Consider the following 56,071-nt stretch of genomic DNA (forward strand, 5'->3'; position numbering starts at 1 on the left):
GCCCTGGACCGCGAACATGCCGACGCGCCCCGCCCCGGCGCCCGCCTGCACGGCGCCGCGCGTGGCGTCGGCCGTGCGCAGCGTGTAGGCGTACGGCGGCACCCAGTTCTGCTTGACGGGCACGCCGTCGCAGCCCTGCAGCTCGATGTCGATGACGCCGGCCATCGGCTTGCCGTCGTCACCCTTGTCGGTGATGAAGCGGTGGCCGCTGCTGCGCATCGAGATCGCGTCCTTGCCACCGGCCAGCTTGCCGCAGACCTCCCTGGGCTTGAGGCCGGTGAACTCGTAGAAGTTGTTTTCGTTGATGACGTCGGACTGATAGCGCGCGTCCAGGCCGGAGGCGAACTTCTTGTCCGGGTCGCTGGTGGTCGTGCTGCCGGTGACGAGGTTGTTGTACAGGTGCAGCTGGCCGAAGCGCACCAGCGGCAGGCGGCTGTAGGGGTGGTCCCACCAGTTGCCTGTCATCGTCACGTGCAGGCGGCCAGCGTCGCTCCAGGCGCGGCCGGAGTCGCCATTGCCGACCAGCGTGGTCTTGTGGTGTTTGGTGAAGATGCTGTTGGACACGGTCACGTAGTCGCTGCCGCGGATGATGTCCAGCGAGCCGTCGTGCCGCGTGTCGCTGGCCAGCGAGTCGGGCGTGTCGCCATCGCTGATGGTCACGTGGTCGACCCAGATCTGCTGGCCGCGCGTGATGGCGATGCCGTCCATGTAGGCGTTGCCGCTGTCCTCGGGGTTGACGTCCCAGGGCGTATCGATGGCGAGGTTGCGCAGGATGATGTTGCGCGTCCAGGTGGGGAAGAGCTCAGGGTCCTTGCCGTCGGCGACCCACTTCTTGAAATCGGCCTCGGCGCCGGCGGTGGTCGTGGCGGCCTCGATGCCGATCAGGATCTGCGTGCCGGTGATGCGCGCCGGGCGGCCGTTGCTGTCGTTGATGCCGACCAGCGTCGTGTTGGACGGGATGGAGAAGCTGCCGCCGTTCTTCTGGTCCAGAAAGCCCGTGTACTCCTCGAACACCGTGTTGTTGTCGCGCCAGCGGAAGTCGATGTGGCCGACGATGCGGATGATCTTGGGCTCGTTCTTGGCCTCGCGCAGCGCCGCCAGCAGCTGCTCCTTGTTGAACACCGTGTAGACGCGGTTGGCCGCGGCCGCGGAGCCACCGGTGACTAGCACCCTGCCCTTGCGCGACTGGCCGTGCCAGCCGATGTCGGGCGCGGTCTCGCGCTCGAAAGTGAGCACGCCGTTCGTCGGATCGACCGTGGCGAACTGCCAGCCCGGCAGCCTGGGTGCGGCGCGGTAGTTGTTCGGGTTGTGCAGGCCGTTGATCGTCGTCGGCGCGGCATAGGTGCGGTTGCCGGTGTCGAACAGCAGCGGCGCGCCGGTGTCGGTCAGCGACACGGCATCGATGACGGGCGCTGGCGGCGGCATGACGGGCTTGGCCGGCCGGGCGGCTAGCGCCTTGGATGCGGTGGCTTCGACGTTTGGCGCAGCGGCCAGCCGGCCAGCGGTAGCCTGCTGAGCGCTCATGAAGTTCGCAGGGCTTTCCTGGCCGCCACCGCAGGCCAGCAGGCCGAGCGAGATGGACGAAGCCAGCAGACCCAGTTTGGGCTTGCTCGAGGTCATGGCATGTCTCCGGCGCGCTCGTACAGCGCGCGCTTAGTGTTTGTTGGGCGTTCTGCCCCCGCGGCCACGCGTCGCAGCAGGCAGACACAGGCCTACCCCGGCACCCGACCCGTCAGGGGTCAGGCGCGCAGCGCTTCAGCAATGGCAGGGGACGGGGGATCGGCGGCAGGCCGAGATGGCGCTTCAGCCCTTGCGGCACCGGCTCGCTTGGGCTTCAGATGGGAGCGGGCACAGCAGGCGCCTCGCACTGCGTCGGCTGAAAGAAACCCCGGCCACCCGGCGGTATCCGGTCAACGGTTTCGGCTCAACGCGCAGTTGGAACAGTGTTTCGTTTTTGAGATCGCAGGTCAACGCCGGGCTATCCCTCATGGCACCGACTCAGGGGGCCGGGCGAACCCGGAGGCGTCACCGACGCCACTCCGGGCCTGCCGGGGGCGCTCAGCCGCCGCCTTGTGCCGGCAGCACGCTGACTTGCTGGGCGTCGAAATCCACGACCTGGCCGGCGCGGATCTTGGCGGTCTTGCGCAGCTCGACCTGGCCGTCCACGCGGACCTCGCCGGCGGCGATCAGCGCGCGCGCACGGCCGCCGCTTTCGACGAGGCCGACGGCCTTGAGCAGCTTGTCGAGCTCGATGTAGTCGCCGCGAAGCTGGAGCTCAAGCATGCGGGGCCTTCCGGGCCGCTTCGCGGATGGCGGTCAGCGTGCTGCGCGAGGTGCTCACGTCCGACGACAGGCGCAGATGCAGCAGCGCTGGCTTGCCCGCCGCGATGGCGGCGTCCAGCGCCGGGCCCACCTGCTCGGTCGTCTCCGCCTTGAAGGCCGCAAAGCCGAAGGCCTCGGCGAGCTGCGCGAAGTCGGGGTTGAACAGGTCGCTGCCGGACACACGGCCCGGGTACTCGCGCTCCTGGTGCATGCGGATGGTGCCGTAGGTGCCGTTGTCGACGACGACCACCAGCAGCTTCCTCGCGCCATAGCCGGTGGCCGTGGCCAGTTCCTGGCCGGTCATCAGGAAGTCGCCGTCGCCGGCGATGTTGACGACCCAGCGGTCCTGTAGAAGTGCGGCCGCCACAGCCGCCGGCACGCCATAGCCCATCGCGCCCGAGGTCGGCGCGAGCTGTGTCTTGCCGAAGCGGTGCAGGGCCGTGTAGCGGTGGAAGCGATGCAGCCAGCCGCTGTAGTTGCCGGCGCCGTTGGTGAAGATGGTGCCCTCGGGCAGCTTGGCGTCGATGAGATGGATGACCTCGGCCATGTCCAGCGGCGCCACCGGCGCGGGCACGAGATTGGCCTGGTAGTCGGCATGGGCCGCGGCCGTCCAGTCGCGCCAGGCGACATCGGCCGGCGGCGCCAGCTCGGCCAGCGCCAGCGCGGCCTGGCTCATGCTCGCGTTGATCAGCAGCTCGCCCGTGTAGACGCGGCCCAGCTCCTCGGCGCCGGCGTGGATGTGGATGAGCTGCTGCACCGGGCGCGGTGCCTGCAGCAGCGTGTAGCCGCCGGTCGTCATCTCGCCCAGGCGTGGGCCGATGGCGAGGATGAGGTCGGCCTCCTTCACGCGGACCGCGAGCTTGGGATTGATGCCGATGCCGACGTCGCCGGCGTAGTTCGGGTGGGCGTTGTCGAACAGGTCCTGGAAGCGGAAGGCGCAGCCGACGGGCAGTTGCCAGGCTTCGGCAAAGCGCTGCAGCGCCGTCGTGGCCTCGGGCGTCCAGCCGCCGCCGCCGGCGATGACGAGCGGCTTCTTCGCGGCGGCCAGGCGCTCGCGCAATTCGGCCAGCGCGGCGGGCGTCGGCGCCGCCTCGGCGGGCCGGGCGGGTGCGACGACGGGCGCCGTGATCGGCTGGGTCAGCATGTCCTCGGGCAACACCAGCACGACCGGGCCGGGCCGGCCCTGCATGGCGGTGTGGAAGGCGCGCGCCACGTACTCGGGCAGCCGCTCGGGGTCGTGCACCTCGCCCACCCACTTGGCCATGCCCAGCGTGCCGGGGCCGAACATCTGGCGGTAGTCGACCTCCTGGAAGGCCTCGCGGTCGCGCTGGTCGCTGGCGACCTGGCCGATGAAGAGGATCATCGGCGTGCTGTCCTGGAAGGCCGTATGCAGGCCGATGCTGGCATTCGTAGCACCCGGCCCGCGCGTGACGAAGCAGATGCCGGGGCGGCCGGTCAGCTTGCCTTGCGCCACGGCCATGAAGGCCGCGCCGCCCTCCTGGCGGCAGGCAATGAAGCGGATCCGGTCGGCGTACTCGTGGAAGCCGTCGAGCACGGCGAGGAAGGATTCGCCGGGCACGCCGAAGGCTGTGTCCACGCCTTGCGCGATCAACGCCTCGACCAGCTTGTGGCCGGCGAGGCTGGGGGTGGTAGCTTGTCTAGTCATGTTGAGACTTTATCCGGCGGCCCGCGCCGCGAGGCGGCCGCGCATGTGGGGAAACCTTGCGGAACCCCCTCGCCCGGACACTCGCCTGTCTGTGGCGCTGCTCGTCGACCGCGGCTGCAGACGCTAAGGCGCCTTCAGCCATTGCCAGAGCGTGTAGATCGACGCCGCCAGCCCGGTCAGCGCGCCCAGCACCTGCAGCGCAGGCGGTACGGCGACGAGCGATTTCTCCCACCGCTGCTGCCAGCTGGGGTGCCGCCGCGACAGCCAGTCGAGCGCGTCCTGGGTTGGCACCAGCCTGTCTGCCTTGACGGCCAGGTAGTCCTTCGCCATCAGCTGCGCCACCCAGACCTGCACCTGCGCCTGCCGCTCGGCCGCGGCTCCCGGTGGGTGACGCTCAGCCTCGAAGAAGGCCAGCACCTCGAACGGCAGGCCGTCGCGACGGACCTTCTGCACGTCCGGCCGCCAGAAATGGCCCAGCAGCCGCACATGGTCGGGCGAAAGCTTGAGCCGCTCCTCCTCGTCGCTGCCATGCTTGTGCTCGTTGGCACGCGCCTCCAGTTCGGCCAGCAACTGGTACCAGTCATCGGGTTTGCCCATGAGCCGCTCCTGTCTTGGGGACGGCGCAGTATGCGCACCCGCAGCGCGGTGCGCCAGCGCCGTTGCGCCGGCGCTAGGGCGCCGGGGGCTCAGCCTTGCCGGCGTCGGGCGCTACCTGCTCGGCCAGCGCCTCTTCACGTGCGGTGGCGAACAAATCCCACACGGCCATGAACATCGCCGCGATCACCGGACCGATGACGAAGCCGTTGATGCCGAAGATGGCCATGCCGCCGATGGTCGAAATCAGCACCAGGTAGTCGGGCATCTTGGTGTCCTTGCCGACCAGGATGGGGCGCAACACGTTGTCCACCAGGCCGATGACGAGCACGCCATAGGCGATCAGCGCCACGCCCTGCCAGGTGGCCCCCGTGACCAAAAAATAGATGGCCACCGGCAGCCAGATCAGCGCCGCGCCAATGGCCGGCAACAGCGACAGGAAGCCCATGATCACCGCCCACAGCAGCGCACCCTGGATGCCCAGGTACCAGAACGCCATGCCGCCCAGGGCGCCCTGCGTGGCAGCAACCAGCACATTGCCTTTGACGGTGGCCCGGATGACGGTGATGAACTTGGCCGACAGGTGGTGGCGATGTTCAGGATCGAGCGGTACGGCAACACGCAGGCGCCGGCTCAGGCCCATGCCGTCGCGCAGCAGGAAGAAGGCCAGGTAGAGCATCACGAAGAAGCTGACGACGAGGTCCAACGCGTTCTGCCCGACGCTGTAGACCTGGCTCGCAATCGCCTGGCTGCCACGTCCGATGGCCTCGGTGATGCGGGCTTGAAGTTCCTTGAAATCCGTCAGCCCGAAGTGCTCCAGCAGGTCGTGCAGCCCGGTCGGCAGCACCGCGACGACCTGCTGGAAATAGCGTGCAAAGTCGGTCTCGCCCGACTGCAGGCGCTGGTAGAGCGCCGCGCCTTCCTTGACCAGCATGCCGGTCAACAGGCTCAGCGGCAGCACGACGATCAACACGATGAGCAACAGCGTGACCAGGGCCGCCAGCGTGCGCCGCTGCTTCCACCTGCGCAGCAGCCAGGCATGGACCGGCATGAAGATGATGGCGATCACCGCACCCCAGAACACGGCGCCGAAGAAGGGCTGCAGGATCCAGGCGAAGGCCAGGCTGACCGTGATCATCAGCGCCAGGAAGGCGTTGTTCTCGAGACGCGGCGAGGTGACGAAGTTCTTGAATTTCATGACGCGACGGTTCAACCCGGGGCGGGCGATGTCACGCATGGTACGGGCGGCCCAAGCCGCCGCCGGCGCGGCCGACCCTCAACGAGCCGGCCGCGCCCGCCCTCAGGCCGGCACGGCGGCCGCCGCCCGGCGGCTGAGGCCCAGCCCCACCAATCCGGCCGACGCAATACCCAGCATCAGCGCCGCGGCCGAGCCGGCGAACACGCCGCGCGGCATGCCGTGGTCGAGGATGGCGCCAAACACCGGGGCGGCAATCGCAAAGCCGATGTCCAGGCCGGAGTAGACCGTGCCATAGACCCGCCCGGTCGCCCCCGGTGGCGAGGCACGCTTGATCAGCATGTCGCGCGACGGCCCGGCCAGACCGGTGCCGAAGCCGGCCAGCGCGGCGACGACGGCCGCCAGCCCGCCGGGCAGCCATCCGCTGGCCACCAGCAGCAGCAGTGCCGCTGCAAAGGCCATGGCATAGGCAATCGTCCGCTCCAGCCGCTCGGCCCTGGCGACCAGGAAGCCGCCGCAGACCATGCCGGCCGCGCCCGCCAGCATGTAGCCGGTGACGACATAGGCCGTCAGCGCCAGCGGCAGGGCATAGATCGCGTGAAGCGCTGGGCTGGCAAAGCTCTGGATGGCTGACAGCGCCGCCGTTGTCCAAAAGAAGAAGGAGAAGCACAGCCACACCGACGGCAGCTTCAGGAAGGCCATTGGATGCTCGGGCTTGACGCCTGCGGCGGCCTTGTCATGGCCCCAGGAGCCCGCGCGGTCGTCGATGGCCGAGCGCTGCCAGAACAGCAGGGCCATGACGGCCAGCGCGACCAGTGCGGTGCCGACATAGGCCAAGCGCCAGTTGCCCGTGGCTTGCGCAATGCCGATGGAGAACACCGGCGCCAGCGCCCAGCCCAGGTTGCCGCTGATGCCGTGCACCGAGAACGCATGGCCCAGGCGGGGCTGCGACACGCGCTTGTTCAGGATGGTGAAGTCGGCCGGGTGGAAAGGCGCGTTGCCGACGCCGGCAAGCGCCGCCGCGAGCATCAGGCCGCCAAAGCCCTGCGCCAGACCGGCCGCGACGGAGGCGAGGAAGAAGCAGACCATCGCCACGAACAGCACGGGCCGCGCACCGATGCGATCGACGAGGAAGCCCGCCAGCGCCTGGCCGGCACCCGAGATGACGAAGAAGGTCGTGACCAGCAGGCCGAGCTCGGAATAGCTCAGCCCGAACGCCTGGATGAAGGCCGGGAACAGCGGCGGCAGCAGCATGTGGAAGAAGTGCGACGTGCCGTGCGCGACGCCAATGGTCGAGATCGTCGTGATGTCGCTGCGGCGCTGGCGGCCGGCGTCGAACGGGAGTGCGGTGTCCATGGACGGCACTCTAGGGACGGCCCCCTCGGCTCGGTTGCGATGGTTCGTCAAGTTCTGTTGAAATCCAGCAATGGCCAGCCGCACCAGCATCCCCGCCCTGTCACCCGCGCGTTATGCGCCAACGCCGGAGCGCCCGCTGCGGGCCAAGGCGCGCCGGCTGGAGCATCTGACCGACATCCAGCCACACCGCCACGACTGGGCGCAGCTGGTCTTCTCGATGACCGGCGCCGTGCGCGTGAGCACGGAAGGCATTCAGACGGCCACCTACATCGTGCCGCCGTCACGCGCGGTATGGATCCCGCCCGGCATCGTCCATGCCGTGACGGCCATCGAGCGCTGCGACCTGCGCACCGTCTACCTTGGCGCGGAACTGCTGCCGGGCGCTGCGTGGCAGGCCGGGCGCGTGCTGGAGGTATCTCCCTTGCTGCGCGAGCTGGTGGCGGCGCTGCCCGGTGAGCCGGACCCGCAGCCTGCGGAGACGCCGGACGAATCTGAGCGCCGGCAGGGCATCGAGCGCCTCGTGCTGGCCGAGCTCAGGCGCGCCCGCCCCCTGGCGCTGGGCGTGGCCCTGCCGCAGGACACGCGCCTGCGCCGCCTGTGCGAGGCCATGCTGCGCGAGCCCGGCCGCCATGCCGGCCTGGAGGAATGGGCGCTGGAGGCCGGCGCCAGCCCGCGCACGCTGAGCCGGCTGTTCCGCGAGCAACTGGGTACCAGCTTTGCGCAATGGCGTTCGCAGGTGCTGCTGGCCCATGCCTTGACGCTTGCGGCGCGCGGCCGGCCCATGAGCCATATCGCGGCCGAGCTGGGCTATGCCAGCGCCAGCGCCTTCACCGCCATGGTCACGCGCACCGTGGGCATGCCGCCGAGCCGCTTCTTTGCAGCGGCTTGAGGGGCGCCGGCGCTGCGCCCGGCGCTCCGCACTTACGCTCCCTTACGTCCACGCGCCGGGGCGGTCCTCGGCCGGAAGTCGCAGCGCGTTGAACCGGTGGCCGCGCCTGCCGCGAGGGCAGCGCGGCTCAACCGCCAACCAATAAGGAGATCGCCATGCAAAGACGTCAACTGGCCCTGGGCGCAGGCAGTGCCCTGCTGGTCGCACTGCTGGCTCGGCCGGCCTGGGCGCAGCACGACGACAGCGGCGAACTCACCATCCTGCAAGCCCACTACGGCACCGAGAACAACCATGTCGACGTGACGCGGCGGCTGCGCGATCTGGCGCGCCAGGATCGACGCTTCCAGCTGACCAACGATCTCTTCGGCGTCGACCCCGAGCCCGGCCGGCAGAAGACGCTGCGCCTGTATGTGCGCGACCGCCAAGGCCAGGAGCGCCACCTCGACTTCCGCGAGCGCGACTGGATCGAGGGCGCGCAATTCGTCGGCTGGGGCGGCGGCAACTGGGGCGACCCGGACGGCCGCCGCGGCTGGCAGGGTCACGACCGCGATGGGCGGGATGGGCGCCGCGGTCAAGACCGGGACAGCGGCGAGTTCACGATCCTGCACGCCACCTACGGCACGGGACGGCGCGAGGTGGACGTGACGGACCGGCTGCGCGGTCTGGCGCGGCGCGATGTGCGCTTCCGCCTGACCAACGACATCTTCCGTGGCATCGACCCCGACCCGGGCCGCACCAAGCGGCTGCGCATCGTCACCCGCGACCGCGCCGGCAGGCAACGCAACTTCGACTACCGCGAGGGCCAGACGGTGGACGGCAGCCAGTTCGTCGGCTGGGGTCGCGGCGACTGGGGCCGGCGCGGTGATCAGGGCCCGACGCGGCCCGACGGCGCGGGCCGCCTTGTCATCGACCAGGCGCGCTACGGCGGCGAGGGCCGCTGGGTGGACGTGACCCAGGAGGTGCGTGCCCGGGTGCGCGGCGAGCACCTGGAGGTCGAGGTGCGCAACGAGCTCTTCGGCTCGGACCCCCTGCCTGGCAAGCGCAAGGCGCTGATCGTGACCTACCGGCGAGGCAACGAACCGAGCCGCACGATGCAGGTCAGCGAACGCGACGTGATGCGCCTGCCCTGAACAGGGGGACCAGCTCTGCGCGACACTTGAGGCCGCCAACCGCGGCCAATCGCGGCTTGTCTGCCCGTTGCCACCATGTCCCAAATCGTTTTTGACTACACCAAGCAGGACGCCGCCGGCGCCTGCTCCACCGCTTTCGCCTGGGCCAAGACGCCCGCGGTGCTGACGCCGACCGAGCGCAACAGGCTGGCGGAGCGCGCCGCGGCCCTGCTGCAAAAGCACAACGCCGTGCTCGTCGCCCACTACTACGTGGACGGCGCCCTGCAAGACCTGGCCCTGGCCACCGGCGGCGTCGTTGCCGACTCGCTGGAAATGGCGCGCTTCGGCCGTGACCATGGCGCGCAAACACTGGTGGTGGCCGGGGTGCGCTTCATGGGCGAGACGGCCAAGATCTTGAGCCCCGAAAAGCGCGTGCTGATGCCCGATCTGGAGGCCACCTGCTCGCTGGACCTCGGCTGCCCGGCGGACGACTTCGCGGCCTTCTGCGACGCCCACCCGGACCGCCAGGTGGTGGTCTACGCCAACACCAGCGCTGCCGTGAAGGCACGCGCCGACTGGATGGTGACCAGCTCCTGTGCGCTGGAGATCGTGTCCGACCTGCATGCCCGGGGCCAGAAGATCCTCTGGGCGCCCGACCGGCATCTGGGGCGCTACATCCAGGAGCAGACCGGTGCGGACATGCTGATGTGGAACGGCGCGTGCATCGTGCACGACGAGTTCAAGGGGCTGGAGCTGGACCTGCTGCGCAAGGAGCACCCCGGCGCCATGATCCTGGTACACCCCGAGTCGCCCAAGAGCGTCGTCGAGCTGGCCGATGTCGTCGGCTCGACCTCGGCGCTGATCAAGGCCGTCGTCGAGGGCGCGGCCCAGGAATACATCGTCGCCACCGACAACGGCATCCTGCACCGCATGCGCCAGCTCGCGCCGGGCAAGACGCTGATCGAGGCGCCCACCGCCGGCAGCAGCGCGACGTGCAAGAGCTGCGCCCATTGCCCGTGGATGGCGATGAATGGCCTGGCCAACCTGGTCGACTGCCTGGAAAGCGGCACACCCGAGATCCATGTCGACGAGGCCATTCGCGTCAAGGCGCAGGGCTGCATCACGCGCATGCTGGATTTCGTCGCGGCGAGAAAGACTGCCGCCGGCGGGATGACCCCCGGCATCGGTGCCGCCTGATGGCGCTATAACTCCGGCAGCGCAACCGCCCTTCGACGAGGCCCGCCATGAACGCCGACTTCAGCTCCCTCTACAACCACCACGAGCGCGAGGTCTTCGGCGCGGTCATGGACGCGTCCAAGGACTACCCGGAGATCGCTGCCAGCAACGACCTGCTCTGCGACGTCTGCTGCGTGGCCCTGAACCGCCTGCCGCCGCGCTACATCCGCCACGAGGTGGACTTCAGCTTCTACCTCACCGAGCACGAACGCCTGGAGATCGACAACGCCATCGTCGAGGCCGTGGGCTATGCCTTCAATTTCGTGCAGGCACGCACGGCACTGCGGTCGCGCAAGTAGGGCCTGCGCCGGGGCTCAGCGTCGACGCTTCTTGCTGATCAATACCGTCGGGAAACTCACCGGCAGCGTCTGCGGGTAGTCGCGGCTGAAGTGCAGGCCGCGGCTCTCGTGGCGCATCAGGGCAGACCTCACGATCAGCTCCGCGCATTCGACGAGGTTGCGCAACTCCAGCAGGTCGCGCGTGACGCGGAAGCTGCCGTAGTAGTCGTCGATCTCGCCGCGCAGCAGCTTGATGCGGTGCAGGGCCCGCTCCAGGCGCTTGGTGGTGCGCACGATACCGACATAGTTCCACATCAGCAGGCGCAGCTCGTCCCAGTTGTGGGCGATGACGACCTGCTCGTCGGCGTTCTCGACCTGGCTCTCGTCCCAGGCCGGGATGGGCGCGCCGTCGGGAAGCGGATGGGCCAGGATGTCGGCGGCGCAGGTCTGGCCGAGCACCACGCACTCCAGCAGCGAATTGCTGGCCAGGCGGTTGGCCCCGTGCAGGCCGGTGTAGCCGGTCTCGCCCACGGCATACAGGCCCGGCAGGTCGCAGCGCCCCATCAGGTCGGTCACGGCGCCACCGCAGGTGAAGTGCACGGCGGGCACGACGGGAATGGGCTGCTTCGCGATGTCGATGCCAAGCTTGAGGCAGCGCGCGTGGATGGTCGGGAAATGCTCCTTCAGGAAGGCCTCGCCCAGATGAGTCGCGTCCAGCCACACATGGTCCAGGCCGTGCTTCTTCATCTCGAAGTCGATGGCACGGGCGACGATGTCGCGCGGCGCCAGTTCCAGCCGCTCGTCGTGCGCGGCCATGAAGCGCGTGCCGCCGAGATGTTCAGGCAGCTTGAGGTAGGCGCCCTCGCCACGCAGCGCCTCGGTGATGAGGAAGCTGCGTTCCTGCGGGTGGTAGAGGCAGGTCGGGTGGAACTGGATGAACTCCATGTTGGCCACGCGGCAGCCCGCGCGCCAGGCCATCGCGATGCCGTCACCGGTCGATGTGTCGGGGTTGGTCGTGTAGCGGTAGACCTTGCCGGCGCCGCCCGTGGCCAGCACAACGGCGCGGGCCGGCAGGGTCTCGACACGCTGGGAGTCGATGTCGAGCGCGTACACGCCGTAGACGCGCGGCACCCCCTTGTCCACGTCTTCGCGCTGCACATGGCGCGAGGTGATCAGGTCCAGCGCCATCCAGCGCTGGCACAACTTGATGTTGGGGTGCCTGCGCGCGACGGCCAGCAACTGATCGTGGATGGCCTTGCCCGTGGCATCGGCCGCGTGGGCAATGCGGCGTACCGCATGGCCGCCTTCGCGCGTCAGGTGCAGGCCCATGGGGCCGCTGTCGTCAGGCGTGAAGGGCACGCCCTGCTCCACCAGCCAGCCCACGGCCGCTGCGCTCCGCTCGGCGATGAAGCGGGCGGCCGCCTCGTCGACGAGCCCGGCACCGGCGTCCTGGGTGTCGCGCACATGGCTGTCGATGGAGTCGTCGCTGCCGAGCACGCCGACGATGCCGCCCTGAGCCCAGGCGGTGGCCGCTTCGTTCAGCTCGCGCTTGGCGAGCACGACGACCGGCACGGTGTCGGCCAGGTGCAGGGCGACGGTCAGGCCGGCAAGGCCCGCGCCGATGATGACGACGGGAGCGTCGTCTGTGGAAGCAGAAGTCATGGCGGGACATTGTCCAGCAGGGGCGGTGCCCCGCCGCGACGGTGAAGATTGCCAAGCTCTGCAACCTGCCCACGCCGCTGCGGCCCTATGCTGCGCGGCGCAATCGATGCAGCAGCACTGGGAGAGATCTTGCAGACAGTGAACCGCTGGGCCGGCGCCGTGGCCGGCCTTTTGCTTTGCGTGGGCCTGGCCCAGGCCGCACCGCCGCCGGCCGAGGTCTTCTTCAAGGACCCGGACATCGTGGAAGCGACGCTGTCGCCCTCGGGCCGCAAGCTGGCGTTGCGCGGCTTCTTCGGCAGCAAGCGCATCGGCCTGGCCGTCATGGACCTGGCCCCCGGCGGCAAGGGGGCGCGCACCGCCCAGTTCACGGACGTCGACGTCTGGCGGACTGATTGGGTCAACGACGAACGCCTGGTCTTCAGCGCCGTCGACCTCTCGGAAGGCAGCGGCCGCCCCGATGGCGCACCGGGCCTTTTCGGTGTCAACGCCGATGGCAGCCAGCTGCGTCAGCTGGTGCGCCGCCGGGGCCAGCCCTTCATCACCGACGGCAACATGCGCAACGAGCAGGCGCTGGATTGGAACCACCTGCTGCTGACGGTGCCCCGCCCTCAACCGGGAACCACCAACGAGGAAGTGCTGGTGGTGGAGGTCACGCCCGACGAGCGCCGGCTGCAGACGCCGCTGTGGCTGAACACCCGCAACGGCCGCACGCGCGCCGTGGGCACGTCCCTGCCGGCCGATGCCGTGGGCTGGGTGACCGATCGCCGCGGCGAACTGCGCGTCGCTCTGACGCGCCGCGCCGGGCGCCAGGGCGCGCTATGGCGGGGCCCCGGCCGGCAGGACTGGCAGCCTCTTTACGAGAGCGACCTGCTGAACCCGCCCTTCAACGTCAACGCGGTGGACGATGCCGGGCAGTTGTATGTGACGCGCGCGTCCGGGCCGGCCGGCGAGTCCGTGCTGAGCCTTTACGACTTCGAGCGCCGTGCACCCACGGAGAAGCCCCTGGTCATTGCGCCGGGCTTCGATTTCGCCGGCCGTGTGCTGAACGACGCCGCCGGCAGTGCATTGGGCGTGCGAGTCATCACCGACGCCGAATCCACCGTCTGGCAGAACGCCGCCATGCGGGCCCTGCAGCAGGAAGCTGATGAGCGCATGCCCGGCCGCATCAACAGCATCAGCTGCCGCCGCTGCGGCCAGCCGGACGTCGTCGCGCTGGTGCGCAGCTACAGCGACCGCGAGCCCGGCCAGTTCTGGCTCTACCAGGCCCAGCCGCCGCAAGGCGAGCCGAAGTGGCGCCCCGTGGGCCGCGTGCGCAACGAGATCAAGCCGGCCGAGATGGCGCCGATGGACCTTCAGCGCATCAAGGCCCGCGACGGCCGCGACCTGCCTGTATGGATCACGAGGAAGGCGGATGCGGCCGGCCCGCTGCCGGCCGTCGTGCTCGTTCACGGCGGGCCCTGGGTGCGCGGCAACGTCTGGGGCTGGCATGCGCAGGCGCAGTTCCTTGCCTCGCGCGGCTATGTGGTCATCGAGCCCGAGTTCCGCGGCAGCGCGGGCTATGGCTGGGCGCATTTCAAGGCCGGCTTCAAGCAATGGGGCCAGGCCATGCAGGACGATGTGGCCGACGCGCTGCGCTGGGCGCAGAAGGAAGGCATCGCCAGCGACAAGGCTTGCATCGCCGGCGCCAGCTACGGTGGCTACAGCACCTTGATGGGCTTGATCAAGGACCCCGATCTCTATCGCTGCGGCGTGGCCTGGATGGCGGTGACGGACATCGACCTCTACCTGTCCGGTTCGTGGTGGGTGCGCGATGACATCCCCGAATGGGGTCGCCAGTTCCAGCTGCGCGACCTGGTCGGCGACCCCGAGAAGGACGCCGCCATGCTGGCCGCCCATTCCCCCGTCCAGCAGGCCGCCCGCATCAAGGCGCCGGTGCTGCTGGCCTTCGGCGAAGAAGACCGGCGTGTGCCGCTGGCCCACGGCAAGCGCATGCGCGAGGCGCTGCGCGCGGCCGGCAACGACCCGGCCTGGGTGACCTATACCGGCGAAGGCCACGGCTTTGGCGTCGTCAAGAACCGGGTGGATTTTGCAGAGCGCATGGCCGCCTTTCTGGCCAGGCACCTGCAGCCCTGACCAGATCGATGCCACGCGGCCCGGCGCGTAACCGGGCGGTCCCGCGCGGCTCACGTTCGCACCGCCGGCGGACTCGACCTGGCTGCGGTGGTACGCGGTAGCGGGAAGTTCGCACATCAGCCTGCGCGATGTGCGCTACCTCGACCCGCCCGTCCGGCGCGACGGCCTGCTGCGCAGCCCGCAAGGCCGGGTGCAGCCGCTGACCGACTTCGTCGCCGCCCAGCGCTGCGAAAAGCAAACCACCTTCAGCCGAATCCCCACCGACCAGGTACTGGCCGCCGCCTTAGAGCATCTGCGCAGCTGGGTGGGCGCTGGCAAGGCCGCGCCGACCGCGCCGCGGCTGCAACGCAGCGCCGACGGGCAACTGGTACGCCACCACGCCGGTCGCGTGAACGGGGGCGTGCGGCTGCTGGACTATGACGGGCCGGTGTCCGCCAACGCCAGCGACAACCAACCCGCCGGCGTCTGCGGCTTTGCCGGCTACCACCGCGACTTCAGCGCGGCCGAGCTGTGCGAGCGCTACGGCAGCGCCGACGGCTATCGGCGCGCGCAGGCCGAGGTGGCGCAACGAGCCCAACTTCAGGCTTCCAGCTGAAGGCCGACAAGGCGCCGGATGCCGAGGCGCTACAGCGACTGCAGCGCACCAACTGCCCCGCACGAGCAGGCTAGGAAGGGCGCTGGTTCCAGTGCCGCCGCCACTCCGGCGGCTTCCACAGGTGGGCCAGCCGCATGCCCCAGGTGGTTTCATGGCGCATGTCGTGGAACATCGCCCGCCATTCATGCGCGTTCAACCAGAACAGGTTGTGCGTGGGGAACGGATGCTCCAGGCCGTAGTCGACCGGCTCGCGTTCGGGCTCAAACGTGCCGAACAGCCGGTCGAAGACGATGAGCATGCCGCCGAAGTTCTTGTCGATGTACTGCGGGTTGCGGCCGTGGTGGGCGCGGTGGTGCGACGGCGTGTTGAAGATGAACTCGAACCACGCCGGCATCTTGTCGACCCACGTCGTGTGCACGAAGAACTGGTAGCCCAGGTTCAGCGACAGCGCAAACAGCACCCAGCGCGGCTCGAAGCCCAGCCACACGGCCGGCAGGTAGAACAGCCAGTTGCCGGCAACTGCGTAGAACCAGCTCTGGCGCAGCGCCGTGCCGAAGTTCATCTTCTCGGAGCCGTGGTGCACGACATGGGCGCACCAGAACCAGCGGATGCGGTGGCTGCCGCGGTGAAACCAGTAGTAGAGGAACTCGACGAGCAGGAACAGGCCGACGAAGCGCCAGACGGTGACGTCGATGGTGAACAGGCGGTGGTCGTAGACCCAGCCCATGGCCGGCAACACCAGTACGACGAGCAGCAGCAGGTCGGCCACCAGGTAGCTGCCGCCGCTGTTCAGGCTGTCGAAGCTGTCGCGGAAGTCGAAGACGCCGGTCTTGCGAAAACGCCAGGCCTCCATCGCGATGAAGACGCCGAAGAGCGGCGACAGCAGCACCAGCGTCAGGTCGCGCCAGTCGCCGTGCTGGTGGTAGAGGTCGAGCAGCCAGTCCATGGCCGTGATGTTGCTGCGAAAACGGCGCGGCATCTTGACGGCAAAACCCGAGTTTTTGACGGATCGCGACAAGCTCCGGGTCATCACCCAGCAGTGCGGCCGGGCGGCGGCGGCATCATCGGCGCCCCATGGATGACACCCGCGTCGCCGCCAGCTATGTCCAGTTGCTCTTCGAGCACATGGCCGCGCTGGGCTGCGCGCAGGCACTGGGCGAGCCGCCTGCGCCGACCGCGGCCTTTGTCGCGCTGCGGCGCTGGCAGGCGCTGCTGGAACATGCACGCGACCTGGACCCCGGCCCCAAATCCACCTTTGCGCTGCGCCTGGCGCGCGGCATCGCGCCGCGCCACTTCGGCGTGGTCGGCTTTGCGGCCCTGGCCTGCGGCACGCTGGGCGAGGCGCTGCAGCGGCTGGAGCGCTACCACCGCTCGGTCTATGACGTGAACATCGCCCAGGTGCGCCCCTGCGCCGAGGGCCTCTGCATCGAGTGGGGCGTGGAACGCGGCCGGCCCGGCGCGCTGGTGGACGAGACGGCCATCGCGGCGCTGGTGCAGCTGACGCGCGCGCTCACGGGCAAGCCGCTGCGTGCCCTGGCCGTCGATTTCGTCAACCCGCGCCCGGCCGACGTGCGGCCCTATGCAGACTTCTTCGGCGGCACGGTGCGCTTCGGCCAGCCCAGCACGCGCGTGATGCTGCGCGCGCAAGACCTGGACCTGCCCTTGCAAGGTGCCGATGCTGCGCTGCTGGCCCTGCTCGACGCGCAGGCTGAAGCGCTGCTGCAGGAGGTGGCCGCCGTCAGCGAGCCGGTCGGCATCTGGCGCCAGGCCCTGGTCGGCCTGATCCGCGCGGGTCGCACCCAACTGCCCGACCTGGCCCGCAGCCTGCAGATGAGCCCGCGCAGCCTGCAGCGGCGCCTGGCCGATCAGGGGCAAAGCTTCCAGGCCCTGCTGTCGCAGACCCGCCAGCAGTTGGCCGAGGCCTATCTGCGCGACGCAAACGTCGAACTCGCCGAGGTGGCGCTGCTGCTGGGCTATTCCGAACAAAGCGCTTTCACGCGCGCCTTCCGGCAATGGACCGGCCAGGCGCCGCTGCAGTGGCGCAGGCAGCATTCGCGATGAACCCGGCACCTGCATCCGTCCTCGTCAACGGCGCACCGGCCCACGGTCGCTACGCTGGCCGCATCGCCCGCATCGAGTGGTCAGGCCTGCAGCCGCGCCCGTCGTGGCTGTGGCGCCGGTTGCACCACAAGCGCTGGCACTACGTGGGGCTGGGCGACGCGCAGCTCTTCATCGGCGTGGCCATCGTCGATGTCGGCTGGGCCTGCAGCGCCTTCGCCTACCTGTTCGACCGCCGCCGCCGCAGGCTGCTGGCGGACTGGAGCCAGGACGGCCTGCCGGGCCTGCAGGCCGGCGTGGCAGAGGCGCCGCTGGCCGGTGCCAACAGCTGGTTCCTCGGGCCGGGCGCGCGGCTGTCGCTGCGCCATGAAGCGCCGGATCTGCTGCGCCTGCATGTCGCCACGCGGGCGCTGCGCCTGAACGCAGAACTCGGCCTGCAAGACATGGCGCCGCCGCTGCTCGCCATCGGCCCGATTGACGGCGGCATCGCGCACGCGACGCAGAAGACCAGCGCCCTGCCCGTGCGCGGCTGGGCCGAGGCCGATGGCCAGCGCTTTGTGCTCGACGGCGCCTGGGGCGCGGTCGACGCCTCCAGCGGCCTGCTGGCGCGCACCACCGCCTGGCGCTGGGCGAGCGCCCACGGGCCCGACGTGGGCTTCAACCTGCAGCAAGGCTATTTCGGCAACCAGGAGAATTTGCTGTGGCTGGACGGCCAGGCCATCGCCGTCGGTGCCGCGCGCTTCGACTTCGATGCTGACCGGCCGCTGTCGCCCTGGCATATCGCGACCGACGACGGCCGGGTCGACCTTGTCTTCACGCCAGAGGGCCTGCGGGCAGCCAACCGCAACCTCGGCTTTGCCGCCAGCCGCTACGTGCAGCCGGTCGGCAGCTTCACCGGCACCGTCAAGTCGGGGCCGCAGGCCCGTGTGCGGCCTGTACGCAGCCTGCTGGGCGTGACAGAGGACCACCACTCGCTGTGGTGAGGTCCTGGAGTCCTTGGATGTGCCCCCTGCCGTGATGAATGCCACACGCACCGTCTCGCGCCAGGCATAGAGTGCCCTTTGCAAAGAAAGATGCCTGCCTGTGCGCTACGAACTCAGCAACCCCAACCTCCTCATCGCCGGCATCGTGCTCACGCTGGCAGCTGTGGCCAGCGTCGAGTTCCTGCCCGCTCGAACCTTGGAGCTGACTGCTCCGGGCGTCGCCAGCGGTCCCTACCTGAACACCTCCGACGGCAACCAAGCCAACGCGGCCGTGAAATGGGTGAACGTCAAGGACACGCATTTGCGCTGCCACTACGGCACGGTCGCCGGCAACTATCTCGGTTGCGGCCTCACCTACGTGCTGACCGGCGCCGACGCCACCCGTGGCCGTGACCTGAGCCGTTTCGACAGCATCGAGCTGGACCTGACGTACAAGGGGCCCTCGGCAGCCGTGCGGGTCGCCCTGCGCAATTTCGATCCGCGCTTCTCCAAGGTGGAGGACAACAACAGCTCGCGCTTTCACTCCATCAACCTGAGGCCGCGCGACATCGAGCGCCCCGTGCAACTCGAGATGAGTGAGCTGACGGTGCCCGAGTGGTGGGTGGGCCAATACAACCTGGCGCGCGAATACAACCGGCCTGGCTTCGAAAACGCGACCGCGGTGTCCATTGACCTGCCCGTGGTCCAGGCCGGGGAGGAGCACGAGATCCAGCTGCGGCGTGTCACCCTCAAGGGCCACTGGGTCAGCCGGGACCAGGTCTACCTCGGTGTCCTTTGCGGCTGGATGTTTGGAGCCGTGCTGATGGTGCTCAACGGCTGGACCCAGCTGCGGCGCAGCCACCTGCGTCAGCAGCGCGAAATCGATGCGCTGACGGCCCGCACCCGGCAGCTGCGCGTGGAGCAGGAGAAGCTGCGCCGGCTTGCGACCATCGACGATCTGACCGGTGTGCTCAACCGACGCGGCCTGGAGCAGGCGCTGGAAGATTTCGAGGATTCAGCGCGGGGCATGACCCTGGTCATGCTGGACATCGACCATTTCAAGCACATCAACGACCGCTACGGGCATGACTGCGGCGACGAAGTGCTGCGGCGCGTTGCTGCGGTCGTCGCCGCGAACCTGCGGGCCTCCGATGTATTCGGCCGATGGGGCGGTGAGGAATTCCTGGTCGCCGGCCAGGGCACTCGCATCCGCGAGGCCACGCGCCTGGCGGAGAAGCTGTGCGACCGCGTCGCGCAGAGCGAGATCAGCGTGGCGGGCCATCGCATCAGCGTGACGGCCAGCTTCGGTGTGGCGCTGGCCCCGCCGGCGGGCTCGACGGCCGATGCCCTCAAGCGCGCCGACGAGGCCCTCTATCGCGCCAAGGAAGCGGGCCGCAATCGTGTCGAGATGGACAAGACGCTGGAAGGCACGCCGACCACCCTGTAGGCGGCCGCCGTGCTCAATGCACCACCCGCCCGAAATCGAACTCACCCCCGGCGACATTGACCGGGATCACATCCTTGGGCCCGAACTTGCCCTCCAGGATGAGCCGTGACAGCGGGTTCTCCACCCGCTGCTGGATGGCCCGCTTCAGCGGCCGCGCACCGAACACCGGGTCAAAGCCGACCTTGGCCAACTCGTCCAGCGCCGCCTCGCTGATATCCAGCTTCATCTCCATCTTCTCCAGCCGCGCTTCCAGCAGGCGCAGCTGGATGCGCGCGATGGACTTGATGTGGCCGGCGCCCAGCGCGTGGAAGATGACGGTCTCGTCAATGCGGTTCAGGAACTCGGGCCGGAAGTGCGCCTTGACCTCGCCCCACACGGCCTCGCGGATGACTTCGTCCTTCTCGCCCGAAAGCGCCATGATGTGCTGGGAGCCGAGGTTGGACGTCATCACGATGACCGTGTTCTTGAAGTCCACCGTGCGGCCCTGACCGTCGGTCAGGCGGCCATCGTCCAGCACCTGGAGTAGCACGTTGAACACGTCGGGGTGGGCCTTCTCGACCTCGTCGAGCAGCAGCACGGAGTAGGGCTTGCGGCGCACGGCTTCCGTCAGCGTGCCGCCTTCCTCGTAGCCGACATAGCCCGGCGGCGCGCCGATCAGGCGCGACACCGAGTGCTTCTCCATGAACTCGCTCATGTCGATGCGCACCATGTGGTCGTCGCTGTCGAACAGGAAGCCGGCCAGCGCCTTGCACAGCTCGGTCTTGCCGACGCCGGTGGGGCCAAGGAAGAGGAATGAGCCCAGCGGCCGGTTCGGGTCGCTCAAGCCCGCGCGTGAGCGGCGAATGGCGTCGGACACGGCCTGGATGGCCTCCTCCTGCCCGATGACGCGCTCGTGCAGCCGGCTTTCCATCTGCAGCAGCTTCTCGCGCTCGCCCTGCATCAGCTTGGAGACCGGGATGCCCGTAGCGCGCGCGACGACCTCGGCGATCTCCTCGGCACCGACCAGCGTGCGCAGCAGGCGCGGCTTGTTGGCCGCAAGGGCGCCGGCTTCCTTGTCCTGCGCCTCGCCCAGTTGCTTCTCGAGCTTGGGCAGGCGGTCGTACTGCAGCTCGGCCAGCTTGTTGAAGTCACCCTTGCGCTTGAGTTCCTCGATCTGCTGCTTGATGCGGTCGATCTCTTCCTTCACATGCGCCGAGCCCTGCGCCTGCGCCTTCTCGGCGGTCCAGATCACTTCCAGGTCGTTGTACTCGCGCTGCAGCTTCAGCAGCTCTTCCTCGATCAGCGCGAAACGCTTCTGCGAGCCCTCGTCCTTCTCGCGGCGCACAGCCTCGCGCTCGATCTTGAGCTGGATCATGCGGCGGTCCAGCCGGTCCATGACCTCGGGCTTGGAGTCGATCTCGATCTTGATCTTGGCCGCCGCCTCGTCGATCAGGTCGATGGCCTTGTCGGGCAGGAAGCGGTCGGTGATGTAGCGGTGGCTCAGCTCGGCCGCGGCAATGATGGCCGGGTCGGTGATCTCCACGCCGTGGTGCACCTCGTACTTTTCCTGCAGGCCGCGCAGGATGGCGATGGTGGCCTCCACCGTGGGCTCGTCGACCAGCACCTTCTGGAAGCGGCGCTCCAGCGCGGCGTCCTTCTCGACGTACTTGCGGTACTCGTCGAGCGTCGTCGCGCCGATGCAGTGCAGCTCGCCGCGTGCCAGCGCGGGCTTGAGCATATTGCCGGCGTCGATGGAGCCCTCCGTCTTGCCGGCGCCCACCATGGTGTGGATCTCGTCGATGAAGAGGATGGTCTGGCCGGCGTCCTGGCTGACTTCCTTGAGCACGCCCTTGAGCCTCTCCTCGAAGTCGCCGCGGTATTTGGCGCCGGCCAGCAGCAGGGCCATGTCCAGCACCAGCACGCGCTTGTTCTTGAGGGAATCAGGCACCTCGCCGTTGATGATGCGCTGGGCCAGGCCTTCGACGATGGCGGTCTTGCCGACCCCTGGCTCACCGATCAGCACGGGGTTGTTCTTGCTGCGGCGCTGCAGCACCTGGATGGCACGACGGATCTCCTCGTCGCGGCCGATGACCGGGTCCAGCTTGCCCAGGCGGGCGCGCTCGGTCAGGTCCAGGGTGTACTTCTTCAGCGCCTCGCGCTGGCCTTCGGCATCGGCGGAGTCGACGTTCTGGCCACCGCGCACGGCCTCGATGGCACCCTCCAGCGACTTGCGCGTCAGGCCATGGCCGCGCACGACGCCGGCCAGGTCGGTCTTGGCGTCGCTGAGCGCCAGCAGGAACATCTCGCTGGCGATGAACTGGTCGCCGCGCTTGCCGGCCTCCTTCTCGGCCGCCTGCAGCAGGCTGACGAGGTCGCGCCCGGCCTGCACCGTCTGGCCCGAGCCGCTGACCTGGGGCAGGCCGGCGATGAGGCCGTCCAGCGCGGTCTTGAGCCCCTGGACATTGACGCCGGCGCGCTGCAGCAGCGCGCGCGGGCCGTCGTCCTGGGCCAGCATGGCGGCCAGCACATGGGCGGGCTCGATGTAGGGGTTGTCGCGGGCCAGGGCCAGGCTCTGGGCCTCGCCCAGGGCTTCCTGGAATCGGGTGGTCAGCTTGTCGGCACGCATGGTGGGAATCCTCCGGTTACGGGCCAAGTGGGCGCCCGCGGGCGCTTTTCAAGTTGCGTCAGATCAAGCTTTGGACAAGCCTCATCCCCAACCACGCGGCAAAAATCGATCCCAGCACATGGGCGGCCGTGTGCGCTACGGCCATCCCGAAGTCACCCTGGCGCAGCAGGGCCAGCGACTCGCCCGAGAAAGCTGAAAACGTCGTCAGCCCGCCGAGGAAGCCGGTCACCAGCAGCAGCTTGAAGATCTCGTTGGGCTGCCGACCCAACCACTCCAGCGCCATGCCGATCAACAGGCCGCCCACCACGTTGACAAGCAGCGTGCCGAACGGAAAGCTCATCCAGCGGCCGTTGAACAGCACACCGGCCTGCCAGCGCGTGAGCGCACCCAATGCGGCACCCACGGCAACGGCGGCCGCATTCAAGAGGCGTTCCCCGTCGCGATGCCCCAGCGCGCCAGCGCCTCGTCATCCGCCACCCGCGCGTCCACCCAGTGCGCGCCGTTGGGCGTGTGCTCCTTCTTCCAGAACGGCGCCTGCGTCTTCAGGTAATCCATCAGGAACTCGCAGGCCTGGAAAGCCTGGCCGCGGTGGGCGCTGGTCACCAGCACCAACACGATCTGGTCGCGCGCCTGCAGGGGTCCCACGCGATGGATGACCTTGGCCGCGCGGATGTCGAAGCGGGCCAGCGCCTGGTCGACCATGGCCTCGATGGCCGCCTCGGTCATGCCGGGGTAGTGCTCCAGCTCCATGGCTGAGACGGCCGCGCTGCTGCTGTGCTCGCGGACCGTACCGACAAACGCGACAACCGCGCCGACCCCGCCATCCGCAATTCGCAGGGCGGCCGCTTCAAGGCCGAGATCAAAGTCTTCCGACTGGATGCAAACTCTGGGCATGGCCGGCATTCTCACCCTGGTGCGCGGTGAGATTCACATGTTTGAGCGTGGAACGCACGGCGCGTCGCCGGATACTCGCCCCTCACTCATCTCACGTAGCCAGGAACCAATATGGCCCTGATGGATTTCATCAAGAAGCAGTTCATAGACGTCATCCAGTGGACGGAGGATGGCGACGGCACGCTGGCCTGGCGCTTCCCGATGTCGGGCATGGAAATCCAGAACGGCGCGCAACTGGTGGTGCGCGAATCGCAGGTCGCGGTCTTCGTCAACGAAGGCCAGGTCGCCGACGTCTTCGGGCCCGGCACGCACAAGCTGACGACACAGACGCTGCCGGTGCTGACCTATCTGAAGAACTGGGACAAGCTGTTCGAGTCGCCCTTCAAGAGCGATGTCTACTACTTCAGCACCCGCCAGCAGATCGACCAGCGCTGGGGCACGAGTCAACCCATTTCCATCCGCGACAAGGACTTCGGCGCCGTGCGCCTGCGGGCTTTTGGCAACTACGCCTACCGCATCCAGGACCCGAAGAGCTTCCACAGCCAGATCTCCGGCACCCGCGAGCGCTACACGACGCAGGAGCTGGAAGGCCAGCTGCGCGGCCTGATGCTGCAGCACATCAGCGATGCGGTGGCCGGCAGCGGCACACCCTTCCTCGACCTGGCGGCCAACCAGATCGAGTTCGCCGCCGCGTTGAAGGAGGCCACCGCACCGTCCTTCGCGGCGCTCGGCCTGGAACTGCTGTCGGTGACGATGCAGAACGTGTCCCTGCCCGAGGAGCTGCAGAAGATCCTCGACCAGCGCATCGGCATGGGCATCATTGGCCAGAACATGGGCCAGTTCATGCAGTACCAGGCCGCGCAGGCGTTGCCAGAGATGGCCAAGGGCGGCGGCGGTGGCGGCAGCGGCATCGCTGGCGAGGCCATCGGCCTGGGCGCGGGTGTCGCTTTGGGCCAGACGCTGGCCCAGACCTTGAGCCAGGGCCTGGCCGGCGTCGGTACAGCCGCACCCGCGCCGGCGGCCAGCAAGCCCGAGGACATCGTCTCGCTGCTTGAAAAGCTCGGCGACCTCAAGGCCAAGGGCATCCTGACCGACGAGGAATTCGCCGCCAAAAAAGCGGACCTCCTGAAGAAACTTGGCTGACCAGGCGCCGGCCGCGCAACGCCGCTGGCGTGCGGCCTGCCCCAACTGCGGCGCACCCGTCGAGTTCGCCAGCGCGGCCTCTGCCAGCGCGGTCTGCAGCTTTTGCCGCAGCACCCTGCTGCGCGATGGCGACACGCTGAGCCGCATCGGCCAGAGCGCCGAAATCTTCGAGGACTATTCACCGCTGCAGCTCGGCGCGACGGGCCGCTGGATGGGCAGCGGCTTCGCAGTGGTCGGCCGCGTGCAGCGCGCCGCCGAGCTGGGCACCTGGAACGAATGGCATCTGCTGTTCGACGCCGGGCCTGACACACCGCGCGTGGCCTGGCTCAGCGAGGACAACGGCCGCTTCGTCCTCAGCCTGGAAGCCCCGCTCGACGAAGCGCCCCCGCCCCAACCCGATGTCGGCCAACCGCTGACGCTGGCGGGGCAGCGCTGGCAGGTGGCCGCCGTCATCGAGGCGACCGTGCGCGCCGCCGAGGGCGAACTGCCCCGCGTGCCGCAGGACGGCGGCATCGTCGAATTGCGCAATGAGCGTGACGAAGTCGGTTCGCTGGAATACCGCCAGGACCTGTCCTTCGTCTGGTCCCTGGGCCGCGCCGTGCAGCTGGCCGACCTTGCGCTGCAAGGACTGCGCGCCACCGCAGAAGGCGAGTCCATCGCCGAGGCCAAGTTCAAGGGCCGGGCCATCGGCTGCCCCAACTGCGGCTCGCCGCTGGAACCCAGGCTCTCGCAAACCAGGAGCATGGTCTGCGGCCAGTGCGAGGCACTGGTCGACCTACCGGAAGGCGATGCCAAGGCGCTGGGTTTCACGGTGCAAAGCCCTGACACGCCGCCGGTGATCCCGTTGGGCCGCACCGGCACACTGGCGCTGGCGGGAGAAGAGCCGCAGAGCTGGACTGTCGTCGGCTACCTGGAGCGCTGTGACCTTCCTGAAGACGCCGAGGAAGACCAGAGCTTCTGGCGCGAATACCTGCTGTTCAACCGCCTGGCCGGATTCGCCTTCCTCGTCGACACCAACGAAGGCTGGAGTCTGGTCAGCACACTCACCGGGGCGCCCACGCCCTCGCGCGACGGCGCGACCTGGCAGGGCCGGGCCTATGCCAAGCGCTGGACCTACGAGGCCAAGACCACCCATGTGCTGGGCGAGTTCTATTGGCCGGTGCGCCTGGACGACCGCGTCGAAGTGACCGACTACGCCAGCCCGGACGGCCAGTACCTGCTCAGCCGCGAGAAGCAGGGGCCCGAAGTCGCCTGGAGCGGCGGCCAGACCCTGGCCGCGGCCACCGTGCAAAGTGCCTTCGGCCTGTCCGCGTCGGCGGCTCAGTTCACGCGTGACGCCTCGGCCTTCAAGAGTAGCGGCGGCAACCTGCTGCGCAATATCGTCGTTGGCCTATTCCTCATCGTGCTGCTGTTCTCCATGCTGCGGGCCTGCTCCAGCGACGACTGCCAGCAGTACAAGAACAGCTTTGGCGAGAACAGTAACGAATACCGCCAGTGCCGCGCCAACGCGCGCGGCGCTGGCGCCTACATCCCCAGTGGTGGCAGCTACGGTGGCTACAGCAGCAGTGGCGGCAGCCACAAATAGGAGAACGACATGACCTTAGATTGGCTCAAGCCCGAAATCATCCTCGGCACGACGATGTATGCCGTCATCGGCGTGGCCATCTTCTGGGCCTGCTTCGTCATCGTCGACAAGCTCACGCCCTTCAAGCTGTGGGAGGAGATCGTCGAGCACAAGAACGTCGCCCTCGCCATCGTGGTGGGGGCGATGTGCATCTCCATCGGCAACATCGTTGCAGCCGCCATCCATGGCTGAAATCGCCGGCTGAAGCGGCCGGATCTGCAGCTCGTCGCCATCCAGGTGACCGCAGCCGCCGGCTGAGCACAATCGCGCGCTTCTCAGACCCACCGCGCACAACATGAAACTTCTGCTGGCCCGCGCCGCGGCGATTGCCGCGATTGCCGCCCTCGCTTTGCCCCTTGCCTTGCCGGCCCAGGCGCAACCCGCCCAACCCGCCCCACCCGCATCGGCACCCACCAACCAGTCCGCCAAGGCCGACGCGATTGCGAAAGCCTCGGGCTTCACGATCCGCCCGGTCGACGATGCCTGGCGCGCCGCCCTGCCCCGTGACGCCAAGCTGGCCACTCAGGCCTATCTCGACCGCTTGCCTGCCGAGGTGCAGGCCAAGTCCGACGCCTACTACACCGGCGGCTACTGGCTGATTCTTTGGGAGCTGCTGTTCGGCCTCGCCGTCGCGGCCATCCTCATGCGCGGCCGGCGGGCGGCACGCCTGCGTGACTGGGCCCAGCGCGTCGGCCGGGGGCCCATGCGGCGCGACATGATGTTCGGCGCCGCCTACGTGCTGGCCTCGGCCGTGCTGACCCTGCCGCTGGCCATCTACAGCGGCTGGTGGCGTGAGCAGGCCTATGGCATGTCGACGCAGACCTTCCTCGCCTGGCTGGGCGACGCGGCGCTCTCCCATGCCATCGACATGCTGATGATGGGCATCGTCGTCGCCGGGCTCTATGCCGTGATCCGCCGCGCCGGCGAACGCTGGTGGATCTGGGGCACAGGCGGCAGCATCGCCGCGCTCATCGTGCTGGTCGCCCTCTCGCCCGTCCTCATCCAGCCCCTGTTCAACACCTACAAGCCGGTCGAGGACGGCCCGGTCAAGACGGCCGTGCTGCAGATGGCCCATGCCAACGGCGTGCCCGTGGACAACGTCTATACCTTTGATGCTTCACGGCAGACGACGCGCATCAGCGCCAATGTGTCGGGCCTGTTCGGCACGGCGGCCGTGCGACTCAACGACAACCTGCTGCGCCGCACCTCCGAGCCGGAGATCCGCGCCGTCATGAGCCATGAGCTCGGGCACTATGTGATGAACCACATGGCCAAGAACATCGCGCTGCTGACGCCACTGATCTTTGTCGGCTTCGCCGTCGTGGCCTGGGCCATGAAGCGCCTGCTCGCACGCTTTGCCGGTGCCACCGGCGTGAGCCGCATCGACGACGTGGCCGGCCTGCCGATGCTGGTCGCCGTGCTGTCGGTTTTCTTCACGCTCGCCACCCCGATCAACCACAGCATCACCCGGCTGCAGGAGATCGAGGCCGACCGCTTCGGCCTGAACCTGTCGCGCGAACCGCATGGCTTTGCCGAGGCGCAGCTGCGGCTGGTGGAATACCGCAAGGCCGACCCGGGCCCGGTGGAAGAATTCATCTTTTTCCACCACCCCAGCACCCGCCACCGCATTCACGATGCGATGCGCTGGCGCGAGGCGATGGGCACGCCCTGAGATGAAACTGCCCCTCGCCCAACCTCGCGTCGCTGAACGCGAGCGAGTCTGGTCGGTCTTGCAGACCGCGCTGCGGCAGTGCCGCAGCTCTTCGGCAGGCGCATCGCGCCCACTGGGCGCAATGTGTCCGGCCTCAGCCCCCGAGGGGACGGCGATGCTCGCGGGGCGTGCCCCGCTCGCACATCGCCAGACGGGCCGGCTTGGGAGCGGCCCGGCGCTCGGCCCGAATACGGTTTCATGCGTCGCGGGTGCCGCGAATGCGGAATGGATAACTGACATGAACGACTTCGCCGCGCTGACCACCAATGCCCACGAGGACTGGACGCTGTTCGCCATCCGCTTCCACGACAAGCCCGGCGCCGGTGAGCTGCGCCGCGAGCTGCTGCAGGCCCATCTCGAATGGGTGGCCGCCCAGGGCGATGCGATCAGGGTCGCGGGTTCGCTGCGCGAGTTACCCGAGGCGACGCCGGTGGGCGCGCTGTGGGTCGTGCGCGCGCCAACCAAGGCCGCCGTCGAGGCGCTGATCGCCACCGACCCCTTCACGACCGGCGGCCTGCGTGCCGGCTGGGACATCTTCTATTGGAGCAAGGCGCTGCCTCAGCCGGTGAGCTTCTAGACTCGCGGTCCGCTGAAAGACTGCACAGGCCAGCCATGACCCTCTCCGTCCGCCGCCTCGCTGCGGCCCTGCTCCTCGCCATCGCCGGCACCGCCTCTGCCGCCGACGCGCCACCCGATGTCGCCGTCTTCGTCGCCCGGCTCGACGTGTCCGCCGGCAAGGTCAGCGACGCCCGCAACATCACGCCGGGCAAGGGCAACAACTTCCAGCCGGCCTTCACGCATGACGGCTCGGCCGTGGTTTACACCTCGGGCCGCACCGGTTCCAACAACATCTACCGCCACGACCTCGCCAAGGGCACGACGACGGCCGTCACGGCGACGACCGAGAACCTCTATTCGCCCACGCCGCTGGCCGACGGCAGCGGCTTCTCGGCCATCCGCGTTCTCACCGCAGACCCCGCCTATGGCATCGAGATGAACGAGCCCTCGCTGTGGCTGTTCGGCTGGGACGGCAAGCCGGTTGCACCGGTCGTGCCGACCAAGCGCATCGGCTATCACGCCTGGGTCGGCCCCGACCTCATCGCCGCCTTCCTCGTCGACGACGTGCCGCAGCGCAACGACCACCGGGCCGTGCTCATCTCGCGCACCACCGGCCAGCAGACGCTGCTGACCGCCAAGCCCGGCCGCGCGCTGGGCCGCATGCCCGATGGCAAGCGTGCCATCTTCGTCGACCAGACCGACCCCAAGCGCTGGGTCATCGCCACGCAGGGCATCGACGACGCCAATCCGCAGTTGCTGGTCGAGACACCGCCGCTGCCCGAGGGTGAGCCGGCCGCCAACCGCAGCCAGTACTTCGTCCGGCTCCCCGACGGCTCCATGCTGATGGCCCGCGGCCATCAGCTGCTGCGCTGGGATGGCAAGCCGGCCGGCGGCTTCCAGCCTTTCGCCGACCTGCCGGAGCTGGGCGGCGCCATTCGCAACATCGCTGCCAGCGCCGATGGCAGGCGCCTGGCCTTCTCGGTGCTGCGCGCCCCGTCCAAGCCTTGACGCCGCCAGCCGTTCACGCCGACCCGCCCAGCCGCGCCTCGCTGGCCGAGCTGCTGCTGCTCGCCAGCGTCTTCGTCATCGCCGCCTGCGGCCTGGTCTACGAGCTGGCGGCCGGGGCGTTGGCGAGCTATCTGCTCGGCGATTCGGTGCTGCAGTTCTCCACCATCATTGGCGTCTACCTGTTCGCGATGGGGCTGGGCTCCTGGCTGTCCCGCTTCGTCGAGCGCCAGCTCATCGGCGTCTTCCTGCAGGTGGAGCTGCTCGTGGGCGTCGTCGGTGGACTGATGCCAGCCGGACTGTTCATCGTGCACAGCCTGCTGCCGCCCGGCACAGGCACGTCCTTTCGGGTGCTGCTCTACGCGCTGGTGCTGCTGGTGGGCACGCTGGTGGGCCTGGAGATCCCGCTGGTCATGCGCATCCTGAAGCGCCACTTCAGCGCGCGCTATGGCCTGAAGGACCTGGTCTCGCAGGTGCTGACCTTCGACTACCTCGGCGCCCTGCTCGTGGCCCTGGCCTTCCCGCTCGTGCTGGTGCCGCACCTGGGCCTGGTGCGCACCGGCATCGCCTTCGGCCTGTTGAACGTGGTGGTCGCGGTGTGGGCGCTGTGGCTGTTTCGCGCCGAGCTGCGCGCCCTGCGCGCCCACGTGGCGGCGGCGGTCTTGTCGGGCGTGCTGCTGCTGGCGGCCCTGCTGGGCGCCGAGCAGCTGACCACCTGGGCCGAGGACCGCTTCTATGGCGAGGACATCGTCTTCAAGCAAAGCAGCGACTACCAGCGCATCGTCGTCACCGAAAGCCGCGCCGGCACGCGCCTGTTCCTGAACGGCAACCTGCAGTTCCACTCCAGGGACGAGTACCGTTATCACGAGGCCCTCGTGCAGCCCGCGATGGCGGCGCACGGGGCGCCCAGGCGCGTGCTGGTGCTGGGCGGCGGTGACGGCATGGCCGTGCGCGAGGTGCTGCGCCATGCCAGCGTCGAGCAGGTGACGCTGGTGGAGCTGGACCCGCTGATGACCACGCTGTTCCGCGACAACGCCAAGCTTGCCGCCCTCAACGACCGCGCCCTCGCCAGCCCGAAGCTGCGCATCGTCAACACCGACGCCTTTGGCTGGCTGGAGCAGCAGACCGAGACCTTCGACGTCATCGTCATCGACTTCCCCGACCCGTCCAACTTCTCGCTCGGCAAGCTCTACACGGCCAGCTTCTATGAGCTGATCGACCAGCACCTGAGCGCGGGCGGTTACGCGGTCGTGCAGACCACCTCGCCGCTGATCGCCAGGCGCAGCTTCTGGACCGTCGTGACCACCATCGAGTCCACCGGCCTGCGGACCACGCCCTACCACGCCCATGTGCCGAGCTTTGGCGAATGGGGCTTTGTCATCGCCTCGCGCCGGCCGTTCCGGCTGCCGACCGCCTTCCCGCCGGGGATGCGCTTCATCACGCCGACGAGCCTGCCGCCGCTGCTGGACTTTCCGCCCGACATGGCGCGCGTGCCGGCCGAGGTCAATCGGCTCAGCAATCAGATCCTGGTGCAGACCTTCGAAGAGGAATGGGGTCAGGCGCATTGAGCGCGGGAATGCCGCTTGCTGGCGGCTGGCATCGCCGGCCGATGGTGCCGGTGCTGGAGCCGCCCATGCAGACCAAGACTTCCTCCGACCTGGACCAGGCCGAGGTGCCGACGACACCCGCCGAAACCGATGCTTCCGACATCGACAGCGTCTACCAGAACCTGGTCAGCGGCGTCGGCCACGAGCATGTGACCGACGACAACGTCGAAGAGCTGATCCGCCGCGCCGACGCCGACAGGCACCCGGTGCTGGCCGCCGAACTGCGCGAATGGCGCTCGGCCACCGGTCCAGACGCCAACATCGACCTCGACCCGGCCCACCGCGCCTAGAAGGGTGGGCGGCAAGGCCTGCTGCTAACCTGCGCGCCTTGCGCCAACCGACCGCCTTGAGCCCAACTTCCCCCGCCCGACGCGCGCTGCTGATCAGCCTGCTGGCCAGCGCTTGCTCCAAGGAGGCGCCGGCCCTGCAGGGCGGCTGGGTGGGCACCCACCCCGAGCGCGGCCACCGGCTGCGCAGCCCGTTGCCGGTGGCGGGCGGCCCGCTACGCAAAGCCAACGTCGTCATCGTCGGCGCCGGCATCGCAGGCCTGGCCTGTGCGCGCGAGCTGACCCGGCGCGGCGTCTACGATATCGCGCTGCTCGAACTCGAAGACCAGCCCGGCGGCAACAGCCGCAGCCATGTGCTCGCCGGCTCCCCCTGCCCGCTCGGCGCCCACTACCTGCCCCTGCCCGGGCCACAGGCGGGCGAGGTCTACCAACTGCTCGAGGAGCTCGGCCTCGTGCGTCAGCAACTGGGCCGCGCCGTGTGGGACGAGCGGCACCTGTGCCACAGCCCGCAGGAACGGCTGTTCATCGACGGCGAGTGGCGCGACAGCCTGCTGCCGCCGAGCGACTCCGCCAGCACCCTGGCCCAGTACCGGCGCTTTGCCGAGCTGGTGGCTGAGGCGCAGCGGGATCTCGGCTTTGCGATGCCCAGCCACCGCGCCCGCTGGGGCGTGGGCCACGCCGCGCTCGACGCGCAGACCTTCGCCACCTGGCTGGATGCTCGGCAGCTCACCGCACCGCGCTTGCGCTGGTACCTCGACTATTGCTGCCGGGATGACTACGGCGCGCCTGCCGCCGAGGTCTCGGCCTGGGCCGGCCTGCACTATTTCGCGAGCCGGCATGGCTTTCATGCGCCGGGCGACGAGACGGCCGAGCGTGAGCCGGTGCTGACCTGGCCCGAAGGCAACGGCTGGCTCAGTGACAGGCTCGCCGCGCCGCTGCGCGACCGCATCGCCAGCGGCCGTGTCGTGCTGCGCGCCACCGAGTCGCGTCGGGGCATCGAGCTGCTGGTCTGGGACGAAGCCCGCGGCACCCCCGAGCGCTGGCAGGCCCGCCGGGTCGTCTTCGCCCTGCCCCTGTTCATCGCCGCACGGCTGATCGAACACCCGGCCCTGCGTGCCGCTGCCGCGGCGATGCAGTACGCCCCCTGGCTGACCGCCAACATGGCGCTGCGTGCGCCGCTGCTGGACCGCCCGGGCGCGCCGCTGGCCTGGGACAACGTCAGCTACGGGCAGGATGGCCTGGGCTATATCAACGACCGCCACCAGACGCTCGACCCAACACCCCAGTCGCCGCGGCTCACGGCCTACCTCGCGCTGCCGCGATCACGGCGGGGCGAGCTGCTCGCTCAGCACTGGCAGCACTGGGCACAGGTCGTCGTGCGCGAGCTTTCGACCACCCACCCCGATCTGGCCGGCAAGCTCGAGCGCATGGAGCTGTGTCGGTTCGGGCATGCGATGAGCATTCCGGTGCCTGGGGTGCGCGGCCAGACGGCGTTGACGGCATTGCGGCATGGCGCGGGCCGCATTGCGTTTGCGCATGCGGACCTCGCGGGTTATTCGGTGTTTGAGGAGGCCTACACCGCGGGGGTCGATGCAGCGCTGGCGATCATGCGGCCCTGAGAGGGACAGGCCTGGGCGCTCAGCCGCTGCGCCGCACCTGCGCGGCGCGCGCGGCGGCGAGAAAGCCGTCGAGCAGCGGTTCACCGCTGAGCAGCCCCGGGTTGACCGAGTGGAACTCCGGATGCCACTGCACACCGGCCACGAAACCGGAGCCGCTGGCGCGGATGGCCTCGACGATGCCGTCCTCGGCGGAGCGCGCCTCGACCCGCAGATCGGCGCCGAGCCGGTCGACGGCCTGGTGGTGGATGCTGGTCACGCAGCCGCCCTCGCGCTCCGCGTACAGCTCGGCCAGCTTGGAGCCCGGCTCGAACACGACCATGTGGCTGTGCTGGTCGTAGAGCTCCGCGTCGACATGGTTGTTGGCGCCCTCCCGCTGGGTGGCGATGTCCTGGTAGAGCGTGCCGCCAAAGGCCACGTTGAGCAACTGGCAACCCCGGCAGATGCCGAGCACCGGCTTGCCCTGCGCCAGAAAGCCTTCGAGCAGCTCCATCTCGTAGCGGTCGCGCACGATGTCGCCGCCCCACTCGGGCTGCAGCGGCTGCTGGCCGTAACTGGTCGGGCTGACATCGGCACCGCCCTGCATGACCAGGCCGTCGAGTACGTCGACGTAATGCCGCACCGAGACGCGGCGCCGCTCGACCTCGGCATCAAAGCCCAGCGTCGGCAACATCAACACCATCGCGCCGTGGCCCATGATCCAGTGCGCCGCCGCCTGCTCAAGGTATTGCAGCGTCTTGTTGCGAAACCCGAGCTCCAGCGGCGGCTTGTGCATCAGCCGCGCCGACATGCCGATCTTCAGCGGCGCAAGCCCCGCTTCACTCATGGGCTGTCGCCCGCCCAGCGCCGGCACTGCCGGCGCACGACTTCGGGCAGCAGTTGCTCGCGCCCGTGCACGCCACGCAGCCAGCTCGCGTCGTTGCCAACGCCGGCAAGTTCCTTGCGCAAATAGCTCAGCGCATCCTCGGCACCGAGTTCCATCGCGTGGATCTCCAGCGTCTGGAAGCTGGCCTCGATGTCGTCGCGCAGGCAACGGTGCTCGCCGGTCGACGGGTCAACGAACGTGCCATCAAGCCCGAAGCGGCAGGCCTGGAACCGGTTGAAGGTGTAGGGCAGGTAGTCATCCTCGTGCGGCTCGAACGGCTTCTCGATGCGCAGCCAGCGTGCCAGGCACTGGATGTAGCCGGCCAGCGCCGCGGCCTTCTCGATCGTCAATGGGGTATCGAGCACCCGCACTTCGATCGTGCCGTACTCGGGCTTGGGCCGGATGTCCCAGTAGAAGTCCTTCATGCTCTTGACCACCCCGGTACGCGTCATCTTGTCGAAGTAGATGAGGAAATCATCCCAACGGTTGACGAAGGGCGCGCGGCCCGAAAGCGGGAAGGCGAATACCGCATTGACCCGCGCTGAATGAAAGCCGGTGTCCGTGCCCTGCACGAAGGGCGAGGACGCCGACAGAGCGATCAGGTGCGGAATGAAGCGCGACAACCCGTGCAGCAGTACCAGCGCCTGGTCCGGCCCGGTGCAGCCGATGTGCACATGCTGGCCGAAGATGGTGAACTGCTTGGACAGGTAGCCGTACAGCGTCGCCACCTCGTGGAAACGCGGCGTGTCGAAAATGCGCCGCTGGCTCCAGTCCTGGAAGGCATGCGTGCCGCCGCCGCACAGGCCGACGTTCAGCTGCGCCGCGCAGGCCACCAGCGCATCGCGCGTCTCGGTCAGCTGGGACAGCACCTGCTTGTGGTTGTCGCAGACACCGGTGCACAGCTCGATCATGCTTTCGGTGATCTCCGGCGTGACGTTGCCGGGCAACTTGTACTTGCCCATCAGGCGCAGCAGGTCCTTGGAGGCCGGCGTGAGGTCGTAATCGTGACGGTTGACGATCTGCAGCTCCAGCTCGACGCCCAGCGTCAGCGAGCGCGAATCGGCGAACCGTTCCAGCGAGGGTCCACGGCTGATCGTCATACGGTGTGCTCCGAAGCCCGCTTGGGTTGAGAGGCTGGCCCGTTCACGGGGTGGTACTCACCGGCCAGCCGCAGGCCGCCCTGCACCAGCACCGGTCCCAGCAATGCCATCACGGCCAGCATCGCCAGCATCACCGGCACCAGCGGCGCGGCGATCGCCGGGTGGGTGGCCTGCAAATCGGCCAGCAGAACCAGCGAGGTGGCAGAGACCGGCGCCAGGCTCATGGCCAGCGCCAGGCCCTGGCGTGTCTCGATGCCACTGACCCGCGCCAGGCCCACCAGCACCAGGCTTTTCGTCAGCACGCGCACGCCCAGCAGCAGCAGAGCGCCGACGATGCCCACCGTCAACGCCTCGACGGACCAGGCGGCACCGACGATCACGAACAACACCAGCACCAGCACGCCACCGGCCGTGCCGAAGTGGCGTGGCCAGATGCAGGGTCGATCACTCGCGTTGCGCAGCATCACGCCAGCCAACAGCGGCACCAGCAGGGTGGACAGGGCGAGCAGCCGCGCGGCCGTCAGCGCCAGCAACACCAGGCCCAGCAACAGCAGCACGGCGTTCTCCTCCTTGAGATTGAAACGCCTCAGCACCCAGCCGACCGCAGACGCCAGCAGCCCCGCGACCAGCACCGAGCCGAAGAAGGTGTAGCCCGGCTGGGCCACACCCGCGACCCAGTCACTGCGCTGGTCCACATGCAGCCAGCCGATCACCAGCTTGAGCAGCAGCACGGCGTAGAGCGTGTTCAACGCACTCAGCACGATGGCCCGCTCGGTCACCTGGCCGGCGGTCTTGAGCTCGGTCGTCACCCGGGCGATGACCGCGCCGGCCGACGCACCGAACAAGACCGCACCGGCCATCGCCAGTTGGGCCTCCAGGCCATACCAACGCAGTGCCGCAAAGGCCGCGCCGAAGGTCAGCAGAGACTCGGCCGCACTGGTCAAAAGCAATGCCGGGTTGACGCGCAACCAGCGCAGGCTGACGCGGCTGCCCAGCTCGAACAGCAGCAAGGCCATGGCGAGGTCGACGATCAGCCGGTCGGTGCCGCGCAACTGGCCGTCGCCGAGGCCACGACCCAGTGCGGCCACCACCATGCCGGCGGCGCTGTAGCCGACGATGCGCGGCAGGCCCAGCACGCGGAACACCGCGCCACCCAGCAGGGCCCCGGCCACCATCGTCAGGGCGAGCCAGAACAGCAGGTCCGGCTGCGGCGGCCAACGTTCGAGACCCAGATAGTCGGCTATGCCGTGCATGTTTGTGCTCCTTGGTCGTTCTTGTTCATCAGCGGCAAAGTCTAGGCCGAAGCTGCGGCGCGGCTCAGGCGCTGACGGCTCACCGAGGCCGGCGCAAAGTCAGCGATCAACGCGGCCATCAACGCCTCGGCCTTGGCGCTGTTGTCCGCGCCGTAGTTGCAGACGTAGACATCCAGCGTCACGCCGCCCAGTTCGGGCCAGGTGTGGATGGCCAGGTGCGATTCGGCCAGCAGCACGACGCCGGTGATGCCGTTTTGCTCGTCCGCGGCGCCGAAGCGGTGAAAGAGTTCGGCGACGCCCGTCAGGCCGGCATCGGCGACCGCAGCTCGGCAACGCCCGGCGAGCGCTTCGGCTTGGGTCATCCAGGGCGCAGAGGGTTCGCAGCCGTTCAGGTCAGCGGTCAGGTGCAGGCCCTGCATCACGCGACCTGCTGCGCCCGCCAAGCACTGGGCGCCTGGCCATGCGCCTGCCGGAACAGGCGCGAGAAGTGGGAGCTGTCCTTGAACCCGCAGCGATGCGCGATGGTGGTGATCGAGTCCCGGGCGTCCAGGCGCAGCAGGCTCGCAGCCCGTTCCATGCGGCAGGCCCAGATCAGCCGGCTGGCGGTCAGGCCCTGGCCGCCGAGCAGTTGGTCCAGGCGCCGGCGGCTCAGTCGGAGTTGCCGTGCGAGCGTGTCGGGCGTGATGGTCACCAGCTCCAGCCCGACGAGGGCGCGCGCCCGGCGCCCGATCCAGTCGCCGGGCGCGACCGGTGGAGCCGCCATGCGGTCGTGCAACAACTGCGCCAGCGCAGCGCCGGCGGCATGTTGCGAAGCCGACGACATGCCCGCCGACGCCAGCCGCCAGCCCCGCAGCAAGCCGAGCAGGGGCTCGTCCGGCCCGCCGGCCTGCCACGCCTGTCCCAGTGGCACGGCAGGCGCTGTGGCCGCAAAGCGCGGCACCACGGCGACCAGATGCTCGAACTCGCCATCGCTGCGCAACGCAGCGGGACATGCGGGGTCGAGCAGCGCGAGGTCGCCTGCCGCCAGGCGCTGCACACCGCGCGGCGTGCTCAGCTCGGTGCTGCCGCGCTCCACGCTCAACAACTTGAGGGCGGCCCCGGCGCGCCCTGCGAAGCGCGCATTCAGCCGTGGCCCCGCCACGCTGGCCACCCCCACGCCACGCTGCATGAGCATGCGCAGCGGCATGGGCGCCAGGCCACTTCCATCCCAGACCATCGACGCTTCCATCCCATCCCTGCCGTTCGTTCGCATGCGACCTATGGTGACGCTCGTTGAAAAGGAGAGCGCATGACGCAGTCTACTGAGGCCCACCTGTTCTGGCTGACCCTCACGACCGTGCTGACGGGTCTGGCCTGGGTGCCGTATGTGATCAACCGCTTCAGGGAGCTGGGCATGCCCGGCTGGGCCTGGTTTCCGGCGGCCGACCCGCCGCATCGCGCCGACTGGGCGAACCGCTCGGCGCGGGCGCATGCCAATGCCGTGGAGAACCTCATCGTGTTTGCGCCACTGGCGCTGGCCGTTGCCCTGAGCGGCCAGGGTGATGCGTTCACCATCGGCGTCTGCCAGACCTACTTCTGGGCCCGCGTCGGGCACATCGGCGCCAGCACGGCGGGCCTGCCCATCGTGCCACGCACCGTGTGCTTTCTGATCGGCGTGGCCTGCCAGTTGCTGCTGGCGATGCGGCTGCTGGGCTGGCTGTGAGGATCAGCCGCCGGTGACGGGCGGGAAGAAGGCCAGCTCATCGCCATCGGCCAGCAAGGCGGACTCGGCGCACATCTTCTGGTTCAGTGCGGCACGCACCGCACGGCTGCGGGCCAGTGCCTCGCCATGACTGCCGCCGCGCGCCAACAGCGCTTCGCGTGCCGATGCCACCGTGCTGCCATCGGGCAGCGCGAGCGGCTCGCCTTCGCCCAGTTTCTCGCGCAGCGAAGCGAAGAAGCGCAGCTTCACGGTGATGGTCATTGGTGCACCCTTCGACCTGCGGCCTTGCCTGGCCGACGGATCGGCCAGGCGTTCGCCAGGCATGGGACGCCCTCAGGGCATCCCAAGTCCGGGCTCACTCCCGCCAAGCGGGAGCGAGCTTGCTTGGGGCGGCCCGGCGCGGCGCTCACGACAGCAGCTCCGCGAAGGGGATGAAGCGCACCGCGTCGCCGGCCTTGAAGGCCTGCCCGGGCGGGTTGTCCAGCAGGCCATCGGCCCAGAAAGCCGAGGTCAGCACGCCGCTGCTCTGGTTGGTGAACATGGCCAGGCCGCTGTCCTCGTCCAGGCGCACGCGCAGGAACTCGCGGCGCTTGTCGGGCCTGGGCCAGTCGAAGCCGGCGGCCAGGCGGTAGCCGCGCGGCGCGACGCGGGCGGCGCCCTGCAGCTTCAGCAGGAAGGGTCGCACGAGGACGAGGAAAGTCACCAGGCTGGATACCGGGTTGCCGGGCAGGCCGATGAAATGGGCCTGGTTGACGCAGCCATAGGCGAACGGCTTGCCCGGCTTGATGGCAATGGCCCAGAGGTCGAGCTGGCCTTCGGCCTGGACGGCGGGGCGCAGATGGTCTTCCTCGCCGACGGACACGCCGCCCGAGGTCAGGATGATGTCGGCCCCCGAAGCCGCCTCGCGCAGCGCCGCGCGGGTGGCGTCGAGCCGGTCGGGCACGATGCCGAGGTCGATGACCTCGCAGCCCAGGCCTTCCAGCAGGGCGCGCAGCGTAAAGCGGTTGGAGTTGTAGATGGCGCCGGGCGGCAGCGGTTCGCCAGGCATGACGAGTTCGTCGCCGGTGGAGAACAGCGCCACGCGCGGGCGGCGGCTGACGATCAGTTCGGCCGCACCCGCCGTGGCGGCCAGGCCGACGCTGACGGCATCCAGCCGCGTGCCGGCCGGCAGCACGACGGCACCGGCCCTCACGTCCTCGCCGCGCAGGCGCACGTTCGCGCCGGCGGTGATGGGCTGCGTCACGCTGACCTTGTCGCCCACGAGTTCGGTGAACTCCTGCATGACGACGGTGTCGGCGCCAGCCGGCACCTGCGCGCCGGTGAAGATGCGCGCTGCCTCGCCGGGCCGCAGCGGGACAGGCACGCTGCCGGCCGGAATACGCTGCGTGACGGGCAAGGGGCGGCCGGCATCGGCGATGCGCAGCGCATAGCCATCCATCGCCGAGTTGTCGGCCGGTGGCACGTCCACCGGCGAAATCAGGTCGGCGGCGAGCACGCGGCCCAGCGCAGCGCTGGTCGCCAGCGTCTCGCGCCCGGCCAGCGGCCGGACCTGCGCGAGCAGCCGGGCTAGCGCTTCATCCAGGGGGATCAGCGGCGGCCTGTTGGTTTCAGACATGGGCGTGAATGTAGGCCTTGACTGGGTCGACCTCGGCCGGCATCAGCGTCACGCGCTTGGGCAGTTGCTCGATGCCTTCGAGACCCGCAGGCCGCGGTGGCTCGATGCCCAGCGCCTCGTGAATGGTGGCGGCGAACTTGGCGGGCAGCGCCGTCTCCAGCACCAGCATGGTCACGCCGGGTTCGCGTTTTTCGAGCGCCACCTTGAGGCCATCGGCCGTGTGCGGGTCAATGACGACGCCGTGCTCGGCATGGCAGCGGCGGATCGTGGCGATGCGGTCGGCATGCGTGCTGCGACCGGAGACAAAACCGAAGGCGCCAATGTCGGCATGCTCGCTGGCGTCGAGCTGGAAGTGCTTGCCGCCGAAGTGCTGCGTCACGCGCGCACCGTCGCGGCCGAGCAGGTCGAAGACGAAGCGCTCAAAGTTGCTGGCCTTGGAAATGTCCATCGACGGGCTGGACGTCTCGTGCGTATCGGCCGTGCCGCGCGGCCGGTAGGCGCCGGTACGGAAGAACTCGTCGAGCACGTCGTTCTCGTTGGTCGCGACAACCAGCTTGGCGATGGGCAGGCCCATCTGGCGCGCGACATGGCCGGCGCAGACATTGCCGAAGTTGCCCGACGGCACGGTGAAACTGACCTTGTCGGCGCTCGTCTTCGTCGCCTGGAAGTAGCCCGCGAAGTAGTAGACGACCTGGGCGAGCAGCCGCGCCCAGTTGATCGAGTTGACGGTGCCGATGCGGTGCTCTCGCTTGAAGGCGAGGTCGTTGGAGACGGCCTTGACGATGTCCTGGCAGTCGTCGAACACGCCGTCGACGGCGATGTTGTGAATGTTGTCGTCCTGCAGGCTGAACATCTGCGCCTGCTGAAAGGGGCTCATGCGGCCTTGCGGGCTGAGCATGAAGACGCGCACGCCTTGCCGGCCCCGCATCGCGTACTCCGCCGCGCTGCCGGTGTCGCCCGAGGTGGCGCCCAGGATGTTGAGCGTCTCGCCGCGGCGGCCGAGTTCGTACTCGAACAGTGCGCCAAGCAACTGCATCGCCATGTCCTTGAAGGCCAGCGTCGGGCCGTTGGACAGGCCTTGCAGCGCGATGCCCTCGCCGAGCCAGGTCAGCGGCGTGATCGCGCTCAAAGGCGCCGGGCCGTCCCAAGCCTTTGAGAGCCCCCCGGGGGGGCAGGACGCCCCGTCACGGCGGACCTGGGGGTCGATCAATCCCTTGCCGAAGATTTCCGCCGTGTAGACCCTGCGCGTGATCGCGTGCAGGTCGTCGGCGGGGATGTCATCGATGTAGAGGGACAGGATCTCGAACGCGAGATCGGCATAGGCCAGGCCGCGCCAGCGCGCCAGCGTCGCCGCGTCGACTTGCGGGTAGGTCTTGGGCAGGTAGAGGCCGCCATCGGGGGCCAGGCCTTCGAGCAGGATGTCGGAGAAACCGCGCTCAGTCTGGTCGCCGCGGGTGCTGATGTACTTCATGTCAGGCCAGTTCTTCCTTGCGGAGCTTGACGATCGGGGCGAGCACGGTCGGCAGGCCCTGCATTTTGGCCAGCGCCTCGTTCATGCGGCCCTCCACGGTGTCGTGCGTCAGGATGATGAGGTCGGTCTGGCGCTCGCCTTCCCCCGACTCGCGCTGCAGCACGGCGTCTATGGAGATGTCGTGCTCGGCCAGGATGGTCGTGATGCGCGACAGCACGCCGGCCTGGTCGGCGACAACCAGGCGCAGGTAGAAGGCGGTCTGCACGTCGGCCATCGGCAGGATGGGCGTGTCGCTCATCGCGTCGGGCTGGAAGGCCAGGTGGGGCACACGGTGGTCGGGGTCGGCGGTGGCCAGGCGCGTGACATCCACCAGATCGGCGACCACGGCCGAGGCGGTCGGCTCGGCGCCGGCACCCTTGCCGTAATACAGCGTCGTGCCGACGGCATCGGCCTGCACGACGACGGCGTTCATCGCGCCCTCGACATTGGCGATCAGCCGGGTCGACGGGATCAGCGTCGGGTGCACGCGCAGCTCGATGCCGTTGTCACGCCGCCGAGTGATGCCCAGCAGCTTGATGCGGTAGCCCAACTGCTCGGCGTACTTGATGTCGGTGGCCTGCAGGGCGCTGATGCCCTCGACATGGGCCTTGTCGAACTGCACCGGCACGCCGAAGGCGATGGCGCTCATGATGGTCAACTTGTGGGCGGCGTCCACGCCTTCGATGTCGAAGGTCGGGTCGCTCTCGGCATAGCCCAGGCGCTGGGCTTCCTTCAGCACGGTGGCGAAGTCCAGGCCCTTGCCGCGCATCTCCGACAGGATGAAATTGGTCGTGCCGTTGATGATGCCGGCGATCCATTCGATGCGGTTGGCCGTGAGGCCCTCGCGCAGCGCCTTGATGATGGGAATGCCGCCGGCCACCGCGCCCTCGAAGGCGACGACGACGCCCTTCTCCCGCGCCGCCTCGAAGATCTCCGTGCCGTGCAGGGCCAGCAGCGCCTTGTTGGCGGTGACGACATGCTTGCCGTTGGCAATCGCCTGCAGCACCAGTGCGCGCGCGGGCTCGATGCCGCCGATCAGCTCGACGACGATGTCAATGTCGGGGTTGTTGACGAGCTGTTGCGGGTCACCGATGCAGGGCACGCCGTCGCCGACTTGCGTCTGGTAGGCCTTGGCCCGCTCGGCATTGCGGGCGGCGACCATCGCGATCTCGATGCCGCGGCCGGCGCGGCCACGGATCTCGGCCTGATTGCGCTGCAAGACGTGGAAGGTGCCGGCACCGACGGTGCCGAGGCCGATCAGGCCGACTTGGATGGCTTTCATTGCAGGGCTCTCGGGGACTTCAGGAAGAGTGACGGCGGCGGTAGCCCGCCAGGAAACGGTCGATGCGGCCGACGGCCTCGCGCAGGTCGTCGACATTGGGTAGGAAGACGAGGCGGAAGTGATCGTGCTCGGGCCAGTTGAAGCCGGTACCTTGCACGATCAGCACCTTCTCCTCGGCCAGCAGTTCGTAGGCGAATTGCTGGTCGTCGGCAATCGGATAGATCTTCGGGTCCAGGCGCGGGAACATGTAGAGCGCCGCCTTGGGCTTGACGACGCTGACGCCAGGAATCTGCGTCAGCAACTCGTAGGCCAGGTCGCGCTGGCGCGCCAGCCGGCCGGCGGGCGCCACCAGGTCATTGATGCTCTGGTAGCCGCCCAGGGCGGTCTGGATCGCCAATTGACCCGGCGTGTTGGAGCACAGGCGCAGCGAGGCCAGCATGTTCAGGCCCTCGATGTAGTCGCGGGCGTGGCGCTTCTCGCCGCTGACGACCATCCAGCCGGCGCGGTAGCCGCAGGCGCGGTAATTCTTGGACAGGCCGTTGAAGGTCACGAACAGCACGTCGTCGGCCAGGCTGGCCATGCTGGTATGGGTCGCGCCGTCGTAGAGCGTCTTGTCTTAGAACTCGTCGGCCAGCACCCCCAGTTGGTGCTGGCGCGCCACCTCGATGATCTCCAGCAGCACGTCCTTCGGGTACAGCGTACCGGTGGGGTTGTTCGGGTTGATCACCACAATGGCCCGCGTGTTCGACGTAACCTTGGCGCGGATGTCGGCAATGTCGGGCGCCCAGCCGGCCTGCTCGTCGCACATGTAGTGCACCGGCGTACCGCCCGACAGGCCGGTGACGGCTGTCCAGAGCGGGTAGTCGGGCGCGGGGATCAGCACCTCGTCGCCGTTGTTGAGTAGCGCGTTCAGGCTCATGGCGATGAGCTCGGACGCACCGTTGCCAAGATACACGTCGTCGATACCGACGCCAGCGATCTTCTTCTCCTGCGTGTAGTGCACCACCGCCTTGCGCGGCGCGAACAGTCCCTTGCTGTCGGTGTAGCCGGCAGCCACCTGGCTCGGCAGGTTGCGGATCATGTCCTGCACGATCTCGTCGGGCGGCTCTAGGCCGAACGCGGCGATGTTGCCGATATTGAGCTTGATGATCTTGTGCCCCTCCTCCTCCATCTGGCGCGCCTTGTCCAGCACGGGGCCGCGGATGTCATAGCTGACGCTGGCGAGCTTGCTGGACTTGACGATGGGCTTCAAAAGGGGCTCCGGCGCAGCAAGCTGCAGTGCAAAAGGGCAAAAGGGCAAAACGGGGAGCCTTGGAGTTTAAGCAAGGGCCGGACACGCGCCCTGTCGATCTGCGCGACACTCGCGCCCGTCTTCCTGCCACCTCCCCGATGAAGTTCCAGCTCGACGAGCCGCAAGGCGGCAATAGCATTTCCCGCCATGACGCCCATGGCGTCTGGGTCAATGGCCAGCCCCACACCGCCAGTGTCCTGGTGCCTTGGCAGGGCGATGTCGTGGCCTGGCCGCCTTCGCGCTTCGAGGAACTGACTCCCGCGCATTTCGAAGCAATCAAGACGCTCAACCCGGAGCTGGTGGTCTTCGGCAGCGGCGCCCGGCTGCGCTTTCCGAGCCCGACGCTGTGGCGCGGCTTGGTCGAGACGCGCATCGGCTTCGAGGTCATGGACCTGGCTGCCGCCTGCCGCACCTACAACGTGCTGGCCAGCGAAGGCCGCAACGTGTTGGCGGCCTTGCTCATCGAGGGATAAGCTCTCCGGCCCGGAAACCGGGGCGAGGCTTTATAATCACCGGCTATTGCCTGCGGGCGCCCGCGTGAATTGCTGCACCAACAGCGCACACGACCCGGGGACCCCGTGAGCCCAACTTGCCGCACCCTCCAATGACGCCTGCGCTCAACAAACCTCTGCCGGAAATTGAGGCTCAAGCCACCGGTGGCGTGAAGTTCACTGGCACCGCCTTCCTTGGCAAGTCGGTGATCTTGTACTTCTATCCGAAGGACAACACGCCCGGTTGTACCACCGAGGCGATGCAGTTCCGCGACCGCCACAAGGACTTCGTAAAAGCCGGTGCCGTCGTGTTCGGTGTCTCGCGCGACAACATGGTCTCCCATGACAAGTTCAAGCAGGCGCTGGAGCTGCCCTTCGAGCTGATCGCCGATACGGAAGAAAAGCTCTGTCACATGTTCGGCGTGGTCAAAAACAAGATCATGTACGGCAAGAAGGTCAAGGGCATCGAGCGCTCGACCTTCCTGATTGCGCCGAACGGCATCCTGGTGGGCGAATGGCGCGGCATCAAGGTCGCGGGCCATGTCGACGAGGTGTTGAAGGCGGTCAAGGGCCTCAAGAAGGAAGCAGCTTAAACAGCGTTGTTGTCCGACATCGCGGCATACCGCGGCATGTGCATAATCAGTTCATGCCCCGGGTCGAATCCATGCCTCAGACTTCAAAAGCCGCGCTCATCTTGCGCGGCTTTTTGCTTTCTGACGCCCGGATGTCGTGGGGCCCACCCCCTGCCGCCTAGCCGTCAATGCCACTGCCCAAGCCCCCTGCACAACGCGCCAGCCGCCTCGAAGCCTCCGACTACTCGGTCACCCTGACCCCCAGCAAAACCACCGCCCGGCCGGCGACGCCTGCGAGCGTCGCTCCCGTCGCCGCGCCGGTGGCCGCACCGACAGCCGAAGTGCTGCGCCTGCCCACCCCATCGTCACCACCGGCTGCAGGCAAGCCAGGCGCTGCTGGCAGGCCGGCCGCCAAGGCGCCTGCAGCGGCACCCAAGCGCAGCCGCAGCAAGGCGGCCGGCACACCCAAGCTTTTCGTCCTCGACACGAATGTGTTGATGCACGACCCGATGTCGCTGTTCCGTTTCGAAGAGCACGACATCTTCCTGCCCATGATCACGCTCGAGGAGCTGGACGGGCACAAGAAGGGCATGACCGAGGTCGCCCGCAATGTGCGCCAGGTCAGCCGTGAACTCGACCAACTCGCCGCGGATCTGAAGAGCAGCAGCGTCGAGGAGATGGCCAAGGGCTTGCCATTGGCCGGCACGGGTCACCGCGAAGCGGAGGGCAAGCTGTTCTTCCAGACCGAGCTGATCGACGCGCCGCTGCCACAGGGCCTGCCCCAGGGCAAGGCCGACAACCAGATCCTCGGTGTCGTCCAGGCACTCAAGGAGCGCCACACGGGCCGCGAAGTCGTGCTGGTGTCCAAGGACATCAACATGCGCATCAAGGCCCGCGCCCTGGGCCTGCCGGCGGAGGACTATCGCAACGACAAGACGCTGGAAGACTCCGACCTGCTCTACACCGGCGTGCAGGCCCTGCCGAGCGACTTCTGGGAGCGCCATGGCAAGACCATGGAAAGCTGGCAGCAGGGCAACACGACCTTCTACCGCATCAGCGGGCCCCTGGTGCCCACGCTGCTGATCAACGAGCTGGTCTACCTCGAAGCGCCCGGTGCCACGCCGCTCTATGCCAAGGTGACCGAGATCACCGGCAAGACCGCCGTGCTGCGCACGCTCAAGGACTACGCGCACCAGAAGCACGCCGTCTGGGGCGTGACGGCGCGCAACCGCGAGCAGAACTTCGCGCTGAACCTGCTGATGGACCCCGAGTGCGACTTCATCACGCTGACCGGAACGGCCGGTACCGGCAAGACGCTGATGACGCTGGCCGCCGCGCTGGCCCAGGTCTTCGATGACCGCCGCTACAGCGAGATCATCGTCACCCGCGTGACCGTGCCCGTCGGCGAGGACATCGGCTTCCTGCCGGGCACCGAGGAAGAAAAGATGGGCCCCTGGATGGGTGCCCTCGATGACAACCTGGAAGTGCTCGCCAAGGGCGGGTCATCCGCCGGGGAATGGGGCCGCGCCGCCACACAGGACCTGGTACGCAGCAAGATCAAGATCAAGAGCCTGAACTTCATGCGCGGGCGCACCTTCCTGAACAAGTTCGTCATCATCGACGAGGCACAGAACCTGACGCCCAAGCAGATGAAGACGCTGATCACCCGCGCCGGCCCCGGCACCAAGATCGTCTGCCTGGGCAACCTGGCGCAGATCGACACGCCCTACCTGACCGAGGGCAGCTCGGGCCTGACCTTTGCGGTCGACCGCTTCAAGGGCTGGGCCCATAGCGGCCATGTGACGCTGGCGCGCGGCGAGCGGTCGAGGCTGGCGGACTTCGCCTCCGAAGTCCTTTGACGCCGACGGCCCTTTCGGGGGCCGCCTTTTTGCACCGGACTGGTTGCGCTACCATCCGCCCACACTTTCTGACGCAACCATGATCTACCGCACCCTCGGCCGTACCGGCTGGAACATCTCTGCCATCGGCTTCGGCGCCTGGGCCATCGGCGGCACCTGGGGCGACACCGATGACAGTGCCGCCATGGCTGCGCTGCATCGCGCGCTGGACCGCGGCGTGAACTTCTTCGACACCGCCGACGTCTATGGTGACGGCCACAGCGAGCGCCTGCTGGCCCGCCTGCGCCGCGAGCGGCCCGACGACGCCTTCTATGTCGCAACCAAGGCCGGCCGGCGCCTCAACCCGCATACCGCCGAGGGCTACCGCGACCTCCGGCCCTTCATCGAGCGCAGCCTGCAAAACCTCGAGACCGAGGCCATCGACCTGCTGCAACTGCACTGCCCGCCCAGCGCCGTGTATGCCATGCCGGAAGTGTTCGGCGCGCTGGACGACCTCGTGCGCGAAGGCAAGCTGCGCCACTACGGCGTCAGCGTCGAGCGCATCGATGAAGCCCTGGCCGCGCTTGAATACCCCGGCGTTCAATCGGTGCAGATCATCTACAACCTCTTCCGCCAACGTCCGGCCGAAGTCTTCCTTCCGGCCGCGCGGGCCGCGCAGGTCGGCGTGCTGGCGCGGTTGCCGCTGTCCAGCGGCATGCTCAGTGGCAAGTTCACGCGCGACAGTCGCTTCGGCGCCGACGACCACCGCGGCTTCAACCGCCAGGGCGAGGCCTTCGACAAGGGCGAGACCTTCTCGGGCGTCGACTTCGAGCAGGGCCTGGCCGCCGTCGAGGAACTGCGCGCCTTGCTGCCACCCGGTGCGAGCATGGCCAGACTGGCCCTGCGCTGGATCCTGATGAACGAGGGCATCACCAGCGCCATCCCCGGTGGCCGCACCCCCGAGCAGGTGGACGAGAACGTCAGCGCCGCCGACCTGGCCGCCCTGCCTGCGCCGCTGATGCAGGCCCTGACCGGCGTCTACCAGCGCCGCATCGCGCCGCAGGTGCACAGCCTCTGGTAGGTAGCTCAAGGCCCGAGCCTGCGTTGCGCGGCGCAACGCCATGTTCATTGCCTTGCTCCTGATGCAATAGCGGGGCATCGAGGGCGCTGCTGTCCGCCCCTGTCAGCAAGCCACCGGAGAATTCCGGCCATGCAGCCCGACCGTTGGATCGCCCACTTGGACATGGACGCCTTTTATGCGTCCGTGGAACTGCTGCGTTATCCGCAGCTCCAGGGCGAAGCCGTCGTCATCGGCGGGCGGCGAGCGGATGCGCCCAGGCAACTGGAAGATGGCAGCTGGAAGTACGCCAGGCTGCGCGACTACACCGGCCGTGGCGTCGTCACCACCAGCACCTACGCCGCCCGCGACCTTGGTGTGTTTTCGGCCATGGGACTGATGAAGGCCGCATTGCGCGCGCCCGACGCCATCCTGCTGCCGGCCGACTTCGACAGCTACCGCAAGTACTCGCGACTGTTCAAGGCCGCTGTGTCCGAGGTGGCGCCCGTCATCGAGGACCGCGGCATCGACGAGATCTACATCGACCTGAGTGACGTACCGGGTGTTCGCGATGCGGTGGGCCATGACCCGCTCGGCGGCGTCAAGGCCGTCGCGCGCGAGATCAAGAACTCCGTCGGCCGCGCCACCGGCCTGACCTGCTCCATCGGCGTCACGCCCAACAAGCTGCTCAGCAAGATCGCCAGCGAGCTCGACAAGCCCGACGGCATCAGCGTGCTGACGCTGGACGACATCCCGACCCGCATCTGGCCGCTCGGCGTGCGCAAGATCAATGGCATCGGGCCGAAGGCAGGCGACAGGCTCGTCAAGCTTGGCCTGGAGACCGTGGGCGACATTGCCGCGGCGGACCCGGCCTGGCTGGTCGGGCAGTTCGGTGAGAGCTACGGCCACTGGCTGCATGCCGCCTCGCACGGCCGCGACAGCCGCCCCGTCGTCACCCACAGCGAACCCGTGTCCATCAGCCGCGAGACCACCTTCGAGCGCGACCTGCACGCCGTGCATGACCGCGCCGCGCTCGGCGGCATCATGGACGAGCTGTGCGAGAGCCTGTCGCGCGACCTCGCGCGCAAGCGCTATGCCGGCAAGACGGTGGGCATCAAGCTGCGCTTCGAGGGCTTCGTGACCGTCACGCGCGACCAGACGCTCAAGGGCGCCATCACCAGCGCCGCCGACATCCGCCACGCCGTGGGCCTGTGCCTCAAGCGCGTCAAGTTCGACAAGCGCCTGCGGTTGATGGGCGTGCGCATCGGCAACCTCGTGCACGCCAGCGCGGCGCTCGCGGCACCGGCAGCCGCCAGGGCGGAGGCCATGCCCGCACCCGACAACCTGAATCTGTTTTGAGCGACTGGCACTACAGCGTCTCGGTACGCAGCCTGTGCGAGTTCACCGCCAAGCGCGGCGACCTCGACCGCCGCTTCACGCCATCGGCCACAGCGCTGGAGGGCCAGGCCGGCCAGATGGCCGTGCTGGCGCGACGCTCGCCAGGCTACGAGACCGAGCTGCCGCTCGAAGCCGTCCACGGCAACCTGCGCGTGCGTGGCCGGGCCGATGGCTACGAAGCCGACGTGAACCGGCTTGAAGAGATCAAGACCATCCGTGGCCCGGTCGACCTCATCCCCGAGAACCGCCGCGCGCTGCACTGGGCGCAGCTGCAGACCTATGGCGCTCTGATCGCCGCCGACCGGGGTCTGGCAGAACTGGAGCTGGCACTCGTGTATGTGGACGCCGACACGCAGAACGAGACCGTGCTGCGCGAAACGGTGCCGGCCACTGCGCTGCGGGCGGCGTTCGAGGCGCGCTGCCGCCAGTTCGAGGCCTGGGCACAGCAGGAAGCGGAGCACCGCGCCGCGCGTGACGCCGACCTCGGTGCCCTGCGCTTCCCCCTGGGTGAAATGCGCCCCGGCCAGCGCCTGTTGGCAGAGGCCGTCTACCGCGTCGCCGCCAACGGCCGCTGCCTGCTCGCCCAGGCGCCCACCGGCATCGGCAAGACGCTGGGCACGCTCTACCCGCTGTTGCGGGCCCTGCCGCTGCGCCAGCTCGACAAGATCGGCTACCTGACCTGCAAGGGCACCGGCCGCATCGCGGCGCTGGAGGCCCTGCACGCACTGCGCGAGGCGGCGCCCAAGAAGGCACTGCGCGTCCTGACGCTGGTGGCCAAGGAGCAGGCCTGCGAGCACCCGACCAAGGCCTGCCACGGCGATGCCTGCCCGCTGGCCAGCGGCTTCTACGACAAGCTGCCCGCCGCCCGCGCGGAGGCCGTGCAGGCCGGCTGGCTGGAGCCCGCCGTGCAGCGCCGCATTGCGCTCAAGCACGACGTTTGCCCCTACTACCTGGGCCAGGAGCTGCTGCGCTGGGCCGACGTCGTCGTCGGCGACGTGCATCACGCCTTCGACCCCCATGGCCAGCTCTACGGCCTGGCGCAGGCCCAGGGCTGGAAGCTGGCGCTGCTGGTGGATGAAGCCCACAACCTCATCGACCGCGCGCGCGCCATGTACAGCGTCAGCCTGAGCCTGGCCCGCGTGCGCGAGGCCCTGGCCGAAGCACCGGCCAGCCTGCGTGCGCCGCTGCGCGGGCTGGCCAAGGAACTGGCCACGCTCGGCCGCGCCCAGGCTGCCGACTACGAGCCGCTGCCCGCCGTGCCGGAAGCGCTGGGCGAAGCGCTGCAGCGCGTCAACGTGGCCTTGGGCGAGCACGTGCAGAACCATCCGCTCGAGGTCGGCACGATGCTGGATTTCTATTTCGAGGTGCTGGGCCTGCAGCGCCTGCTGGACCGCCTGGACTCGCACTCGCTGTGCGACCTGCAGCGCGCCAACGCCACGCAGCCGGTCGTGCAAGCGCCGGCCAACCTCTCGCTGCTGGAGAACGAGGAAGACGACGGCCGCGACGTGCTGCTGTCCGTGCGGAACATCGTGCCCGGCCATTTCCTGAAAGAGCGCTTTGAAGGCTGTCACAGCGTCACGCTGTTCTCGGCCACGTTGGGCCCGCCTGACTACCAGCGTCACCTGCTCGGCCTGCCGGACGACACCGCCTGGATCGACGTGCCCGCGCCCTTCCCCGCCGAGCACCTCACCGTGCAGGTGGCCCACCGGCTGTCGACCCGCTACGAGCACCGCCAGGCCTCGCTGGACGCGCTGGTCGATCTGCTCGCCGGACAGTTCGCCGAGCACCCCGGCAACTACCTGGCCTTCTTCAGCAGCTTCGACTATCTCGACAGGGCTGCGGCCCGGCTGGCCCTGCGCCACCCGCAGGTCATGCAGTGGAGCCAGTCACGCGCCATGGGCGACGCGGCGCGCCGCGCCTTCCTCGAACGCTTCGTGGAAGGCGGCCGCGGCATCGGCTTCGCCGTGCTGGGCGGCGCCTTCGCCGAGGGCGTGGACCTGCCGGGCACGCGCCTGATCGGCGCCTTCATCGCCACCCTGGGCCTGCCGCCGGTGTCGCCGCTGCAGGAGCAGGTGCGCGAGCGCCTGGACGCCATGTTCGGCGCCGACCACGGCTATGCCGACCTCGTGCCCGGCATGCAGAAGGTGGTGCAGGCCGCCGGCCGCGTGCTGCGTGCCGTTGACGACCGCGGCTGGGTCTGGCTGCTGGACCAGCGCTATGCCCGGCCCGAAGTGCGGGCGCTGCTGCCGAGCTGGTGGCTGCTTTGAAGACGCGGCCCTTCTGCGGCAGATGTCACGGGCGCCAGCGCTTCGCAACGCCAGATGTTCGGGAATGTTGCGCCCGCCTCCCTGAACGCTGCACCCCGTAACGGGCGACCGGGCTGGTCGTGCCACGCTGACGGCATGAGCTCCTTCAGTGCCGCAACTTCAACCGCCCCTGCGCCGGCGCCCCGCCAGGCTGCTGCCGCCATGCTGGCTGCCCTGCTCTCGCTGGCAGGCTGCGGTGGCGGTGGCGGCACCGAGCCCGGTGCGGCACCTGGCACGCCGGCACCGGCACCGGCACCTGCGCCCGCACCGCCACCGGCGACCGCCGGCACCCGCATCACCTGCAACCTGCCCAACTTCGAGGCCGACATGCTGGCCGCCGTCAACGCCCATCGCCGCAGCGGTGCCAACTGCGGCGCGCGCGGCGCCTTCCCGGCCGCGCCCGAGCTGACCTGGAACGCCGCACTCACCCAGGCCGCGGTGGCACACAGCGACGACATGGTCGTGAACAACTTCTTCAGCCACACCGGCAGCAACGGCAGCAGCGCGGGCGACCGGGCCACCGCGGCTGGTTACACCTGGCGCAGCGTGGGCGAGAACATCGCCGCCGGCCAGCCCAGCATCGCCGTCGTGGTGGACGGCTGGATGAAAAGCGATGGCCACTGCGCCAACCTGATGAACGCCACCTTCCGCGACATCGGCGTGGCCTGCGTGGCGGGCAATGCCAACACCACCTACCGGACCTACTGGTCGCAGGAGCTGGGCACACCGCGCTGAAATGGAGTCCCTCGGCCCAGGGGTATCTTGGACGGTCCCGCAAGGGGACGACGATGCTCGCGGCATTTGAGCCGCAACCACACCGCCAGACGGGCCGCCTTGGGAGCGGCCCGGCGCCCGACCCAAAGCCGCGAACACGACAGGGGAACTCGGCGTTTTTTTTCGCTGACTGAATCCAAACCGCGCGGCCGGGCGCTCCAAGGAAGCACCATCCACTGCTTTACCTGGAGCCCCGCATGCTTTTCGACCTTCGGAACTCGCTGCCGCTGTTCATTCCCATCCTGGCGATGTTCATTCCCATCGTCGCCATCGTGGCCCACTACCTGGGCAAGGCCCACAGCGAGCGCCAGCGGCACGAAACCATCCGCGAGCTGGCACGCGCCGGCCAGCCCATCCCGCCCGAACTGCTGGGCGAGGCCCAGGACAGCGACTGGCACCGCGCGCGGCGCGACCAGGCCAACCCCAACCGCATCCTCGTGCCCGCCATCATCAACATCGCCGTCGGCCTGGGCCTGATGGGCATGTTCTCGATGATGATGCCCGGCGCCTGGCTCTGGAGCATCGGCCTGCTGCCGATGTTCATCGGCATCGGTCTGGCCCTGTACTGGGCCCTCGAGCGCAAGCAGCAAGCACCTCAGCAGCAGCCGTGACACCTGGTGCACCGGCTGCATCGGTCCAGGCCGAGGCCATGCTGGTGGCCCGCGCGGCCGCTGGCGACCGCAGCGCCTTTGCTGTCCTGGTGCAGGCCCACCAGGGCTATCTGCGCAAGCTGCTCGGTCGCGTCTGCCGGGGCGACCAGGGCCGCGCCGACGACCTCGCACAAGAGGCCTTCGTGCGCGCCTGGCGCGCCTTGCCCAGGTTCCGCAGCGAGGCGCGCTTTCGCACCTGGCTGACGCGGCTGGCCTATTCCGCGCTGTCGGCCGAACGACCGGCCCTGCCTTGGGCGGACGACGCGCCGCCCGACCTCGGCGCACAGAGCGACTTCGCGCCGGGCGCCGACTGGCGCATCGACCTCGACCGCGCGATGGCCGGGCTGAGCGAAGCCCAGCGCCATGCGCTGTTGCTTTGCTACGGCGCCGACCTGAGTCACGCCGAAGCGGCGCTGGTGCTCGGCTGGCCGCTCGGCACCGTCAAGACGCAAGTGCTGCGCGCCAAGGCCAGGCTGCGCGCGCAACTGCAAGCATGGGAGAACACGCCATGACGAATCACGGCAACAACGAAGATGTCCTTGACGATGCGCTGCGGGCGCAGTTGCGCAATGGCGGCGAGCCCGATGACGACGGCTTCAGCCTGCGAGTGATGGCGGCGCTGCCGGCCGGCGTGGCCCCGCAGCGCCGGCGCTGGGCGCGTTGGCTGAGGTGGGCGCAGTGGGCCGCCATCAGCTTGGCCGCTTGCGGGGCGGCGGCGTTGCTGGCGGGCGGCAACGGGCCGCTGGATGCGCCGCATGTCGTGGCTGCGGTTGCGCTGGTCGGGCTGCTGATGTTTTGGTCGATTCCGAGTCGGTGGAGCCGGGTATGAAGGGGCCGGCGCATGCCATCCGCGTTCCGTGCCAGATCCGAATCCCTGCGAGGCAGGCGGCCGATAGTCGCTGGCCAGCTGCTGACTTGTCGATGCAAGCCGCCCGGCCAGACCCCGCGCCTGCGAATCAGGTGGCATCCCTGAACTTCCTCCGCTGCGACAGGCAATAGGCCACCGGCACCGCGATCCCTGCCAGCACGACGGCGCTCCCAACCGCAACCGCCACCGGGATCGGCACAAACGCCCACAGCGCCACGTAAACGAGCCCGCTGATCGTCATGCACCAGCCGCCGAGCCGGTTGACCTTGCGGGCCAGCTCACTCGGGAAAAAGCGCTTGGGCATGCGGTTGCCGTACCAGGCGATCACGAGCCCGTTCAGGGCGATGACCACACGCGTGACGGTGTCGCCGTCCACGTGACCAAGCTTGCGCGCAAGCGTCAAGGCAAGCGCCGTGGCGATGATGCCGCCACCCCAGGTCAGGCCTGCGATCAGTTCCTTGTTCATCGTGCGATCTCCTTCTTGCTTGCGGGTGCCTGGTCGCCCAGGCCGAATGAATGGACGAAGCCCAGCAGCGCTTCTTCAAGCACTGAAAGCTTCAGGTGGTAGATGACCGACTTGCCCTGCTTCTCGGCGTGAACGAGGTCGGCCTCCTTGAGCACTGCGAAGTGCGCGGACATCGTGGGCTTGGAGACATTGAACTGATCACTCAGCTCGCCCGCGCTCAAGGGCCCGTCGCGCAGCAGCTGCAGCACCTGGCGGCGGGTGGGGTCGGAAAGGGCTTTGAAGACCTGGCTCATGGCTAGATGATTAGCCAATCATCGAAATGTGTCAAGCCCGAGGAAGCGCAGCTGGCAAGGGTCCGTGATCACCATCGATTGGTGCATCGGCGCCCCAAGCTGAGGCGCACGCGGGGTGTCACCGGGCAGTCCCCATGACGTGCCGGACCGGGCCGCGGGTTGAACCTCATGGGGCGCCCGATGAACAACGGCCGGCACGGCTCGCTGGCACGGTTGATGCTGGAGTACCGATTGGTATACCAACGAGTGCACCATGACGGAGCGAAGCTTTTTGACCCTGTGCGACTGGCGCCAGGCCTATCTGGACGGCGCGTCCCCGCACGATTTGCTGGTCGGGCGGGCCATGCAGCCGGGCCGGCATGACGCGGCCGTGTGGATTCACAAGGCGAGCGCTGAGGAGCTGGCGCCTCGGCTGGCCGCCCTGGAGGCGCAGCTGGCTGCGGCGGGCAGCCGGGCAAAGCTGCTGGCGCGCCTGCCACTCTTCGGCGTGCCCTTCGCCGCCAAGGACAACATCGACGTGGCCGGCATGCCCACCACGGCCGCCTGCCCGGCCTTCAGCCACGTGCCGACGGCCGATGCGGGCGTGGTGCAACGCCTGGTCGAAGCCGGTGCCGTCTGCCTGGGCAAGACCAATCTCGACCAGTTCGCCACCGGCCTGGTCGGCACCCGGTCGCCCTATGGCCGGCCAGCCAGCGCCTTCGACACCCAACGCGTCAGCGGCGGCTCCAGCTCGGGGTCGGCGGTGGCGGTGGCGCGGGCGGAGGTGGCGTTCTCGCTGGGCACCGACACGGCCGGCTCGGGGCGCGTGCCGGCGGGCTTCAACAACCTCGTCGGGCTCAAGCCCACGCCGGGGCGCGTCGCCACCAGCGGCGTTCTGCCGGCCTGCCGCACGCTGGATTGCGTGTCGATCTTCGCGCTGACGGTGGAGGACGCCGCCGCCGTGCTCGCCGTCATCGAGGGGCCGGACGCGCAGGACGCCTACAGCCACTTCGAGCCCGGGCCGGCGCAGTTGCCGGCGCGTCTGCGCATCGGCGTGCCGGCGGTCCCCGAACTCGGCGCCGACTACGCAGCGGCCTGGCCGCTCGCGCTGAAGCTCGCCGACGAGCTCGGGCACGAGATCGTGCCGCTGGACTTCGCGCCGCTGCATGCGGTGGCCGAGCTGCTCTACAACGGCCCCTGGGTGGCCGAGCGCCATGCCGTCGTGCAAGAGCTGCTGGAACGCGACCCCGAGGCCATCGAGCCCACGGTGCGGCGCGTGATCGAGCGGGCGGTCGGCATGACGGCCACCGAGACCTTCCAGGCGCAGTACGCGCTGCGTGCGGCCCAGCATGACACTGCTGCGCTGTGGCAGCAGGTGGACCTGCTGATGGTGCCGACCGCGCCCGCCCACCCCCGCTTTGCCGAGCTGGACGCCGATCCGGTGGGCGCGAACGCGCAGCTGGGCCGCTACACCAACTTCGTCAACCTGCTGGGCTGGTGCGCGCTGGCGCTGCCGGCCAGCTTCACCGAAGCGGGCCTGCCCTTCGGCGTCACTTTCATCGCACCCGGCCAGGCCGATGCGGCGCGTGCGCGCTTCGGCCTCACCTGGCAGGCCGCTGCCGCCCTGCCGCTGGGCGCCACCGGCGCGCGGCGCCCGCAGCGTGCAAGCGGCTGGCCGGCCGCCGAGGCGACTCTGCCGCTCGCGGTGGTGGGCGCGCATCTGTCGGGGATGCCGCTGAACGGCCAGCTCATTGAACGCGGCGCCACGCTGCGCGAAGCGACGACCACGGCGCCGTGCTATCGCCTGCATGCGCTGCACGGCACGGTGCCGCCCAAGCCGGGCCTGCAGCGGGTCGCCGAAGGCGGCGGGCCCATAGCCGTCGAGGTCTGGAACGTGCCGCTGCGCCAGATCGGCTCGCTGCTCGCGCTGATCCCCGCGCCGCTGGGCCTGGGCAGCGTGGCCCTGGCCGACGGCAGCTCGGTGCGCGGCTTCATCTGCGAAGGCCATGCCCTGGCCGGCGCGACCGACATCACTGCCTACGGCGGCTGGCGGGCCTATATGGCCGACCCGAACCGCCCCTGATCGCCCTGCCCCACTCAATCACTCCATGGAGCCGAAGATGACCGACTCGAACCTGCCCCAGACCCAACGCCGCACCCTGCTTGGCGCCGCCGCTGCCGTTGCCACGCTCGGCGCACCCGCCCTGGC

Annotated in this window: 52 protein-coding genes and 2 pseudogenes (1 of these 54 cut by a window edge); 31 read left to right on the top strand and 23 right to left on the bottom strand. The window is 68.8% G+C overall.

Annotation, left to right across the window (positions count from 1 at the left end):
• The 6 genes from ACT6S0_RS05325 to ACT6S0_RS05350 form a co-directional block, all read right to left on the bottom strand.
• Positions 1-1,620: pectate lyase family protein (locus ACT6S0_RS05325; protein ID WP_444762855.1), on the bottom strand; the 1,620-nt coding region annotated here is incomplete at its 3' end.
• Between the two features lie 438 nt (positions 1,621-2,058).
• Positions 2,059-2,283, bottom strand: coding sequence for an RNA-binding S4 domain-containing protein (locus tag ACT6S0_RS05330; RefSeq protein ID WP_444762856.1), 225 nt, complete (start codon positions 2,281-2,283; stop codon positions 2,059-2,061).
• Positions 2,276-3,988, bottom strand: coding sequence for a thiamine pyrophosphate-binding protein (locus tag ACT6S0_RS05335; protein ID WP_444762857.1), 1,713 nt, complete (start codon positions 3,986-3,988; stop codon positions 2,276-2,278). The genes ACT6S0_RS05330 and ACT6S0_RS05335 overlap by 8 nt, the downstream gene beginning before the upstream one ends.
• A 123-nt stretch (positions 3,989-4,111) precedes the next feature.
• The gene (locus tag ACT6S0_RS05340; protein WP_444762858.1) at positions 4,112-4,585 is read right to left on the bottom strand and encodes a hypothetical protein; all 474 of its coding nucleotides are present in this window, start codon (positions 4,583-4,585) and stop codon (positions 4,112-4,114) included.
• A 73-nt stretch (positions 4,586-4,658) separates the two neighbouring features.
• Positions 4,659-5,780, bottom strand: coding sequence for an AI-2E family transporter (locus ACT6S0_RS05345; protein ID WP_444762859.1), 1,122 nt, complete (start codon positions 5,778-5,780; stop codon positions 4,659-4,661).
• 102 nt (positions 5,781-5,882) lie between these two features.
• Positions 5,883-7,133, bottom strand: coding sequence for an MFS transporter (locus ACT6S0_RS05350; RefSeq protein ID WP_444762860.1), 1,251 nt, complete (start codon positions 7,131-7,133; stop codon positions 5,883-5,885).
• Positions 7,134-7,203: 70 nt separating this feature from the next.
• On the opposite strand from ACT6S0_RS05350, the gene ACT6S0_RS05355 reads away from it, so the two are divergent.
• The 4 genes from ACT6S0_RS05355 (at position 7,204) to ACT6S0_RS05370 (ending at position 10,666) form a co-directional block, all read left to right on the top strand.
• Positions 7,204-8,022 carry an AraC family transcriptional regulator gene (locus tag ACT6S0_RS05355; RefSeq protein ID WP_444762861.1) on the top strand — a complete coding sequence of 273 codons (819 nt, stop codon included), beginning with the start codon at positions 7,204-7,206 and terminating at the stop codon, positions 8,020-8,022.
• Positions 8,023-8,177: 155 nt separating this feature from the next.
• Positions 8,178-9,152, top strand: a complete 975-nt coding sequence (locus tag ACT6S0_RS05360; RefSeq protein ID WP_444762862.1) for a hypothetical protein — start codon at positions 8,178-8,180, stop codon at positions 9,150-9,152.
• Positions 9,153-9,227: 75 nt separating this feature from the next.
• Positions 9,228-10,328, top strand: a complete 1,101-nt coding sequence (nadA, locus tag ACT6S0_RS05365) for a quinolinate synthase NadA (protein ID WP_444762863.1) — start codon at positions 9,228-9,230, stop codon at positions 10,326-10,328.
• 47 nt (positions 10,329-10,375) lie between these two features.
• A complete protein-coding gene (locus ACT6S0_RS05370; RefSeq protein WP_444762864.1) occupies positions 10,376-10,666 on the top strand; it encodes a late competence development ComFB family protein in 291 nt (96 codons plus the stop codon).
• Between the two features lie 15 nt (positions 10,667-10,681).
• On the opposite strand, the gene nadB is transcribed toward ACT6S0_RS05370, so the two are convergent.
• Positions 10,682-12,307: an L-aspartate oxidase gene (nadB, locus tag ACT6S0_RS05375; RefSeq protein WP_444762865.1), complete on the bottom strand. Its 1,626-nt coding sequence runs from the start codon at positions 12,305-12,307 to the stop codon at positions 10,682-10,684.
• A 138-nt stretch (positions 12,308-12,445) separates the two neighbouring features.
• Here nadB and ACT6S0_RS05380 point away from each other — a divergent pair, with 138 nt between their 5' ends.
• Complete coding sequence (locus tag ACT6S0_RS05380) at positions 12,446-14,440, top strand: prolyl oligopeptidase family serine peptidase (protein WP_444762913.1); 1,995 nt, start codon at positions 12,446-12,448, stop codon at positions 14,438-14,440.
• A 73-nt stretch (positions 14,441-14,513) separates the two neighbouring features.
• Positions 14,514-15,035 (top strand): annotated as a pseudogene (locus tag ACT6S0_RS05385) (alpha/beta hydrolase domain-containing protein); the annotation flags it as partial.
• 70 nt (positions 15,036-15,105) lie between these two features.
• On the opposite strand, the gene ACT6S0_RS05390 reads toward ACT6S0_RS05385, so the two are convergent.
• Complete coding sequence (locus ACT6S0_RS05390) at positions 15,106-16,014, bottom strand: sterol desaturase family protein (RefSeq protein WP_444762866.1); 909 nt, start codon at positions 16,012-16,014, stop codon at positions 15,106-15,108.
• 95 nt (positions 16,015-16,109) lie between these two features.
• Here ACT6S0_RS05390 and ACT6S0_RS05395 point away from each other — a divergent pair, with 95 nt between their 5' ends.
• The 3 genes from ACT6S0_RS05395 (at position 16,110) to ACT6S0_RS05405 (ending at position 19,502) form a co-directional block, all read left to right on the top strand.
• Positions 16,110-17,096: an AraC family transcriptional regulator gene (locus ACT6S0_RS05395; RefSeq protein WP_444762867.1), complete on the top strand. Its 987-nt coding sequence runs from the start codon at positions 16,110-16,112 to the stop codon at positions 17,094-17,096.
• Positions 17,093-18,076 carry a DUF2804 domain-containing protein gene (locus ACT6S0_RS05400; RefSeq protein ID WP_444762868.1) on the top strand — a complete coding sequence of 328 codons (984 nt, stop codon included), beginning with the start codon at positions 17,093-17,095 and terminating at the stop codon, positions 18,074-18,076. Before ACT6S0_RS05395 ends, ACT6S0_RS05400 begins: the two co-directional genes overlap by 4 nt.
• A gap of 100 nt (positions 18,077-18,176) precedes the next feature.
• Positions 18,177-19,502: a GGDEF domain-containing protein gene (locus ACT6S0_RS05405; RefSeq protein WP_444762869.1), complete on the top strand. Its 1,326-nt coding sequence runs from the start codon at positions 18,177-18,179 to the stop codon at positions 19,500-19,502.
• Positions 19,503-19,515: 13 nt separating this feature from the next.
• Here ACT6S0_RS05405 and clpB read toward each other — a convergent pair whose 3' ends face one another.
• Genes clpB through ACT6S0_RS05420 form a run of 3 tightly spaced genes read right to left on the bottom strand, consistent with a single transcriptional unit; the run spans position 19,516 to position 23,010 of the window.
• Positions 19,516-22,107, bottom strand: a complete 2,592-nt coding sequence (gene clpB / locus ACT6S0_RS05410) for an ATP-dependent chaperone ClpB (protein ID WP_444762870.1) — start codon at positions 22,105-22,107, stop codon at positions 19,516-19,518.
• Between the two features lie 58 nt (positions 22,108-22,165).
• Complete coding sequence (gene crcB / locus ACT6S0_RS05415) at positions 22,166-22,531, bottom strand: fluoride efflux transporter CrcB (protein WP_444762871.1); 366 nt, start codon at positions 22,529-22,531, stop codon at positions 22,166-22,168.
• The gene (locus ACT6S0_RS05420) at positions 22,528-23,010 is read right to left on the bottom strand and encodes a molybdenum cofactor biosynthesis protein MoaE (protein WP_444762872.1); all 483 of its coding nucleotides are present in this window, start codon (positions 23,008-23,010) and stop codon (positions 22,528-22,530) included. Before ACT6S0_RS05420 ends, crcB begins: the two co-directional genes overlap by 4 nt.
• A gap of 102 nt (positions 23,011-23,112) precedes the next feature.
• Here ACT6S0_RS05420 and ACT6S0_RS05425 point away from each other — a divergent pair, with 102 nt between their 5' ends.
• The 9 genes from ACT6S0_RS05425 (at position 23,113) to ACT6S0_RS05465 (ending at position 32,555) form a co-directional block, all read left to right on the top strand.
• Positions 23,113-24,144, top strand: coding sequence for an SPFH domain-containing protein (locus ACT6S0_RS05425; protein WP_444762873.1), 1,032 nt, complete (start codon positions 23,113-23,115; stop codon positions 24,142-24,144).
• The gene (locus ACT6S0_RS05430; RefSeq protein WP_444762874.1) at positions 24,137-25,729 is read left to right on the top strand and encodes a DUF4178 domain-containing protein; all 1,593 of its coding nucleotides are present in this window, start codon (positions 24,137-24,139) and stop codon (positions 25,727-25,729) included. Before ACT6S0_RS05425 ends, ACT6S0_RS05430 begins: the two co-directional genes overlap by 8 nt.
• Before the next feature lie 9 nt (positions 25,730-25,738).
• Positions 25,739-25,960 carry a DUF350 domain-containing protein gene (locus ACT6S0_RS05435; RefSeq protein ID WP_444762875.1) on the top strand — a complete coding sequence of 74 codons (222 nt, stop codon included), beginning with the start codon at positions 25,739-25,741 and terminating at the stop codon, positions 25,958-25,960.
• 103 nt (positions 25,961-26,063) lie between these two features.
• The gene (locus tag ACT6S0_RS05440) at positions 26,064-27,440 is read left to right on the top strand and encodes a M48 family metallopeptidase (RefSeq protein ID WP_444762876.1); all 1,377 of its coding nucleotides are present in this window, start codon (positions 26,064-26,066) and stop codon (positions 27,438-27,440) included.
• Positions 27,441-27,717: 277 nt separating this feature from the next.
• Entirely contained in the window at positions 27,718-28,056 is a 339-nt protein-coding gene (locus ACT6S0_RS05445; protein ID WP_444762877.1) for a YciI family protein, read from the top strand.
• 35 nt (positions 28,057-28,091) lie between these two features.
• Complete coding sequence (locus tag ACT6S0_RS05450) at positions 28,092-29,045, top strand: TolB family protein (RefSeq protein WP_444762878.1); 954 nt, start codon at positions 28,092-28,094, stop codon at positions 29,043-29,045.
• Positions 29,042-30,610, top strand: a complete 1,569-nt coding sequence (locus ACT6S0_RS05455) for a polyamine aminopropyltransferase (protein ID WP_444762879.1) — start codon at positions 29,042-29,044, stop codon at positions 30,608-30,610. Before ACT6S0_RS05450 ends, ACT6S0_RS05455 begins: the two co-directional genes overlap by 4 nt.
• Before the next feature lie 8 nt (positions 30,611-30,618).
• Positions 30,619-30,939 carry a hypothetical protein gene (locus ACT6S0_RS05460; protein ID WP_444762880.1) on the top strand — a complete coding sequence of 107 codons (321 nt, stop codon included), beginning with the start codon at positions 30,619-30,621 and terminating at the stop codon, positions 30,937-30,939.
• A 56-nt stretch (positions 30,940-30,995) separates the two neighbouring features.
• Positions 30,996-32,555, top strand: a complete 1,560-nt coding sequence (locus tag ACT6S0_RS05465) for a flavin monoamine oxidase family protein (RefSeq protein WP_444762881.1) — start codon at positions 30,996-30,998, stop codon at positions 32,553-32,555.
• A 19-nt stretch (positions 32,556-32,574) separates the two neighbouring features.
• Here ACT6S0_RS05465 and ACT6S0_RS05470 read toward each other — a convergent pair whose 3' ends face one another.
• From ACT6S0_RS05470 to ACT6S0_RS05490, 5 genes are read right to left on the bottom strand one after another with little or no spacing between them, the layout of a single operon-like run.
• Positions 32,575-33,378, bottom strand: a complete 804-nt coding sequence (locus ACT6S0_RS05470; protein WP_444762882.1) for a gamma-glutamyl-gamma-aminobutyrate hydrolase family protein — start codon at positions 33,376-33,378, stop codon at positions 32,575-32,577.
• Entirely contained in the window at positions 33,375-34,517 is a 1,143-nt protein-coding gene (locus ACT6S0_RS05475) for a YbdK family carboxylate-amine ligase (RefSeq protein ID WP_444762883.1), read from the bottom strand. The genes ACT6S0_RS05470 and ACT6S0_RS05475 overlap by 4 nt, the downstream gene beginning before the upstream one ends.
• Positions 34,514-35,770 carry a cation:proton antiporter gene (locus ACT6S0_RS05480; RefSeq protein ID WP_444762884.1) on the bottom strand — a complete coding sequence of 419 codons (1,257 nt, stop codon included), beginning with the start codon at positions 35,768-35,770 and terminating at the stop codon, positions 34,514-34,516. The genes ACT6S0_RS05475 and ACT6S0_RS05480 overlap by 4 nt, the downstream gene beginning before the upstream one ends.
• A 41-nt stretch (positions 35,771-35,811) precedes the next feature.
• Positions 35,812-36,189 carry an adenosylmethionine decarboxylase gene (gene speD, locus ACT6S0_RS05485; protein WP_444762885.1) on the bottom strand — a complete coding sequence of 126 codons (378 nt, stop codon included), beginning with the start codon at positions 36,187-36,189 and terminating at the stop codon, positions 35,812-35,814.
• Entirely contained in the window at positions 36,189-36,986 is a 798-nt protein-coding gene (locus tag ACT6S0_RS05490) for a helix-turn-helix transcriptional regulator (RefSeq protein WP_444762886.1), read from the bottom strand. The genes speD and ACT6S0_RS05490 overlap by 1 nt, the downstream gene beginning before the upstream one ends.
• 72 nt (positions 36,987-37,058) lie before the next feature.
• On the opposite strand from ACT6S0_RS05490, the gene ACT6S0_RS05495 reads away from it, so the two are divergent.
• Entirely contained in the window at positions 37,059-37,472 is a 414-nt protein-coding gene (locus tag ACT6S0_RS05495) for an MAPEG family protein (protein ID WP_444762887.1), read from the top strand.
• A gap of 3 nt (positions 37,473-37,475) precedes the next feature.
• On the opposite strand, the gene moaD is transcribed toward ACT6S0_RS05495, so the two are convergent.
• From moaD to ACT6S0_RS05520, 5 genes and pseudogenes are all read right to left on the bottom strand, one after another.
• Positions 37,476-37,733 carry a molybdopterin converting factor subunit 1 gene (gene moaD, locus ACT6S0_RS05500; RefSeq protein WP_444762888.1) on the bottom strand — a complete coding sequence of 86 codons (258 nt, stop codon included), beginning with the start codon at positions 37,731-37,733 and terminating at the stop codon, positions 37,476-37,478.
• Positions 37,734-37,878: 145 nt separating this feature from the next.
• On the bottom strand, positions 37,879-39,087 hold the full coding sequence (locus tag ACT6S0_RS05505; protein WP_444762889.1) for a molybdopterin molybdotransferase MoeA: 1,209 nt from the start codon (positions 39,085-39,087) through the stop codon (positions 37,879-37,881).
• Complete coding sequence (thrC, locus tag ACT6S0_RS05510) at positions 39,080-40,558, bottom strand: threonine synthase (RefSeq protein ID WP_444762890.1); 1,479 nt, start codon at positions 40,556-40,558, stop codon at positions 39,080-39,082. Before thrC ends, ACT6S0_RS05505 begins: the two co-directional genes overlap by 8 nt.
• A 1-nt stretch (position 40,559) precedes the next feature.
• Entirely contained in the window at positions 40,560-41,879 is a 1,320-nt protein-coding gene (locus tag ACT6S0_RS05515) for a homoserine dehydrogenase (RefSeq protein WP_444762891.1), read from the bottom strand.
• A 19-nt stretch (positions 41,880-41,898) separates the two neighbouring features.
• Positions 41,899-43,131 (bottom strand): annotated as a pseudogene (locus ACT6S0_RS05520) (pyridoxal phosphate-dependent aminotransferase).
• A gap of 137 nt (positions 43,132-43,268) precedes the next feature.
• On the opposite strand from ACT6S0_RS05520, the gene ACT6S0_RS05525 reads away from it, so the two are divergent.
• The 10 genes from ACT6S0_RS05525 to ACT6S0_RS05570 all read left to right on the top strand — a co-directional run bounded on the left by ACT6S0_RS05525 (position 43,269) and on the right by ACT6S0_RS05570 (position 53,085).
• A complete protein-coding gene (locus ACT6S0_RS05525; protein ID WP_444762892.1) occupies positions 43,269-43,643 on the top strand; it encodes an Mth938-like domain-containing protein in 375 nt (124 codons plus the stop codon).
• A 131-nt stretch (positions 43,644-43,774) separates the two neighbouring features.
• Positions 43,775-44,254: a peroxiredoxin gene (locus ACT6S0_RS05530; RefSeq protein WP_444762893.1), complete on the top strand. Its 480-nt coding sequence runs from the start codon at positions 43,775-43,777 to the stop codon at positions 44,252-44,254.
• A gap of 167 nt (positions 44,255-44,421) precedes the next feature.
• The gene (locus ACT6S0_RS05535) at positions 44,422-46,092 is read left to right on the top strand and encodes a PhoH family protein (protein ID WP_444762894.1); all 1,671 of its coding nucleotides are present in this window, start codon (positions 44,422-44,424) and stop codon (positions 46,090-46,092) included.
• 79 nt (positions 46,093-46,171) lie between these two features.
• Positions 46,172-47,152, top strand: coding sequence for an aldo/keto reductase (locus ACT6S0_RS05540; protein WP_444762895.1), 981 nt, complete (start codon positions 46,172-46,174; stop codon positions 47,150-47,152).
• A gap of 129 nt (positions 47,153-47,281) precedes the next feature.
• Positions 47,282-48,487 (top strand): DNA polymerase Y family protein, encoded by a 1,206-nt coding sequence (locus ACT6S0_RS05545; RefSeq protein ID WP_444762896.1) that lies wholly within the window; start codon positions 47,282-47,284, stop codon positions 48,485-48,487.
• Complete coding sequence (locus tag ACT6S0_RS05550; RefSeq protein WP_444762897.1) at positions 48,484-50,793, top strand: ATP-dependent DNA helicase; 2,310 nt, start codon at positions 48,484-48,486, stop codon at positions 50,791-50,793. Before ACT6S0_RS05545 ends, ACT6S0_RS05550 begins: the two co-directional genes overlap by 4 nt.
• A gap of 201 nt (positions 50,794-50,994) precedes the next feature.
• A complete protein-coding gene (locus ACT6S0_RS05555; RefSeq protein WP_444762898.1) occupies positions 50,995-51,567 on the top strand; it encodes a CAP domain-containing protein in 573 nt (190 codons plus the stop codon).
• Positions 51,568-51,803: 236 nt separating this feature from the next.
• Positions 51,804-52,217: a DUF6249 domain-containing protein gene (locus ACT6S0_RS05560; protein WP_444762899.1), complete on the top strand. Its 414-nt coding sequence runs from the start codon at positions 51,804-51,806 to the stop codon at positions 52,215-52,217.
• Positions 52,214-52,768 (top strand): RNA polymerase sigma factor, encoded by a 555-nt coding sequence (locus ACT6S0_RS05565; protein ID WP_444762900.1) that lies wholly within the window; start codon positions 52,214-52,216, stop codon positions 52,766-52,768. Before ACT6S0_RS05560 ends, ACT6S0_RS05565 begins: the two co-directional genes overlap by 4 nt.
• Entirely contained in the window at positions 52,765-53,085 is a 321-nt protein-coding gene (locus tag ACT6S0_RS05570) for a hypothetical protein (RefSeq protein ID WP_444762901.1), read from the top strand. The genes ACT6S0_RS05565 and ACT6S0_RS05570 overlap by 4 nt, the downstream gene beginning before the upstream one ends.
• Positions 53,086-53,212: 127 nt before the next feature.
• Here ACT6S0_RS05570 and ACT6S0_RS05575 read toward each other — a convergent pair whose 3' ends face one another.
• Positions 53,213-53,590, bottom strand: a complete 378-nt coding sequence (locus ACT6S0_RS05575; protein WP_444762902.1) for a hypothetical protein — start codon at positions 53,588-53,590, stop codon at positions 53,213-53,215.
• Positions 53,587-53,883, bottom strand: coding sequence for an autorepressor SdpR family transcription factor (locus tag ACT6S0_RS05580; RefSeq protein ID WP_444762903.1), 297 nt, complete (start codon positions 53,881-53,883; stop codon positions 53,587-53,589). Before ACT6S0_RS05580 ends, ACT6S0_RS05575 begins: the two co-directional genes overlap by 4 nt.
• Positions 53,884-54,136: 253 nt before the next feature.
• Here ACT6S0_RS05580 and atzF point away from each other — a divergent pair, with 253 nt between their 5' ends.
• A complete protein-coding gene (gene atzF / locus ACT6S0_RS05585; protein WP_444762904.1) occupies positions 54,137-55,945 on the top strand; it encodes an allophanate hydrolase in 1,809 nt (602 codons plus the stop codon).
• Between the two features lie 37 nt (positions 55,946-55,982).
• Positions 55,983-56,071 carry the start of an ABC transporter substrate-binding protein gene (locus ACT6S0_RS05590; protein ID WP_444762905.1) on the top strand. Its footprint extends 904 nt past the window's final position, so 89 of the gene's 993 nt are visible here — the first part of the coding sequence; the start codon lies at positions 55,983-55,985; the stop codon falls past the right edge of the window.

Source organism: Roseateles sp. (assembly GCF_052436255.1).
GTDB lineage: Bacteria > Pseudomonadota > Gammaproteobacteria > Burkholderiales > Burkholderiaceae_C > Pelomonas.

Excerpts from the sequence above, each read along its gene's own strand:
- ACT6S0_RS05535 (WP_444762894.1), top strand. The coding sequence starts at position 44,422 with ATGCCACTGCCCAAGCCCCCTGCACAACGCGCCAGCCGCCTCGAAGCC.
- ACT6S0_RS05525 (WP_444762892.1), top strand. The coding sequence starts at position 43,269 with ATGAAGTTCCAGCTCGACGAGCCGCAAGGCGGCAATAGCATTTCCCGC.
- ACT6S0_RS05530 (WP_444762893.1), top strand. The coding sequence starts at position 43,775 with ATGACGCCTGCGCTCAACAAACCTCTGCCGGAAATTGAGGCTCAAGCC.
- ACT6S0_RS05515 (WP_444762891.1), bottom strand. The coding sequence starts at position 41,879 with ATGAAAGCCATCCAAGTCGGCCTGATCGGCCTCGGCACCGTCGGTGCC.
- nadA (WP_444762863.1), top strand. The coding sequence starts at position 9,228 with ATGTCCCAAATCGTTTTTGACTACACCAAGCAGGACGCCGCCGGCGCC.
- speD (WP_444762885.1), bottom strand. The coding sequence starts at position 36,189 with ATGCAGGGCCTGCACCTGACCGCTGACCTGAACGGCTGCGAACCCTCT.
- ACT6S0_RS05420 (WP_444762872.1), bottom strand. The coding sequence starts at position 23,010 with ATGCCGGCCATGCCCAGAGTTTGCATCCAGTCGGAAGACTTTGATCTC.
- ACT6S0_RS05395 (WP_444762867.1), top strand. The coding sequence starts at position 16,110 with ATGGATGACACCCGCGTCGCCGCCAGCTATGTCCAGTTGCTCTTCGAG.
- ACT6S0_RS05330 (WP_444762856.1), bottom strand. The coding sequence starts at position 2,283 with ATGCTTGAGCTCCAGCTTCGCGGCGACTACATCGAGCTCGACAAGCTG.
- ACT6S0_RS05480 (WP_444762884.1), bottom strand. The coding sequence starts at position 35,770 with ATGCACGGCATAGCCGACTATCTGGGTCTCGAACGTTGGCCGCCGCAG.
- ACT6S0_RS05440 (WP_444762876.1), top strand. The coding sequence starts at position 26,064 with ATGAAACTTCTGCTGGCCCGCGCCGCGGCGATTGCCGCGATTGCCGCC.
- moaD (WP_444762888.1), bottom strand. The coding sequence starts at position 37,733 with ATGACCATCACCGTGAAGCTGCGCTTCTTCGCTTCGCTGCGCGAGAAA.
- ACT6S0_RS05570 (WP_444762901.1), top strand. The coding sequence starts at position 52,765 with ATGACGAATCACGGCAACAACGAAGATGTCCTTGACGATGCGCTGCGG.
- clpB (WP_444762870.1), bottom strand. The coding sequence starts at position 22,107 with ATGCGTGCCGACAAGCTGACCACCCGATTCCAGGAAGCCCTGGGCGAG.
- atzF (WP_444762904.1), top strand. The coding sequence starts at position 54,137 with ATGACGGAGCGAAGCTTTTTGACCCTGTGCGACTGGCGCCAGGCCTAT.
- ACT6S0_RS05350 (WP_444762860.1), bottom strand. The coding sequence starts at position 7,133 with ATGGACACCGCACTCCCGTTCGACGCCGGCCGCCAGCGCCGCAGCGAC.
- ACT6S0_RS05390 (WP_444762866.1), bottom strand. The coding sequence starts at position 16,014 with ATGCCGCGCCGTTTTCGCAGCAACATCACGGCCATGGACTGGCTGCTC.
- ACT6S0_RS05470 (WP_444762882.1), bottom strand. The coding sequence starts at position 33,378 with ATGAGTGAAGCGGGGCTTGCGCCGCTGAAGATCGGCATGTCGGCGCGG.
- ACT6S0_RS05340 (WP_444762858.1), bottom strand. The coding sequence starts at position 4,585 with ATGGGCAAACCCGATGACTGGTACCAGTTGCTGGCCGAACTGGAGGCG.
- ACT6S0_RS05575 (WP_444762902.1), bottom strand. The coding sequence starts at position 53,590 with ATGAACAAGGAACTGATCGCAGGCCTGACCTGGGGTGGCGGCATCATC.
- ACT6S0_RS05435 (WP_444762875.1), top strand. The coding sequence starts at position 25,739 with ATGACCTTAGATTGGCTCAAGCCCGAAATCATCCTCGGCACGACGATG.
- ACT6S0_RS05355 (WP_444762861.1), top strand. The coding sequence starts at position 7,204 with ATGGCCAGCCGCACCAGCATCCCCGCCCTGTCACCCGCGCGTTATGCG.
- ACT6S0_RS05370 (WP_444762864.1), top strand. The coding sequence starts at position 10,376 with ATGAACGCCGACTTCAGCTCCCTCTACAACCACCACGAGCGCGAGGTC.
- ACT6S0_RS05540 (WP_444762895.1), top strand. The coding sequence starts at position 46,172 with ATGATCTACCGCACCCTCGGCCGTACCGGCTGGAACATCTCTGCCATC.
- ACT6S0_RS05360 (WP_444762862.1), top strand. The coding sequence starts at position 8,178 with ATGCAAAGACGTCAACTGGCCCTGGGCGCAGGCAGTGCCCTGCTGGTC.
- ACT6S0_RS05555 (WP_444762898.1), top strand. The coding sequence starts at position 50,995 with ATGCTGGCTGCCCTGCTCTCGCTGGCAGGCTGCGGTGGCGGTGGCGGC.
- ACT6S0_RS05445 (WP_444762877.1), top strand. The coding sequence starts at position 27,718 with ATGAACGACTTCGCCGCGCTGACCACCAATGCCCACGAGGACTGGACG.
- ACT6S0_RS05490 (WP_444762886.1), bottom strand. The coding sequence starts at position 36,986 with ATGGTCTGGGATGGAAGTGGCCTGGCGCCCATGCCGCTGCGCATGCTC.
- ACT6S0_RS05425 (WP_444762873.1), top strand. The coding sequence starts at position 23,113 with ATGGCCCTGATGGATTTCATCAAGAAGCAGTTCATAGACGTCATCCAG.
- ACT6S0_RS05560 (WP_444762899.1), top strand. The coding sequence starts at position 51,804 with ATGCTTTTCGACCTTCGGAACTCGCTGCCGCTGTTCATTCCCATCCTG.
- ACT6S0_RS05400 (WP_444762868.1), top strand. The coding sequence starts at position 17,093 with ATGAACCCGGCACCTGCATCCGTCCTCGTCAACGGCGCACCGGCCCAC.
- ACT6S0_RS05545 (WP_444762896.1), top strand. The coding sequence starts at position 47,282 with ATGCAGCCCGACCGTTGGATCGCCCACTTGGACATGGACGCCTTTTAT.
- nadB (WP_444762865.1), bottom strand. The coding sequence starts at position 12,307 with ATGACTTCTGCTTCCACAGACGACGCTCCCGTCGTCATCATCGGCGCG.
- ACT6S0_RS05580 (WP_444762903.1), bottom strand. The coding sequence starts at position 53,883 with ATGAGCCAGGTCTTCAAAGCCCTTTCCGACCCCACCCGCCGCCAGGTG.
- thrC (WP_444762890.1), bottom strand. The coding sequence starts at position 40,558 with ATGAAGTACATCAGCACCCGCGGCGACCAGACTGAGCGCGGTTTCTCC.
- ACT6S0_RS05450 (WP_444762878.1), top strand. The coding sequence starts at position 28,092 with ATGACCCTCTCCGTCCGCCGCCTCGCTGCGGCCCTGCTCCTCGCCATC.
- ACT6S0_RS05495 (WP_444762887.1), top strand. The coding sequence starts at position 37,059 with ATGACGCAGTCTACTGAGGCCCACCTGTTCTGGCTGACCCTCACGACC.
- ACT6S0_RS05335 (WP_444762857.1), bottom strand. The coding sequence starts at position 3,988 with ATGACTAGACAAGCTACCACCCCCAGCCTCGCCGGCCACAAGCTGGTC.
- ACT6S0_RS05505 (WP_444762889.1), bottom strand. The coding sequence starts at position 39,087 with ATGTCTGAAACCAACAGGCCGCCGCTGATCCCCCTGGATGAAGCGCTA.
- ACT6S0_RS05345 (WP_444762859.1), bottom strand. The coding sequence starts at position 5,780 with ATGAAATTCAAGAACTTCGTCACCTCGCCGCGTCTCGAGAACAACGCC.
- ACT6S0_RS05460 (WP_444762880.1), top strand. The coding sequence starts at position 30,619 with ATGCCGCTTGCTGGCGGCTGGCATCGCCGGCCGATGGTGCCGGTGCTG.
- ACT6S0_RS05475 (WP_444762883.1), bottom strand. The coding sequence starts at position 34,517 with ATGACGATCAGCCGTGGACCCTCGCTGGAACGGTTCGCCGATTCGCGC.